Below are 45515 nucleotides of genomic sequence, written 5' to 3'. Positions count from 1 at the left end.
GGCACATGCACTTCGTGCCGACCTACTCAAGCTGGCTCAATCAGGTCGAGCGATTCTTCGCGATCATCACCGACAAGGCCATCCGCCGTGGCTCGTTCAGAAGCGTCAAGGAACTGACGAACAAGATCAACACGTTCGTCAGCCAATACAACGAGACCTGCAAGCCCTTCACCTGGACGGCGACAGCCGATTCAATTCTCGAAAAGCTCACCCGCCTGTGCGGTCGAATTAACGGGACAGGACACTAGCTAGTGTTGGGACGCGTTCACCAAGAGCTGGATCGAAGGCAGCGCGGGGGAAGGCGCGCTGGTAAAAGTGGTCAACGCTTTCTGAGGTTCAGAAAGTGATCCGCGTCGGGATTGGCGTTGGTCGGGGCGGCGGCGTAGTAAGAGCTGATGGTGTGCTTCATGAGATGCGCCTTGAGTCGCTCAATGTTCTTGATCGGCCCCTTGCTGGATGTCACCAAGGACAACCCGCCGAGCTCGCGCGGAGCAAACGGTCACAATGCAGCCGTGCATTCCATCCTCGATCCCAAGTGGCAGCTATTTGTAAAGACCGCGGACGCGGGCAGCATCTCGGCCGCCGCCCTCGCGCTCGACCTTCCCTTGTCCGTGGTCAGCCGCAGCATCGCGCAACTCGAGAAGGAATTCGGCACGCGCCTGTTCCGGCGTACAGGGCGCGGTGTGGTGCTGACGGATTTCGGCCAAGAGGTCTACCCGCGTATCGTCGCGCTGAGTCGCGAGGCGGAACAACTGGCCGACGAGATGCGCACGCGCAAGGGCATCCCGATTGGAGACGTGCGCTTTGGGATGCTGCCTTCAACGGTCCCGGTGTTGGCCGGGCACCTTTTCTCGGAGGTGCGCAAGCAGTGGCCGCAGGTGCGGCTGCACCTGACTGAGGGATCCAGCGTGCAACTGGAGGACTGGCTCGTGCAGGGACGCCTCGACATAGCGATCCTTTTGCGCGAAGAAGCCGCCAGGCCGAATGAGGTGGTCCTCGAGCGAATACAACTCTACCTCGTCGTGCCCAAGTCGCACCCGATCGCGAAGCGCGAAACCATTCCCTTCGAGGATGTCGCGGCACTTCCGCTGGTGCTGCCCAGCGAGCCGCATCCCTTGCGCGCGCGGCTGGCGCTGCTGGCGCATGAACGGCAGCTTTCCCTGGTACCTGCCCTGGAGGCGGACTCCATCCGGCTGCAGCACGAAATTGTTGCCTGCGGCGGCGGCTTTGCGATCACGGCGGGCTCGCTCGCGCCGCACGATATGCGGCGGCTCGCCATCGTGCGGATCGTGCGTCCCGCCCTGACGCGAATCGTCGTCCTCGCCACGACGACGCACCGTCCGTATACGCTGGCCACCCGCTCCGTCGGGAGCCTGATCCAGACGCTTGCCGCCGGAGCATTCAAGAGCGCATAGGCCGGGCATCAGGTTTGCAGGAAGAGCAAAGCTGCTTCCGCCGGCGGCGGTGGCCTCGCCGGCTGGCGTTCCCTACGATGCAGTCGCACAACAAGGAGCGACTCTTTTGGGCAACAACGACCACGCGGCCATCCAGGTGCCGCCCACCCTATTCCTCACCGATGCCGACGTAGCCGTCCTAGCCGATTGGAAAGCCGCGATCGACTCGTTGCGCAAGGCCTATGCGCACCCCATCGACCCAGCGATGGTGCCATCCAGATCCATGGCACGCGGCGACGGCCTGTGGCTGCGCTGCATGACGGCAGTTTCGCCCAGCGGCCTGCATCTCGGCTGCAAGCTCATTTCGGCCTCGATGAAGGGCAAGCGCGCCAGCTACCTGATCTCGCTATTCGACCAGGAGACGATGGCGCTGAGCGCGCTGATCGACGGTAATCGCATCACTGGCATCCGCACCGCCGCCACGGCGGTCGTTGCAGTAGATGCATCGGCGCCGCACAAGCCTCTACGGGTGGCCGTTCTCGGCTCTGGCTTCGAAGCGCGAGGACTGCTCGAGGCGCTCGCTTCTGTGCGCACCATCGCTGCGGCCCGGGTGTTCAGTCCGACGCCCGCGAGCCGCGAGAAATTCGCTGCAACATTCCGCGCCGAGCAGGGCCTGGCGATCACCCCATCCGATTCGGCGCAGGAGGCCCTTCGAGACGCGGACGTAGTGCTTTGCGCGGCACGCAGTCGGGACGAAAGCCCCGTGCTCCTCGGTGCATGGCTGGAGCCGGGAATGACGGTGGTGTCCATTGGATCCACCTTGCCCGAGCAACGGGAAGTGGATGCGGAAGTCATCCGCCGCGCCACGCTGATTGTGGCCGACATGCCGGAAGAAGTGGTGCACGACACCGGCGACATGCTAGCGGCGGCCCATGCCGGCGTGGTGTTCTCGGACAAGCTCGTGGCCCTCCCCGCGCTGGTCTCCGGCAGCGTGCGCCGTGATCCGACTGCGATCGTCCTCTACAAGTCGGTCGGCTCCGCGCTGCAGGACCTCATCACTGCGGAAATGCTGCTGGCGCGCGCGCGCGCCAGGGGACTTGGTTCCGTCATGCCCCACTCCATCCTCCCGGTCTTCAAGTAAATCAATCAGAGGAAATCCTCCATGCCTTCCTATCAACGCAAGGACGCCCGCGCCTGGGCCCGTGAACATCTCGTCGGCTGTTCCGCCGTGACGATCCCGAGCTACTCCGCCGATCTGACGAAGCTCAACGAAAAGGGCATCCGGCATGACATCGCCCTGGCTCGGGAGTTCGGCTACAGCTTCACGCTGCTGTGCTCGGAAGTGGCGATCACGCCCGAAGAGAATGCGCAGTTCACCGCGTGGGCGCGCGACACGGCCGGCAGCAAGCTAGGCCTGTTTTTCCATGCGGCCTTCGGCACGCTGGCGGAGAACATCGAAGCGGTGAAGCTCGCAGAGAAGGCCGGCGCGGACATCGCGCTGCTGTCCTATCCGCCGCAGTTCTGGCCGAACACCGAACAGGAGATCTACGACTACACGAAGCAGTTCTGCGATGCCACGAACCTGGCGGTCATGCTGTTCCCGATCCCGCTCTGGGGCTTCGAGCGGGTGCATCCAGCAGGCATGTCCGTGGAGCTGGTACGCCGCATCCTCAAGGACTGTCCAAACATCGCCGCCATCAAGTCGGAGCAGGGATTTCCCCTGCCCGCAGGCCTGTGCGAGATGTACCACCACTTTCGCGACGAGGTGGTGATCAGCTGCCCTATCGAGGGCGATGCGATCCCGCTTATGAGCGTGATGAAGCTGCAGTTCTCCGGCACCAGCAACACCCAGTGGATGAGCACCTACTATCCCCGCGCTTTCGAACTCGCGCGCAAGGGCGAATGGGAATCCGCGATGGAGCTTTACTGGAAAGTGAACCCGGCGCGCAACGCCAATGGCGCTGCGGCACAGAGCTATGCGGGCGGCACCGGTGTGTTGAACCGCACGATGTGGAAGTACCAGGACTGGCTGGCCGGCTTCAACGGCGGGCCGCTGCGCGCCCCGGCGATGCGTGTCCCGGACCGGCTCATGAAGTCGTTGCGCCAGGGGCTGGCGGCTTCCGACCTGCCGGTGACTTCTGATCCGGACAGCGCCTTCATGATCGGCCGCAATCCATGTTGAGGGACCGAAACGTGCAGGAACTGTTGAAGGATCCCGGGCTGTTCCGCAAGGCCGCGTTCGTTGGCGGCGATTGGGTGGAGGCGACTCCGCACGGCACCTACGGCCTGCGCAACCCGGCAAACGATCAACTACTGGCCGAACTGCCACGATTCCGTGAGGAAGAGACCGCGCGCGCCATCGAGATCGCGCACCAGGCCTTCCTAGCCTGGCGCCATACCACCGCGAAGGCGCGCTCGGAAGTGCTGCGCCGCTGGTACGAGTTGATGGTGCAACACAGGAACGACCTGGCGACCCTGATCACATTGGAAGAGGGCAAGCCACTCGCCGAAGCGAAGGTCGAGGTCGACTACGCCGCCTCCTTTCTGCAGTGGTTTTCGGAAGAGGCAAAGCGCGTGCGCGGGGACGTGATTGCCGCACCGCGCGAGACGGCCCGCATCGTGGTCTTGAAGGAGCCGATTGGCGTCTGCGCGGCGATCACGCCCTGGAACTTTCCCGCGGCCATGATCACCCGCAAGGCCGGGCCGGCGCTGGCCGCGGGCTGCAGCATGGTGGTGAAGCCGGCGAGCCAGACGCCCTTGACCGCGTTGGCTCTGGCCGAGCTCGCAAACCGCGCGGGTGTCCCTGCCGGTGTTTTCAACGTGGTCACTGGAAACGACACGCGGGCCATCGGCGGGCAGCTTACCTCGCACCCACTGGTGCGCAAGATCACCTTCACCGGCTCCACTGAAGTCGGCCGCGTGCTGCTCGCCCAGGCAGCCACGACCATCAAGAAATGCTCGATGGAGCTCGGTGGCAACGCGCCTTTCATCGTCTTCGACGACGCAGACCTGGATGCCGCGGCCGACGGCCTGGTGGCCGCGAAGTTCCGCAACACCGGGCAGGCCTGCATCAGCGCCAACCGCGTGCTGGTGCAAGCGGGCGTCTACGACGTCTTTGCTGCCAAGGTCGCTGAACGCATGCGCAAGCTGCGAGTCGGCAATGGCCTGGAGCAGAACGTGGAGCTGGGCCCCTTGATCGACGATGGCGCTGTCGCCAAGGTGGAGGAGCACATCGCCGATGCCCTGGCGCAGGGGGCGAGAATCTCGCAAGGCGGCAAGCGGCATGCGCTGGGTGGACGGTTCTTCGAGCCGACGCTCCTTCTCGACGCCACGCCCGCAATGGCCGTGGCGCGCGAGGAGACTTTCGGCCCGGTTGCACCGCTGTTTCGTTTCGAAAGGGACGAGGAAGCCTTCGCGATGGCGAACGCCACCGAGTTCGGCCTGGCCGCCTATCTGTACAGCCGCGATGCGGCCCGCATCTGGCGGGCCGCGGCCGCCATCGAATCGGGCATGGTTGGCATCAATTGCGGGCTGATCTCGAACGAGGTTGCCCCCTTCGGAGGCGTGAAGCAGAGCGGCTTGGGGCGCGAAGGGTCGCAGTACGGCATCGAGGAGTTTCTCGAAATCAAATACCTGTGCTGGGACGGGCTGGCACCCGCGGTCAGCTGAAGACGAACACAAAAGGAGACAAGCATCATGCAAGTTCATTCCCGCACTCGGCGCGTCGTGGTCTTTGCTGCGGCCCTCGCCGCCGCGGCAGGCTTCGCGCATGCGCAGCCGAACATCATCAAAATGGTGGTGCCCTTCCCGGCCGGCGGCGTGACCGACCAAGCCGCGCGCGTGATCGCCGAAAGCATGGGGCGCCAGCTTGGGCAGACCATCATCATCGAAAATCGTCCGGGTGCCGGCGGCAGAATCGGTGTCGACGCGGTCGTCAAGGCGTCCGCCGACGGCAACACGCTGCTGTTCACCAATTCCAGCTATAGCATTCTCCCCGTCGTCGATCCCAAGGTACCGTTCGACCCGCTGAAGGCGCTTGCTCCCGTGAGCATGAGCGCCACCTTCGGCCTGCAGATCGTCACGCGCAAGGACATCCCCGCCAACACGCTGCAAGAGTTCATTGCCTACGCGAAAAAGAACCCCGGCAAACTGAGTTACGGCAGCGCCGGCGTAGGAAGTGGCGCGCATTTCGCCGGCGAATATTTCAAGTCGCTCACGGGAACTTCCCTGGTTCACATTCCTTACAAGTCGACGAGCGCGGCGCTGGCTGACGTCGCTGGCGGGCAGCTCGACTTGGCATTCGACGCGTCGGCGAAGCCGCTGGTGGACGCCGGCCGGGTCAAGCTGCTGGCGGTGACCGGCAGCAAGCGCGATCCTCGCTTCCCTGACACGCCGACCGCGCCGGAAGCGGGCTTGAAGGAGTTCTCTGCGATGTATTCGTGGATCGGCGTGCTCGCACCGGCGACTACGCCTCAACCTGTACTGGAAAAGCTGCAGAAAGCCGCCGCCATGGCGGCGGCGGATCCCGCCGTGCAAAAGCGCTTCGCCGAGCTTGGGCTGCAGGCGGAGGGCGGGCCCGCGAGCCGGCTGGGAAGCGCCATCAGCGAGGATTTGCTCGTCTATCGCAAGATCGCGACCCAGGCGAAGCTGCAGTTCGACTAGCTGTGATGTTTCAGTGTGGTTTGTTCATCCGTTCAAGATTTGGGAAGCTATCGTTACCAAGACACGGCCACTCAAGCAAGGGGAACGGATGAACAGCCATAAGGTGCGAGATTGACGCCCAAAGGTCGAGCCCTGCTGGCAATTCGCATTCGCGAGCAGGGTTGGACAGTGAAGGCCGTCAGCGAAGCTGGCGGCGTGAGTGACCCCACGTGCGATGGGCAAAAATCGTGGAGAGGAGTTCCATCGAACTGGTGAAACAAATCAACTTCGGTCATTCGCGACTCAGTTCATTCTTCACCAAGAATCGCCACCGCCCGGGTCCATCCGGCGGATGCGCCGCGGATCTTGTGCGGGAAGCAGCTGATGATGAAGCCGTCGCCAGGCACCGACTCGAGGTTGTGCAGCTTCTCCAGGTGGCAGTAGCCGATGTCGCGGCCGGCCTTGTGGCCTTCCCATAGCAGGTTGCGATCACCGGTCTCGGCAAACTTCTTCGCCGTGTACGAGAAGGGGGCGTCCCAGCTCCAGGCATCGGTGCCGGTCAGCCGCACGCCCCGTTCGAGCAAATACATCGTGGCCTCGTAGCCCATGCCGCATCCGCTGTTGACGTAGTCGCCGTGGCCGTAGCGCGCCCCCGCGCGCGTGTTGACCACCACGATCTCGAGCGGCTTGAGCGTGTGCCCGATCCGGGCAAGCTCGACCTCCACGTCTTTCGCGGTGGCGACATAGCCGTCGGGAAAGTGGCGGAAATCGAGTTTCACGCCGGGCTGGAAACACCACTTGAGCGGAACCTGGTCGATCGTCATCGAGGGTTTGCTGCCCCCCTCCTCTTTCGCGTCCATCGTCGAATGGAAGTGCCATGGCGCATCGAGATGGGTGCCGCTGTGGGTGGTCAGGCGCACCCACTCGGCGGCGGCGGCTTCGCCGTCGGGGAAGTCCTCGGGCGTGGTGCCGGGCAGCATCGCGTTGAATTCGTGCATGGTGTCGGCATGCTTCTGGTAATCGATGCGCGGCGCCAGAGGCGGCGGATCGGACAGCACGTCGTTCTCGAGATAGATCGACAGATCGATGAATTCACGGGGCATCGGGCATCTCCTCTTCTTCTTCAGGATTGCTGCCAGCGCAGCAGTCTTTTCTCCGCGAGTGACAGCAACCCGTTGCTGGCGAAGCCGATCAGGCCCAGCAGCGCGATGCCGGCGAACAGCTCGCTGGCGCGGAAGGCGCGCGCGGCCAGCAAGATGGCCTGGCCCAGGCCGCTTTGCGAGGCGATCATCTCGCCGACCACCGCGACGATCAGCGAGATCGTCATCGACAGCCGCATGCCCGCGAGGATGTCGGGCATGGCGTTGGGCAGGCCGATCTTCCACACGAAGGCCGCGCGCGGCAGCTGCAGGCAGCGCGCCACTTCGGCCAGGCGCGGCTCGACGGCGGCGAAGCCGTGCACGGTGGCCAGCAGCACCGGCCACATGGCGCCGAAGGCCACCACGAACAGCACCATGTTCGGGTTCAGGCCGAAGACCGAGATGGCCAGCGGCAGCAGGGCCGAAGCCGGCAGCGGGCGGATGAATTCCAGCGTCGGCTGGACCCAGGCGCGCACCGCCGCGAAGACGCCGATGGCCGCGCCCAACAGCACGCCGAACAGCGACGCCAGCAGCCAACCTTCGAGCATGCGGCGCACCGTCGCCAGCGTGAAGGCCAGCAGCTCGCCGCGGCCCTCGCCGGCCGCACCGCCGAGGTTCAGGCCTTCGGCGAGGCTGGCCAGCGTGGCTTGCGGGGTCGGCAGGAAGACCCGGCTGACCCAGCCCGCGTTGCTTGCGGCCCACCACAACGCGACCAGCGCGGCGAGCACGCCGGCCGAGCCGAACCAGGTGGCCGTGCGCCCCGTGAGCCCTGTGCGACGGGCGCTCATTGCACGGCCCCCATGCGCCGCGCCACCCGCCGCTGCAGGCCCTGCATCGCCGCATTGATGGCATAGCCCACGACGCCGATCCAGCCGAGCCAGGCCAGCATCAGCGCCGGGTCGAGGCTCTGCTGCGCGATCATCATCGCGTAGCCCATGCCGTTGGGGTTGGCCGCGATCTCGACCGTGACGGCCACCACCAGCGCCACCGCCACGCCCAGGCGCAGCGCGACGAACAGGCGCGGCACGATCGCCGGCAGTACGATCTTCCAGGCCCGCTCGCGCACCGACAGGCCCAGCACGCGGCTGACCTCGAGCAGCCGCGGCTCGACCTGCCGCACCGCCGCCTGGACCAGGATCAGCATCGGCCAGAAGGTCGCGAAGGCCACGATGGCGAGCTCCATGCGCACGCCGAAGCCGAACATCAGCATCGCCAGCGGAATCAGCGCCACCGAAGGCACCGGCCGCAGCACCTCGATCGAGAGCGTGCCGAGCTCGGCCGCGCGGCGCGACAGGCCGAGCGCGATCCCCAGCGCGATGCCCCCCAGCGCACCGGCCAGCAGCCCGAGCGCAGCGGTGCCCAGGGTGAAGGCGGTGGCGTGCCACAGCGAGCCGTCGACGGCCGCGCCTGCGAAGGCCTTGAGTGCCGCGCTCGGCGGCGCGAGCGCATCGCTGCCGAGCGCGACGGCGCGCCGCGCGTACCACTCGAAGAGCGCCAGCAGGGCCAGTGGAAAGACCAGCGGGCGCAGCCACCTGGTTCGCCGCCCGGCCGCTCCGAAGGCGAACACCGCAGCGCTGCTGCGCGGAGGTTCTTTAGTCATGGCCGTGCTCGATGAAGGCGAACAGCTCGCGGCGCAGCCGCAGGAACTCCGGGTGTTCCTTGGTCGTGAGCTGATCGCGCGGACGCGGAATCGGCACCTCGATCATGCGCGCCAGGCTCGGGCGCCCCGGGCCGGGGTCGGCCTGCAGCGCGATCACGCGGTCGCCCAGGTAGATCGCCTCCTCGAGGTCGTGGGTCACGAACAGCACCGTCAAGCCGTCGTCGCGCACCAGGCGCGCGAGCTCGTCCTGCAGGCTCTGGCGGGTCAGCGCATCGAGCGCGCCGAAAGGCTCGTCCATCATCATCAGCTCGGGCTTCTGCGCCAGGCAGCGCGCGATCTGCGCGCGCTGCTGCATGCCGCCCGAGAGCTGCACCGGGAACTTCTGTGCATGGCAGGCCAGGCCGACCTTGGCCAGCACCTCGGCGATGCGCGCGGGCCGCTGGCTCGCGGGCACGCCGGCGGCCTCCAGTGCCAGGCTCGCGTTGCCTTCGACCGTGCGCCAGGGCAGCAGCGCGCGGCCGTAGTCCTGGAACACGAAGGCCACCTCGCGCGAGGGCCCGGTCATCGCAACACCGTTGCGCCGCACCTCGCCCCCGCTGGCGTTCACCAGCCCGCTGGCCGCACGCAGCAGCGTGGTCTTGCCGCAGCCGCTCGGGCCCACGATGCAGACGAACTCGCCGCGCGACACCTCGAACGAGGTCGGCGACAGCACCTCGCGGCCGCCGTAGCGGATCGCGACCGAATCGATGTCGAGAAAGGGTGCGCCTTGCATCGTGGCACTTCTGGCGCGCGGCGCAAGCGAATCGACAGCCCGCATCGATCAGCCCAGCACCACGCCGCTGCGCTTGACCACCGGCTGCCACTTCGCCTGCTCGGCCTTGATGAAGGCATTGAACTCGGACGGCGTATTGCCCACCGGCTCGCCGCCGTAGCCCCTGTAGCGCTCGATCGCATCGGGCATCCTGGCGACCTGGGCGCAGGCGTCCGCCACCTTGTCGATGCAGGCCGTCGGCGTGGTCGCGGGCGCCATCAGCCCGAAGGAGGTGAACGGCTCGAACTCGGCGATGCCGAGCTCGCGATAGGTCGGCACCTCGGGCAGCAGCGGCTGGCGCGCGTTGCCGGTGAGCGCCAGCACCTTGAGCCGGCCCGCGGCGATATTGCTCATCGACGCGGGAAGCGCATCGAAGATCACTTGCGTGTCGCCCGCCAGCACGCTCGAAAACGGGCTCGTCGTGTTGTACGGAATGAAGTCGATCGACGCGCCGGTGGCCATGACGAACCATTCGCCGACCATGTGCGAGAAGCTGCCCACGCCTTGCGTGGCCGCGCGGATGGTGCCCGGCTCGCGCTTGCTGAGCGCGACCAACTCGGCCGCGTTCTTCACCGGCAGCTTCGGGTTGGCGATCATCGCGCCCTGCAACAGCGCCAGCATGCTGACGGCCGTGAAGTCGGACAGCTTGTAGTTGAGATGGGTGTAGAGCTGCGGGATATAGGACAGCGCACTGGTCGACCCCATGTAGAGCGTGTAGCCATCGGGCGCGGCCTTGGCGGCGTAGTCGGTGCCGATCGTGCCGGCCGCGCCGGGCCTGTTCTCGACGATAACCGAATGCCCCAGCACGGCGCCGATGCGCGCCGCGAAGAAGCGCGAATCCACGTCGAGACCGGTGCCGGCGGGAAACGGAACGATGACGCGGATCGGCTTGTTCGGATAGTCCTGCGCCATGGCGTGGCGCGCGGTTCCGCCGAGCAGCAGGCCGGCGCCGAGGGCGATGGTTTGACGGCGATCGAGTTGCATGGAATGTCTCCTTTTCTTTTACAGATGGGCGCGTGCGAGGTCAGCCGGCCTCCAGGCTGAGTCCGGCGGCCTTGGTCACGCGTGCATAGCGATCGATCTCGCCGCGCGTGAAGGCGGCGAACTGCGCCGGCGACATCGCCGGCAGCGGTCCGGTTCCGAGCGCGGCCAGCCGATCGATCACCTCGGGCTGATTCATCGCGCGCACGGTTTCGGCATTCAGCCGGTTGACGAGGTCCGCCGGCGTGCCGGCCGGCGCATAGAGGCCGAACCAGCTCGTGACTTCGAAGCCGGGCACGCCCGACTCGGCGACGGTCGGCAGGTCGGGCAGCGCGGGGGAGCGTTTCAGGCCGGTCTGCGCGATCTGGTGCAGCTTGCCGTCCTTGACGAAGGACTGCACCGCCAGCGGGCTGTTGAACATCATCTGCAGCTGGCCGCCGACCAGGTCGTTGACGATCGGCGCCGCGCCCTTGTAGGGCACGTGCAGCAGCTTCACGCCGGCCATCTGCGCGAACATCTCGCCGGCCAGGTGCAAGCCGTTGCCGATGCCACCGGAGCCATAGCTCACCGTCTCCGGATGGGCGCGCGCGTAGTCGATGAGTTCCTTCACGTTGTGCACCGGCAGCGACGGATTCACCACGATCACGAACACGCCCGGCGCCACCACCGGCGCCACGGGCACGAAGTCGCGCAGCGAGTCGAAGGGCAGCTTCTTGTAGAGCCCGGCATTGATCGCGAAGGCCGAGCTGTGCAGCAGCAGCGTATAGCCGTCGGCCGGCGACTTGGCGACCGCGTCGGCACCGATGATGCCGTTGGCACCGGCCTTGGTGTCGACGACCACCGGCTGGCCGAGGCGCTTGCCGAGTTCGTTGCCCAGCAGCCGCGCCACCGTGTCGGCGGTGCCGCCCGCCGAGAAGGGGATCACGATCCGGATCGGCTTCTCGGGCCAGGCGGCGGCGCGCGCGGCCATCGGCAACAACGCGCAAGCCGGCCAGGCGCCGAGGCCACGCAGGATATTGCGGCGGTTCGGATCGGTCATGGCGGATATCTCCTCAGGTGTTTTCAAGTGCGGCGGCCTCGTTCAGCGCGCGCCGCACCAACGCGTCGGCCGAGCCGTCGTCGCTGAATCCGAGGGCCAGGGCTTCGCTGGCATCGATCGGCGGCTGGCGTGCGAAGACGGCTTCGACCTGCTCGATCGGTGCGTACGCAACCAGCTCCAGACGATCCGCGCCATAGCGCGCGGCGAGCCTGTCGACGACCTCTTCGATGCGCAGCCGCAGCACCGGCAAGGCCCAGACGCGCGCGCGGCCATGCAGTGCGGCGGCGGGGATGCGTGCCGCATGCAGAAGGTTGTCGACGCAGCGTTGGGCCGACATCCACCAGCAGCTCGCATGCGGCGACACCGGGCAGACGAAGCGCTCGCCGGCGCGCAGGGCATGGAAGATGTTGCTCATGAAGGCCGACACATGGCCATTGGCCTGGGGCGGCCGCGCCACGATGCCGGGCAGGCGCACGCAGCGGCCATCGAGCACGCCACGGCGCGACATGTCCGCGAGCAGGATCTCGGTCATCAGCTTGTGGGCGCCATAGCTGGTCACCGGCCGCAGCGGCGTCGCCGCATCGACCAAGGCGGGCAGCGGTGCGCCGTACACAGCGACTGTGCTCGTGAAGACGACGACCGGCGGCGCGTCCGCGCTGGCCAGGCGTTCGAGCAAGCCGACGGCGGCATGCAGATTGACCGCCGCGCCGAGCGCCTGGTCCCGCTCGGCCGCACCGCCCGGAATGCTGGCGAGATGAAACACCAGATCGGGCTTCTCCGCCGCCAGGCGGTCGATGAACCCGGCATCGGCGATGCTGCCTTCGAAGTGCCGGACCCGCGGGTCGGCTGCATTGCCGGCGAACCGGATGTCTGCCAGCAGCAGTTGCTCCAGCGGCCGGCCGAGCGCGTCGGCATCGGCCAGCAGGCGCTCGGCGAGCAAGGCGCCGACGAAGCCTGCGGCACCAGTGACCAGCACCTTCATCGCGCCGACCCGGCCACAACGAAGCGGTTGTCGATGGCGCCGAACACCGATCGGCCCTGCGCGTCGAGGGTTTCGAAGCGCATCGATTCGCCGAACTTCAGGAAAGGCGTTCGCGCCTCGCCGTGGTCGATGGTCTCGACCGCGCGCCGCTCGGCCAGGCAGGCCGAGCCGACCTCGCGGCAGGACTTGTTCGACACCGTGCCCGAGCCGAGCACGAAGCCCGCACCCAGGCGGCGGTTGTAGGCCATGTGGGCGATCAACTCGCCGAAACCCCAGTCCATCTCGCGGCCGTTCGGATGGCCGAACCACTCGCCGTTGCGCGCAACGCGCAGGTCGAGGTGCACGCGGCCGTCGCGCCAGGCGTCGCCGAGCTCGTCGGGCGTGACGGCCACCGGCGCGAACACGGTGGCCGGCTTGGCCTGCACCAGGCCGAAGCCCATCTGCAATTCGCGAAACAGATGGCCGCGCATGCTGACGTCGTTGAGGATCGTCACCAGCTTGATGTGGCCGTCGGCCTCGGCCGCGGTCACGCCCATCGGCACGTCGTCGGTGATGACCGCGTACTCGCCCTCGAAGTCGCACTGGTCGGCCTCGGCCGGGAACTCGTAGTCGTCGCACGGCCCTCGGAAGTCGTCGCCCTGGCGCGGCACGAGGATCGGGATTCCCGGCTGCTTCTTGACGGTCAGCTTGAACGCCTCTTCCATGATGTCGCCGTGGTTGAGGAAGGCCGACGCGTCGACGAACTGGTGGCTGCGCGGCAGCGGCGCCATGGCCTGCGCCGGATCGAAGGCGAAGGCGTTGTCCGCGACGGCTTCGTTCAGCCGGTCTGAGAGCCGGCGCAGGCCCGGTTCGCAGGCGGCCCAGTCCTCGATCGCTGCACGCAGGGTGGCGGCGACCGGGGATGCATCCACGGCTTGCCGGAGGTCGCGCGAGACGACGACGAGGCGGCCGTCGCGGGTGCCGTTCTTGAGGGTGGCGAGTTTCATGAAAGAGGTCTCCTGATATTGAATGTGGGGGAGGGTCAGGCCAGCGGCCGGCCGCCGTCGACCGGGATCACCGCGCCGGTGGTGAAGCCCAGGTGCGTGGCGCAGGCGACGACCGCCCGGCCGACCTCCTGCGGGTGGGCCAGCCGATGCAGCGGCGTGCGTGCCGCCTGCTCGTCGCGCCATGCGGCATCCATCGACTTCACGAAGTCGGTGTCGGCCAGGCCGGGCGAGACCGACAGCACGCGGATGCGCGGCGCCAGGGCCCGGGCCAGCGAGCGCGTTATGTTGTCGAGCGCCGCCTTCGACGCACAGTAGGCGACGTTGCTGCCCATCGCGGTGACCGCGGCGATCGACGACAGATTTACCACCAGCGCATCGTGGCTGCGCTCCAGCAACCCGCGCAGCGCGCGCACCACGGCGAAGGGACCGCGCACGTTGGTCGCAAAGATCTGGTCGATCAGCGCATCGTCGAGCAGCTCCAGATCGCCGTGCGGCACGAAGCGCGTGGTGCCGGCGCAGTTGACGACGATGTCGCAGCGGCCGTAGCGCGCCTCGATGTCGGCGGCCAGCAGCGCCAGCGCGCCGCTGTCGGTGACCGGCGCCTTCAGCGCGCAATGCCGAGCCTGTTCGGCCGTCGGCAGCGCCGCCGCCAGCGACTCGGCGGCGCCTGCCGAACGGAGGTAGCCGACCACCACGCTGGCACCCGCGGCCGCCAGCGATTCGCAGATCGCGGCACCGAGCCCGCCGGCCCCGCCGGTGACCAGCGCGACGCGGCCCTGCAGCGTGACGCCCAAGCCGGTGGCCGGCATCAGGCCGCCGCTCCGAACCGCCGCACGCGGATGTCGGCCTGCTCCTTGTGGCCAGACAGCTGCTCGAGCGCGCAAAGGCGCGAGCAGACCTCGCCGATCTGCACCGAGGCCTCGTCGGTCAGCACGCGCTGGTAGGTGTGGGTCTTGATGAACTTGCCGACCCATAGGCCACCGGTGTATCGGCCCGCGCCCATCGTCGGCAGCGTGTGGTTGGTGCCGATGACCTTGTCGCCATAGGACACGTTGGTGCGCGCGCCCAGGAACAGCGCGCCGTAGTTGGTCATGCGCTGCAGGTACCAGTCGGGGTCGCGGGTCATCACCTGAACATGCTCCGAGCACAGCCGGTCGGCTTCGGCCAGCGCCTCCTCGTCGCTGTCGCACAGGATGATCTCGCCATGGTCGCGCCAGGCCACGCGGGCGATCGCCGCGGTGTCGAGCCGGGCCAGCACGTTCTCGATCGCCGCCGGCAATTCGGCGGCGATGGTCTTGCTGGTGGTGATGCAGTAGGCCGGCGAGGTCGGCCCGTGCTCGGCCTGGCCCATCAGGTCGACCGCCACCAGTTCGGCGTCCACGCTGTCGTCGCAGATCACCAGGGTCTCGGTCGGGCCAGCGAACAGGTCGATGCCGACGCGGCCGAACAACTGGCGCTTGGCCTCGGCCACGTAGGCGTTGCCCGGGCCGACGATCATGTCGACCGGCTTGAAGCTGTCGGTGCCGATCGCCATCGCGGCCACGGCCTGCACGCCGCCGACGCAATGGATCTCGTCGGCGCCGGCCAGCGCCATGGCCGCAACGATCTCGTTGCTCGGCTTGCCGTCGAACGGCGGCGCGCAGGCCACCACGCGCTTGACGCCGGCGACCTTGGCGGTGAGCACGCTCATGTGCGCGGAGGCGATCAGCGGATATTTGCCGCCCGGAATGTAGCAGCCGACCGAGTTGACCGGGATGTTGCGATGGCCCAGCACCACGCCGGGCAGAGTCTCGATCTCGACGTCGTGCATCGAGCTCTTCTGGATCTGCGCGAAGCGGCGAATCTGCGCCTGAGCGAACTTGATGTCGGCCAGCGCCTGCGGCGACAAGGCCGCGATGCAGGCGTCGATCTGGGCCTGGTCGAGCCGGAACGACGCCGGGCTCCACCGGTCGAACTTCTGCGAGTACTCGCGCACGGCGGCATCGCCGCGCGTCTCGATGTCGCTCAGGATTGCCTCGACGGTCTGCCGGACCTGCGTGTTGCGGTCGGCCTTGCCGGCCGCGGCCTGGCCGCTCTTGAGTTGCTGGATCATGGGTTCTGCGCTTTCGGTGGGTTACTTGACGATCAGCGCCGCCACGTCGGGCACCGCCTTGACCATGCCCTGTGCCTTCATGGCGTCGCCCCAGAAGCCGAGCTGGGCGTCGCTGACGGAAGTCGCGAGCTTGGGGACGGCCAGCGTGGCTAGCACTTCGGGCGGCATGCGCAGGTACTTGCCCATCACGGCACGCGAGGTTTCGGGTTCCTTCTGTTGAAAGGCGATGCCTTCGTCGAGCGCCTCGCGAAAGGCCTTCGCGGCCGCGGCATTCTTCTGGGCCCAGTCTTTGGTGCTGCTGTAGACGATCGGCAGCACGCCGGCCGGCGGGAAGTCCTCGGAGATGTAGGCGAGCACAGTGCCGGTGCCAGCCTGCACCATGCGGCTCATGAACGGCTCCGCGGGCACGGCGGCATCGATGTTGCCGCCGCGCATGACGTCGTTGGTCTGCGGCAGCGCGACTTCGACGAAGCTGACCTTCTTCCAGTCCACGCCCTTGTCGCCGAGCCACTTGCGCATCAGCACATGCAGCGTGGCGCCGAATCCCGCCACGCCGACGCGCTTGCCGACCAGGTCCTGCGGCGTCTTGATCTCGACGCCCTTGCGCACCACGATCCCGGGCACCTTGCCGTCACGCGTCAGCACGCTGCCGCCCGCGATCACGCGCAGGTCGAGACCGCTGTCGACCGCCTGCATCAGCACCGAGGGCGTGACGGTGCCGATCTGGATCGAATCCGACTGCAGTGCCGGTGGAATATTGGGGTTGATCGGGATCGTCTGCAACGTGACGTCGAGGCCTCGCTTGGCGAAGAAGCCCTGCTCCTTGGCCACGTACAGCGGCATCAGGTCGGGAATCGCGACGTAGCCGACCGTGATCTTCGTCTGGGCCCAGGCGGCGGCAGCGGCGAGCAGCAATGTCAGTGCGGCCAGGGCACGGAAGGCGTCGCGTCGAATCGTGTATGGCATGAAGTCTCCTGTGGAAATTCTTGTGTGTCAGTTGCCATCGCCGATGGTGGTGCCGCCATCCGCAATGAGGTTGTGTCCGGTCACGAAGCCGCCGGCGCGCGAGACCAGGAACAGCGCCGCACCGGCGATCTCCTCGGGCTCGGCGATGCGGCGCAGCGGCGTGAGCGCCAGCCTGCGTTGCATCACCGCCGCGTCATCGGTCAAGGGCCTGGCGAAGGCGGTGCGCGTGACGCCGGGAGACAGCGCGTTGACGCGGATGCCCGAAGGCCCCCACTCCACCGCCAGGTTGCGCGCCAGTTGCGCCAGCGCGGCCTTCGACAGGCCGTAGAGCCCGAGCCCCTTGTTGCCGCGCACGCCCGCGATGCTCGACATCAGCACCACGCTGCCGCTGCGGCGCGGCACCATGTGGGCGATCACCGCGCTGGTGAGCCACAGCACGCTGCGCAGGTTGACGGTCATCGTCATTTCGTAGTCGGCATCGCTCGCGCCGGCGATGGGCCCCATGTGCGGCGCCACGCCGGCGTTGCACACCAGGATGTCGATGGCGCCGCACAGGCGCAGCGCGGCATCGACCAGCGCATCGATCTGCCCGCGCTGCGTGACGTCGCAGGCCACGGCCTGGGCGTCGATGCCGCGGGCCCGCAGCGCCGCCGCCTGCGCCTCGCATTCGGCGCCTTCGTCGCTGGACAGAATCACCTTCGCGCCGGCTTCGCCGAGCGCCGTCGCCACGGCCAGGCCAATGCCGCGGCTGGCGCCGGTGACCAGCGCCGACTGGCTGCTCAGGTCGAACAGGGAATGCATGCGCGGCCTACCAATGGATCAGCGGCATGCCGGCCACCGGCGAGCGGAAGTACGGGATCCGGTCGCCGCGCAGGCTGCCCAGGTAGACCGTGCGCAGGTCCGGTCCGCCGAAGGTCAGGCTGGCCATCCACGGCGCCAGGGTGCCGTGCGCGGCGGCCATGATCTCGGGCGTCAGCGTGCACGCCTCGTAGTGGCGGTTCAGCGTGGCCGTCGCCTCGGCATTCGAGTCATCGAGCAGCGTCAGCAGCTCGCCGTCCGGCGTGATCGCGACCAGCTTGTCAGTCATGATCAGCGTGACCCACAGGTTGCCGAACGCGTCGAAAGCAAAGCCGTCCGGGAAGCCTTCGAGCTTGCTGGGCCCGTAGACCTCGCGCTGCGCGAGCGAGCCATCGGGCTGCACACGCAGCCGCGAGATGCGGCGCGCATTGCTCTCGACCACGTAGAGCCACTCTTCCGCCGCATCGAGCCGGACTTCGTTGGTGCCGCCGAAGCCCTCGGCCACGATGCGGATCCCGCGCTCGTCGATCAGCGCGATGTAGCCGTCGAGCACGCCCGAGTTGATCGAGTCGGTCCACGGGCGCATGCGGGTGGTCACCGTGAGCCAGATGCGCCCCTTCGAGTCGCGCGCGACGAAGTTGGCCTTGCCCAGCGGCCGGCCGTCGATTTCGGTGTAGAGCGTGCGCATGCGACCGTCGCGCGTCATCACCTCGACCGCATCGGTGCCCCAGTTGGCGATGATGAAGTCGCCGTTGGCGAGGAACGCCATGCCGTTGGGCAGCGATCCCTGGGCCTGCACATAGCGGTCGTCGAACGAGACCGATTCGGCCGCAGCCGCCTGCGCGATGCGCGGCGTCACCAGTTGCTGCGTGCCGTCGGGCGCGACGCCCACCCCGCCGCCACGCGCGTCGGCCGCCCACAGCGTGCCGTCGCGCTCGGCCAGGATGCATTCGGGCCGCTGCAGGTCGTGGCCGATGGTCCGGATGGCAGCGCGGTCGACCTGCCAGCCGATGAGGGGGTTCTTGTCAGTCATGGGTTTCGGTGATCGGAAGCTGGAGTCCCAGCAGGTCGGCGGCATTGCCGCCCAGGATGCGCGCGCGGTCCGCGGCGCTCAAGTCGGCCACGCTCTCGAGCAGCCGGTGCGGGTCGTAGCTGCCCATGTCGAACGGATAGTCGGTGCCGACGACCAGCTGCGACGCGCCGACCACCTCGATCAGATGGCGCAGGATCTCGGGCTCGTAGACCAGCGTGTCGAACCAGATGCGGCGCAGGTAGTCGCGCGGCGCGCGCTTCATGCGCGCCGCCTCGGGCCGCACCTTGTAGGCATGCTCGCTGCGCCCGAAGTTGGCCGGCAGGTAGCCACCGCCGTGCGCTGCAACGATGCGCAGGCCCGGATGCCGGTCGAGCACGCCGCCGAAGATCAGCTCCGACAGCGCCACCGTGGTCTCCAGCGGCTGCCCGATGGTGTTGGCCAGATAGTGCCGGTTGACGCGCTCGCCCAGCGAGCTGCCGAGCGGATGGATGAAGACCAGCGCCCCCAGTGCGTCGGCGCACGCCCATACGGGCTCCAGGCTCGCATCGGCCAGCTCCCGGCCATTGACCGAGGACGACACCTCGATGCCGCGCAGGCCCAGCGTCTCGACCAGGTGCGTCAGCTGCCCGACGGCAAGCCCGGGGTGCTGCAGCGCCACCGTGCCCAGGCCGGCCAGTCGTTGCGGATGCAATGCGCACTGCTCGGCGATGTGTTCGTTCTGCTGCCGCACGATGGCCGAGGCCAGGTCCGGGTCGGCCCAGTAGTAATACTGCGTCGGCGACGGGCTCAGCACCTGGACGTCGACGCCCATCGCGTCCATGTCCGCCAGGCGCTCGGCCAGCATCGTCATCTTGCGGATCGCCGGCGGCAGCATGCACGCGAGGTTGTGGCGCACCGAGTCCTCGCCCTGCATGCGCAGCATCAGCGCGGGCTCGGCCTTCTTTTGCGGGCGATCGGCCACCAGCGTCTCGACCGACGGCGTCAGCACGTGCGCGTGCAGGTCGACGGTGAAGGCCCGGCGGCCGCTACCGACCGGTCTGAGCGGCGCCTGCGCGCAACCCGGTGGACATGCGGCGGTGCAGCTGTGGATCAGCATCGCGCCTCCCCTTCGCCCGCCTCGCGCGCTTCATCCTGGCAGATGTTGCGCTGCGTTCCGAGGCCGGTGATGGCGCCTTCGACCACGTCGCCCGCACGCAGGAAACGGCCGTAGTGCGTTCCGTTGCCGGCCGGCGAGCCGGTGCAGATCAGGTCGCCCGGCCACAGTTGCACGCGACTGGAGATGTGCTCGATCTGGCGCGCGATGTCGAAGATCATGTCGGACGTGCTTTCGTCCTGCATCAGCTGGCCGTTCAGGCGCAGCTGGATCCGCAGGTCCTGCGGGTCCGCCACGAACGCGGCTGGCACCAGGTAGGGCCCCATCGGCAGGAAGCTCGGCGCGCTCTTGGCCGAGATCCAGTCGGTGCCTAATGCCTTCGGCTCCTTGACGTAGACCATGTCGCGAGCCGTGACGTCGTTGACCACCGTGTAGCCAGCGACGTAGTCCATCGCGTGTTCTCGCTTCACGTTGCGCGCCGCGCGGCCGATGACGACGCCGAGCTCCAGCTCCCAGTCGGGCTTGTGCGCGAACGCCGGAATCACGATCGGATCGAACGGACCGGTGACCGCCGAGACCATCTTGCCGAACACGTACGGGCTGCCATGGGCGGCGCGCTCTTCCATGAGCTCGCGCGCATGCGCGCGCAGCTGCTCGGGATCGAGCCCCTCGGTGCCCGGGTTCGCGCCCGGCCCCTGGTCGACGATCAGGTCGACCACGTGCTTGAAATAGTTCGCGCCGGTGCACATCACCTGGCGCGGCAGGTCGACCGGCGGATGGAAGCGGAAGCGATCGATCGGCTGCCAGGCGCCGTCCGGCGTCTGCGCCGTCTGCGAGACGGCCCGCAGCAGCGCCTCGAAGCTCTCCGGCCAGTCGGCAAGCAAGCCCAGCACGTTGCCAGCATTCCGCAGCGCCGGAGCGACGTCGCTCACCGCGGCCGCCCGGCCGGCGACCACGACGGCGGCGAACGGCTGGCCGTTCGGCAAGGACAAGGTCGCAAGCGCGAAAGGCGCCCGGAGGTCGTTGGCTGGCATGTCTCTTGGCTTCTTTGTTAATGCGAGCCGAGATCGTAGGAAGGCTGGACATATCCGTAAAATCGATTTTTCGGATTTCTTGTATCCGGCGATCCGATACATTTCGGCCCATGCGCTTCAACAAACTCGATCTCAACCTGCTGGTCGCGCTCGACGCCTTGCTGGCCGAAAGAAGCATCACCCGCGCAGCCCGGCGCCTGAGCCTGAGCCAGCCGGCCACCAGTGGCGTGCTGGCGCGGCTGCGCGACTATTTCGGCGATCCGCTGCTGACCCAGATCGGGCGCCAGATGGTCATGACGCCGTTGGCCGTGGAGCTCTCGGTGTCGGTGCGCGACGTGCTGCTGCGCATCCAGTCGACTATTGCGGTGCAGCCGGTGTTCGATGCCTCGACGTCGACCCGGCATTTTCGCGTGATGGCATCGGACTATCCGATCAGCGTGGTGCTGGCCGAGGCCGCGCGCCACATGTTCCATGCGGCGCCGGGCGTGACTCTGGAGATCGTGATGCCTGGCGACGGCGTTTCAGAGGCGGTCGAGCGCGGCGAGATCGACCTGCTGATCATGCCGTCGCAGTACCTCGCGCAGGGACATCCGAGCGAAAGCCTCTACGAGGAAACCTACAGCTGCGTCGTCTGGAGCGGCAACACGCGGGTGGGCGAAACGATCACCAAGGACGAGTACATGTCGCTCGGCCACGTGACCACCCGATTCGGCAACAACCGCCACCCGAGCCTGGAAGAGTGGTTCCTGAAGAGCAGCGCGCTTTCACGGCGCATCGAGGTGACGACGAACAACTTCAACACATTGCCGCTGATGGTCATCGGCACGCACCGCGTGGCCACGATGCACACTCGCTTGGCTCGCCAGTTGGCGCTGACTCTGCCCCTTCGCATCGTGCCGCTGCCTGTGGAGTTTCCGACGATGATCTGGACTATGCAGTGGCCGCGTCATTTGACCGGGGACCCGGCGCACCTCTGGTTCCGTCGTGTCGTGAAGGAAGCCGCTCAAACCGGCGACTGAAAGAGTCCCAGGTTGCCGCACCCGGGCAGTCTTCGCGACAGCGACAGCGACAGGAGGAGCGTTTGTCGAGAGCCCTGGCCATCGCTCAAGATCGCTTACTCCCTGAGAAAGCAAGATTTCGCAAATTTCATGGACGCGAATCGTCCGCTGTCCGCGAGCGCCCAACCCCTCGCATCGCCTTGATCCTCTCATCGCGCTCGGTAGTGAGGTACATCGACGTCGTCGCTACCGTTGCATGCCCCAGGTTGTTTTGCACCACCTGGATGGGCACCGGCGTCTGCCCTTCCCTGCCTTGCAACGCATGCGAGCCATGCGAATGCCGCAGCCAGTGCGTGCTGGCCTTTTTCAGCTGCTGCGCGTCGGCGCCCTCAAGGCTGTCAGCGGCCTGTGCCAGGAACGCCCTGATGGCCTGGTAAAGCCCCGAGGCCGACCAGGATGCGGGCCGCTCGAGTTCGGTGCCGAAGCGCGCCATCACATGGATGCCCCGATTGCCCGGCGCGCTCACCTGCCGCTCGAAGCCGAATCGAGCCAGCTCTTCGCCAAGCTCCTCGACCAGTTCGCCCGGCACCGGCACCTGCCGGCGGCGCCCGCCCTTGCCGATGACCGACAACATCCAGTCGGCCGCAACCGTCCCATCGGTGTATTCGATCTGCTCCAGATCCTCGCATTTCACGGTGGTGATCTCGGCCAGTCGCAGCCCGGTCGCGTAGAGCCAGCGCATGCCACGCCGAAGCCGCCGCCCGGCTTCCGTGTCGACGTGGTTCCTCAACAGCGCGTCGACGTGATCCCACTGGGCAAAGGTCATGGTCCGGCTCGAGCCCAGCGGCAGCCTCGGGTGGCTCGGCAAGGCCACGGCCGCAAACGGACTCCCCGTCACGTAGCCCTGGCTCGTGAGGAAGGCAAACAGGCTCCTCAGGATGGTCAGCGAATGCCGCAGCGCGACCGGGGCCAGCGGCCCCTCGAGGGGCCGCCACAGGGGCGACCAGCGCTGGTGATGGCGTGGCCCGCACCAGGTCGCAGGGGGATTGGCCAGGAAGCTGCTGTAGTCCGGCGCATCCTCCACCGCCAACGACGACAACGCCTTCTTCCGTTCGAGGATCGCCCACAGCAGCAGTCGCTCCGCCTCCTTGCGATACGCCCGCTGCGTCGACGAGAGTTCGCCATTGATACGTCCCGGCCGCTTCGAAGCCAGCCAGGCGCCAATCGCCTCGTGGTCGTTGCGGGCCAAGATGAGACATTTCTCGATCGGCGCACGAAAGCGCCCCGCACGGCCGTCCAGTTCGGCCGGCAACAGGAATTTCTCGAACGGGCGGATGGCGGTGGCCGCTGGCACCACCTCGGCCAAGGTGGCCGGCGTCAGTTGCGCGCGCGGCTGGTCCACGTGCCGCCCGACCCGCAGCCCCAGCGCGGTCTCGTTCGCATGCAGCCACTCGAGGATTCGCGAGCCCTTGAGCGCTCCCACGCCCGGCACCTGTACCCACCAGCGTGCGCCGATGCCATTGATGCGTTCCACCAGCGCAAGGAGCGTCGGCACGCCGGCGCGCTCGAGCCGGCTGGCCAGCGAAGGATTCAGCCACGCCCCCACGCGGTCGCCCGGTCGCGGATCTTGCGCCACGAGGCCTTGCAACCAACGCAGCGCTTCGAGCTGCCGCTCGATGACGCGGGCCCGGCGCGTGGGCTGGGCCGAAGCGCCCTGCGGTCCCCTGCCCTGCCCGCCCCTGCCTCCCCTCGCACTGGGCGGATAGGCCTCTTCGTAGGCTTCCAGCTGCTCGGCTTCCGAAAAATCCTCCATGCCCTGCGCTTGGGCGAACTCGGCCAGCGTGGGTTGCTTTGGCGCCGACGTGATCCGATCCGGGTCCAGCAGGATCAGCCGGGCGGTGCCTGGCTTGTTCTCACGCTTGGCCGACGCCGCGAACTCGTCGCGGATCCAGGCGATCGTTTTTCGCACCGTCCGCAGATCCGTGTGCTCGCCTTCGAGCCGCAGGTACCGGTCCCAACTCGCGCGCTCATCGAGGCCTTGGGCCAGCGCCCTCATGAAGGCGAAGTGCCCGCTGTGCAGCTTGCGCGGCGGTGTCTTGGTCTGCTTCACGTTGGCCACGTGGGGCCGCGGCCCTTGTCGGCAGGGGATCGCCAGAACTTCCACCAGGGCCGCGGAGCCGCCACCGGCTCCGGCGGCAGCTGCGCCAGCTGGCTGGCCTTCAGGCGTCGGCGCCGCTCGACTTCGAGGGCATGGGCGATCCCGTTGGCCTCGCGGTCGCCGCGAAGGGCCTGGGCGCGCCAAGTCACCGCCAGGCGCTCGAGCGCTTCATCGTCGAGGTGCTCCAGTTGCGACGGGGTCGGAATGGTGGGCATGGTGGGCATGGTGGAGACGGTCAAGCGATTAGAAGCTGGACGTTGGGGCGAATGCAGCAAAGCGGACGGGTAGCTGAAATCGCGCGGACCTCCCCTCCCGAAGGAAGCGGCGCCCGAGCGGGACCTGAACCATCGTGATGATAGACATTATTATCATCAATTGCATTTTTGCATGCCGCAGAGAGGGAACTTCGAGAATCTCTTTTCAAGTCATTGAATTTGTTGGAGTTTTTCCTAGTCCCGTTGCATCGTGAAAACACGGTTGGGCGTCTGGGCAGAGGTTCGTTACTTGGCGGGAACAGCTCGCGCATGAGGCGCAGGTGAACCCCAACGGACCTCGCACTGCTGGCTCATGGAAGCACCACGCTCCCGCGCGGGGAGCTGACCCACGACCTTGGAAACTTAGTCGGCGCGCGTTTATCAAGCTCGGGAGTGGACTCGGGTCGCCATTGTGGCCCAGCTTTCGGGTCGGCTCTGACCCGTCGTCGTCATGGCGCAGGCGCTCGGGTGTGAACAACTCTCACCGCCATCTGCAGATCTGGCCGTGGAAGTCTGGCATCTTGCCATGTTGCATCCTTGTTCAAGTGTGTGCGCTCACTTCTATCAAGGTTGAGATCTCTCTTTCGGGCACTCATCGGTCCCTGCGGGCGTGCTTCAAACCTTGCTGCCGACGAAGGTGTCAATCATCGTGGACCAGCTTTCGGCGCAGAGCCTCGCCATGGGCTGGTCGAAGGAAGGTCCGTCTCCCCTTCCAATCGACGAAGAGGAACGCGATGGGCTTGCCATCGTCGTCTTTCCACTCCCTTGTGGATCCTAGCGCTTGCCGCGGCACCTCGCCCTGAGCGGTGAATCTGGGAAGCCCTCCGCCGGCGAAGGGGTGGCACCCGCGTCGTAAGAGCTCGCGCGATGTGGCCAGTACGCCCTCGGGACGCCTTGCTGATGTTGCCCATGTCGCGAGCGATCGCGGCGTCCAGTTGCCCTTGGCGGACGGAAAGAGGTCCTGCTCCAGCGCACGTATGTACATGACGCCCTGCTCCCACTCCGAGAGGTCCTCGCGTTCCCGATTCTCGCGCTCCATGTCGACAAACAGCTCAGCGCCCTTCATGTCCGATGGCAAGAGCGCCAACGCCGAAAGACCCAGCTCCACTAACGCCTGATGCCGAAGGTGGCCGTAGACCACCTCGAACTTTGCTAATCCTGCGGCTGCACATTCGATCGGGTGCACCTTGATCGGCTGGACAGTGCCGCCCGCACTCTCTACTCTTTTCGAACGGGCGAAGTCTTCTGCCTTGAAGTGCGACAAATCCCGGCTGGCCCGACTGGTCGCCTTGATCAGCTTCGAGTCGCCGCGTCGCTTGCGCGCCGTCGAAACCGCTCAGGCGCTCGCGAAGGCGAACCACCTCCCGGTGAACTCGGACTGCTCTGTCATGAAGGACGGCATGGAGCCAGGCCCTGTCTTGGGCGCAATGGAAGCCGCAACCTGTTCGTTGGGCATCGCGTGCGCAACCGCGGCGGGCGCTTCCGAAACCTTGGCGCCACCCTCCCCCTGTACCCACAGTTTTCTTCAACAGTACGTGGTGCCTGGCTGGAGATGGGGAGATTTTCGGTGACGCTGAACGCGCGCTTCACCAAGTCCTATTTGCATTGCCGATTTCTTTTTTCACGTTCCATCGATCGCTTTGCGCCGCCGTGGGAGTTGTAGAGATTGCGAGCCATGCCAGTCCCGAGATTTGCGCGGCAACCAACCCTGCGCGGGCGACAGACCTCGGTCTCGGTCTGAACCGGCAGGGTGGTGGCTACCTGGTCGCCACCTCCTCTTGCGCTTCCCCCGGATGCTCCGGCACTGGCCGTTCCAGCCAAGGTGGCTACCTGGTCGCCACCCTGGCCCGCAGACCCGCCGGCAAAAAAAAAGGTGGCCGATGCCACCCTTCTTACCTTGCTCGATCACCCTACTGCGTCGCGAGCGCCTTGGCGATTGCGGCGGTTATCGCCTCCGCCATCGCATCGTCGACCAGTCCGGAATCGACTGTGAAGATCGCTCTGCCCTGCGAATCACGGCGCCATGTGCCAAACGACCCGGTCGTCGAATGCATCTTCCGAGGACCGCTTGCTTCGGCCTCCGTCCCGAGCAACGCCGCAACCACGGCATTCACCCTGAGCTTGGCCTCGCGCTGCCGCAGCTTCTCGGCTCGCTTGAGCACAGCCTTGGGGTTTTCGTCGAGAGCGGCCTGAACGGCCTCGGCGTGAGCCGGCTTGATGTCGAGCGGAGACTCGAATGCCTCCACGATCGCCGGCGGCAGCCGTGCAACCCGAAGCGTCTTCTGGATCCACCTGCGGCTCACCCCGGTAGCCTCCGATAGCTGCCGCTCGGACCTGTAGAAGCCCTCCTTCTCGTCCAAGGCGGACAAATACATCATGCCGGTTTCGAATGCAGAAAGATCCGTCCTTTCGCGGTTCTCGCGCTCCATGGCAAGAAAGTGAGCCTCAGCACCCAGCGGTTTGTCCCAGATCAATGTGAGGACCTTGAGCCCGAGTTCGAGACAGGCCTGATGACGGCGGTGACCAAACACCAACTCGTACCCTCCCCCCTCCTTGACGGCAACGAGGATTGGCTGAACGTTCCCGCCGGAGGCTTGAATGCTCGCCTTCAGCCGCTCGAAATCAGCCGTTGTGAAGGCCTTCGCGTGCCGGTTGGCCAAGCGGGAGCGGGAAATCTCCTTCGGTTCCAGATAGCTCGTCGGCATCGAGCCATCCCATTTGTTCAACTTCTCGCGCAGCTGCGCCAATTCCGCCTGAAGGTCAACGATTTGGGTGCTCGTCTGCATGAGCCGCCCCGGCGATGTGCGAGCCGGCGCCGGCGCCGGTGTCTCTTCAGAGCCGGGCTGCAGCGCCCTCTCAGCCATCTTTTCCTCAATCAACTGGGTCGTGTCGAAGATTCGCTTATTGAAAGATGCCATTCCTCACTCCTTCACACAGCCGGGGTGGCTACCTGGTCGCCACCTGCAGCGACCGTGGTTTTGATTCCATTGAGATCAGCGCTTCGATTGCGCCAGGTCTGGACGACGGACGCCTCGATGAGTTCGACGAACCTGTCGTACGCATCGAGCGCCCGCTTGTAGGTCCGTGCGTTCAATTCGTTGCGTCCGACGTCATAAATAGTCCCGAAGTCTGCGGCCTTGCTCTTCGTTGCCGAGGTCTTGGGGATTTCGATTGGCAGGAGGTACTCACCGTACACCGACTGCACCCAGCGTCGAACCGCGGCCGTGACGGCATCGACGTTGTCGGGCTCCACTTGCGTCAGCAAGACGTGAATGAAGTCGAAGAGCTTCGGCGTGGTCGCTCGCTTCTCGAGGTCCAAGCCCAGGTCGGAAAAGAGCGCCCAAAACTGCGAAAGGCTTGCATAGTCCAGTGCTGACGGGGGAATCGGAACGATCAGGCCGTCGGCCGCGAAGAGGGCGTTGAGAGTGACATAGCTCAAGCTTGGCGGCGTGTCGATCACGATCACGTCGTACAGGTCCCGCAGGGGCTCCAGCCCTTCGTTCAACACGTTCCAGAACTGCGCCGACCGGTCGCTGTTCACCAGACTCGGCAATAGAAATTCGGCGTCAAAGAGCAGGGGGGCCGCAGCAATCAGATCCAGCCCGTCCCAGTACGTGTCCCGCACCGCGTAGCGCAGATCCTCGTACTGAGGCTGCCTCCTGGCCGGCTCTTCCCCCCGATTGCTGATCAACTCGAGAATCGTCATGTCCGATTCGATGTCAGCGCCCGGAAGCAAGCCAAACAGGGTGCTCATCGAACCCTGCGGATCGCAATCGACGGCGAGGACCTTGTGGCCGCGAAGCGCGAGACCCTGGGCGAGCACCGTGGCAGTGGTCGTCTTGTTGGAACCACCTTTGAAATTGCTGCTGGCGAGCGTAACTGCCTTCTGGCCTTGCGGCCTCATCCGATCGCCACGGTACGCACGCGCCCAGGTCCTTGCCTCGGTCAGGCTGAATTCCCGAAGGCCCCCAGTCGCAGTCACGCGACCGACCGGGAGATCGCCACGAGTGACTCTGTAGGCCAAGTGGGCTTTGTCGACCCCGCACAATGCGGCCAGCCTCGTCGAAGAGATAGGCGGCGCCGTCTTTTCATTGCCGGGCGCGAGAAGCGTGCCCCGCAACACTTCCATCATGTCACCTGCTTTCTTGGACAGCCTGGAGATTTGTGCCATGCTGATCCGCTCGAGTGCAGGGGGGAGGGTGGCGACCAGGTAGCCGGCCTCTTCGGGATGTGCGACAGTTGCCATGCAGGCTCCTCGTGATTCAGTGATTCGGTGGAATGCTCCGAGTCTAAGCTTTTTGCCGCTAACCGCAAAAAGCTTCTAAATCACGAATTTCTAATGTGAGCTTGAACGGAGGATGGCGTCTGTTTCAACGTGAGGCTAGACGGAGTATCGAAGCTTCGGAGGGCCAATGGACCCCCCTTTTCCCGCTCGAACAACCCATGTTTTGCACCATTGCGGTGCAAAACTCCGCGAAACCTCACCTCATCCTCCGTTCGATCTCACGTTTGCCGGCCTGATCCTCCGTCCCGCCTCACGTCACTCTCCGTGCGACCTCACGTCATGCTCCGTCCGATCTCCGCGAATCGCCTCTAAGTTGTTGGCACCAAACGAATTTTCGGAGCGCCAATGTCTTCAATGGCCTCAAGTGTTTTCCTCAAAAAGAATCAAGGCCGAGGGCATCGAATGTGAAAATGGAAAAATCACAAAGCCGAAAGCAAGTGGAGAAGCGCCGTTGTCTACTCCGCACGTTTGCGCGAGAATCCTCGCATGCCAAATTCACCCACCGTTGCAGAATCCGACGCGGCCCCGTCTGCTGCGAGGAACGGGTGGGAAGTCCTCCCGAGTCCGGCGCCTTCCAAGCAGAAGTCTCCCGCAGAGCGACGCCCGTTTCGCAAGGCCAACGAGATGGTCGGGATGCGTGCCAAGAAGGGCCGCATTACGCTCGTCACCTGGAAGATCCACCAGGCACTGGTCTATCACGCCCAGCAGCAGCACCTGCAGCGGCTCAGGGATGCGACTAAGGGGCGGCCACTCCAGACAGGTTCCTTTTCGCTGCCCTTGAGTGAACTCGTTGCGTCGGCCCACTATGGCAGCAACGGATTGGAGCTTTTCAAGGATTACATCCGCGAGATGCAGACGACGCTGATCGAGTGGAACTCCGACAAGCACAGCCAGAATTACTGGACATCTTCACAGATCCTCGGAACGGTCGAGATCAAGGAGCAGGGCGCCCCGCGGCCGACGATGCTGCACTGGAGTTTCCCGGACGTCGTTCGCGACTTCGTGCTCGATCCCAAACAGTACACGCGCATGATGGTCGATCTCAACGAGAACGTGAGATCGCTCGCCGGCGCCGTGCTGGCAGAAATTGGCCTGCGCTATCTGACATCACCGGCAGGGCTGTCACACCGAGAAGATGTGGCATGGTGGATTACGGCGTTGACAGGCCGCGGCGACCGCGAAATGGAGTATCGGTACTTCAAGCGGGACGTCCTGACCCCGGCGCTCAAGGAAGTCGAAGAGATCCAGGACGAGTTCAGCCTCGAGTTGATCGAGCATCGACACGGGCGGCGCGTCGAAGAACTGCAGTTGCGGGTCCGCCGTAAGACGCAGGGAAGTCTCGGCGTGAACGAGCCGCGCAACATCTTCGATCTCAATCTCCTGGCGCGCATCCGCGCATTCGGGTTCAAAGAGCAGGAGGCCGGACAAATCTACATGCAGAACGACGAGGGCCTTCTGCGTCGCACGACCGACTTGGTCGAGGAGCGCATGCGGAGCGCGTCGCTGCCGAAGATCGAATCGCCGGCGGCATTCTTTCGCGACGCGCTGAAGAAGGGCTACGCCGCGTCGCACGCCGCGCTCGGCCACACGGGCCCTGCGGACACGCCAGAGGGGGAGGGCGACGAGGTCCTGCCTCAGGAAAAGAAGCCATCTCCACCGATCAAGAAGTCGAGGAACGATCTGGTCGCCGACTGGGTGCGCGCGCTTGCCAAGGAGGCCGAGGCCGTCTACCGCGCCTTGGACGACGGAAGGAAGAGCGCGCTTCGGGCAGAGTTCGAAGCCGAAGAGGTCCCGAAGATGCTGCCGGCGATCGCCCGAGCGTGGGCGGAGATGGGACCCGACTCCCGGTCTGCGAAGTACACCTTCTTCAAATGGATGGCGACACGTCCCCCGTACGAGGCGCCAAGCGCTGAGCAACTGCTCGATTTCAGTCTCGATGGAGCACTGCCCCCGGGCGTGTTCAATCTTCCGTAGCGTGGCATCGACCGGAATCAATTGCTCCGCCGCCGATGCTGTGGGTCGACGGATACCTCTTGGCGGTGAATGCCACCACCTGAGCGAGGGCGTGTTGGAAGGGCTCGAGCTGGAATCGGCGAAGTCGATGTGGCCGACCTAACGGCGGGTTGCGCGCAAGCGGCGGCGACCGAAGACGCAAACCGGGCCCGGCTGCCGGTAGTGCGAGCGAACCAAGCGTACCGGGCCGTCGTCAGCCGCCCCGCCGTCGCATACAGTGAAGGCGGAAGGCGCGCCGGCGCCCAGGCACTGACCGCAGTCGGGGCAGGCAGGCAGGGGCTTGAGCTCCCCGACGTCAATGATCGGCATGTCCAGGCGGCCCCGATAGGTCCAGGGGCTCCATGAGGACCTGCTGCGTCGAAATGCCCACCTGGCCGTGATTTAGCCCACCGACAAGCAACTGCTTGGGCTCGCAGTAGCGTCCAACGCGTGAAGTCGCTCGAGCGCAATGCGGGGCAATCGCATGGACGGATTTATGGTGTGGCCACTCACTTGCGATATGTCTTAGGCCCAGCTTAACTCGTTCGAACTGGGTGTCGGTTTCAGTCCTGCATGTCGTCGGGCCACAACTGCCTCGCGTGCAGCACACGAAGGATTCGTACCGCATCCCCGAGGATGCGATATGCGACGAGGTACGGGGTATTGCTGATGACCAGTTCTCTCGTGTCGTTGACGCGACCGGGGCGCCCGAACTCCGGGTGATCGGTCAACACTTCGATCTGCTGCGCGATCCGTTCATCGACCATCACAGCGGCGCGGGGGTTGTCCTGATCAATGTCGTAGTAGTCGAAAATCCTGTCCCGGTCTTCGATCGCCAAAGGGGACCATTCAATCCTCACGCGCCGCCCTCGGCGCTCCTGCGCAGCGCCGTCGCGCGACGCTTGGCAAAGCGCTCTGCCACCTCATCGTGCGGGATGGCAGGACGCGGGTCATCCAGCGCTTGCTGCACCTTGGCGCGAAACCAGGCGTCATGTGCCTGCGTGTCGGCGACCAAACCCGCAGGGAGGGCACCTTCATTCGCGACGCGTGTCAGCACGATGCGAACAACATCCGAGACCGTCAGGCCCAAACCGTCGAGAACCTCGACAGCGCGGTCCCGGACGTTGGCGGCGATGCGCGTTTGCACCAAGGCGTTGACAGTGGCCATAGGTTTCTCCATGAAGGCGGGCGACGCATCGATTGTAATTCAAATGAATGACGTGTCTCCTGCGTGCCAATAGGCGCGGCGGATCGCCTGGCCATGGGAGATACGAGGGCGCGCACTTCGCTGAGCACACGCCGTGACCGCGCGTCGATCGGATACAACGACGCCACCCGCAGGCCCCGGGGCGGCGCAGCCGCGCAACACCTGTGGCGTCGCCACGAGACTTCAACTCGTCGAACGCGTCGACGCATAGTCGTCTGCGGAAAACCGAGGCTGACGCCAAGGCGTCGTGTGGGAGTCCGGGGGGAGGGCGGATGAGGACAGTCGGAATCGCTCGGTTCGCATTGGGCCGGCGCAAGCAACTGTGGGCCGGGTATCTGCCACATATCTCACGAACGCAGGAGGTTCCTTGCGTCAGGCGAGGCGCGAATGACGGAGACTGCGGGCATGCGTAGCAGCGATGTCGTTACCGACAAGAGCAGTCGCGAGTTCGCCGAAACCTCGGACGGCGCCGCGATGCCGAGCGATGCGGGAACCCTCGCTGCCTTCGAGCGCAGGATCAGACTCGAGGAATCGGCGGTACGACGACGCTTCAGGCAAAACGTTGCGGTGTTGATGACCTTCGCGCTGGCCGCACTGACATTGGTCTTGATCGTGCAGGTAGGCCACTCGCCCTGACGGCCCATCAGAGGCATGGCCCTGGGCCGATGGCTACCATTCGCTGCCAGCGTCACTGCGACCCTTTCGACATGGCCAAAGATCGTGACAAGAATCTCGAACTTCCCCTTTCCGGGAAAGCGAAGGCCGCGCCGGCGCCCGCCCGCCGCAAAGCCACGACCGCACGTGCGCCGACATCCCGAAAGGAGCTCTTGCTGTTCGACTACCAGACCTGGCTGACCCTGACGGCGGGTGTCGCTCAAGCAGCGGCGGCCGCGGAAGAAAGCAGGGCCGGCCGCAGGTAGTTCCCCCGAGTCCAGGCGTCCGGCGCAGTCGTCAGCGACTCTTCATGTACGCCGCGTACAGCGAGGGCTGAAGGTCGCGCAGCACCTTTCGTCGGGCAACGATGTCAGCATGGCGACCCTGCCGCTCCAGGCCGAGCAGTTCCACCAGGAGACGCATCGCCTGCTCCGGCGCGCTGTGCTGCGAGGCCTGCGCGACCGCCAGTTGCTCACGAAGACCGGGGCGCTCGATGAGCACCCAGGCCGCAAACCAGCTCAGGTCGCTGATCTCGCCGTCGCCCGTGGAGGTCGCGTCGAACTTCGCCTCGAAGCTGCGTATCAACTGCGGCAAGAGCGGGTCGGGCGAGCGTTGCGCGATGTCTTCCAGCAGCGCTGGCGACAGCCACCCCAGTTCCGCGAGCAGCGGCCAAGTCGCCCGCAGGCCGACCAGATGCAAACGGGCCTCGGCCATCCAGGCGAGCGGCGCCGGTTTCCGTCGCCACGATTCGATGGTGGCGACCGCCTGCGCGGCGGCCTCCCAGTTGCCTGCGTGCAGCCACATCGGCGCCGCATGGTCCTGCGGATCCCGGGCGTCGAAGGCCAGCGACCCGGCGCGGCGTGCGATGTCCTGCCAGCTCACGGCGAGCCAGACGGCGGCAGCCGGGTCGCCGAAAGTGCGCTGCGCAGCGTCATGGATCGTCTCCTGCAACATCTGTCGCGCCTCGCGCAAGGATGCGTGATTGCGAAATGCCTCGTGTCGGCCGACTTCGGCAGCCTCGATGTACCCGCAGAGAACGCGCAGCGCTGTCAAGGACTCGTCGGCCGGATGTTCCTGGGCCAGGCGTTCGCAAGCTTGCAGAGCGGCTGACGCGTCGCGCCGCTCGAGCGCATGCGCGGCGTCGTTCCTCAGCATCACCTCGCGGCTGTGTTCGAAGATGTCAAGTTGCATCGCTTCATCCGTGCATCATGGGGTCAAGGTAGCACGCCCATGACTTGGGGTCGTGAGCTCGGCCAGTCAATGACCGTAGTCCGCGGGATTCGCAGCCAGGCAGCCATCGTGACCTCCCGGTCCGTGCCCGCATATGGGGCATTGGAGGATGGCGAGCGGCTCAGGGCGAAAGACTGTCCATGCGTCGAGTGTATCGGCCGGTCGTGTTGCGGCGTTGGCTACCGTGCAGGCGAAACGGAACCTGAACGCCTGACGATTGATCCTCGAGCGTCGGCGTTTCCCGTGCTCTGAAACGCGCATGGATCCGCTGGATCGGCGCGTTCTTGCCTGGTCCATTGCGCTTTCAGGAGTCGGTCCTATTGCGCCGGGCCGGCGTTGACGGGTGTTCGCCTCTCGTCATCGACCGGGGCCCAGGCGCCGAACAATCGGCGGCATGTAGTGCTTCCTTGTCGGCATGCGTCATATGCGGCACGAGGATTGCTTATATGCAGACAAGCCTTGTTCTTGGGTGAATTCGCCCGGTTCGGGTGCATTGGTTGTCTCCTCCACCCTTCTTGGTGGATTTAGTCCTCGCGGTGTGAACCGCGAGGACTTTCTTTCGAGGACGGTACCGTCTGACCGGTTCTGTACGGTCCGTGCGCGGGCGCTGAACCTCTTTTGGGAAGCGGGCAACTGCGCGCTTCACCGAAGGCGGCTCACTGCCTTGATGACGCTGTAGGTGCAGCTCTTGCGAGCACCCTTGCAGCTCGCCGCTTGGGTAGGTGACGTGCGTGCCGGCGCCGGCATGATTTTGAATGGCGCGGAGGCGAGCCGGTAGGCCATTGCTGGAAAAGGTTGATTTGGTTGACTGGGTTGACTCGGTTCCTGTGCGGTCTACAATGCTTTTCTCCACCAGGAACACCCATGCGCCCAGCTGCCAACGCAGCCCGAGTAAGGCGCAAGCCACCCACCTCCGCGCCGCTGACGACCGTCTGGAAGTCGGCGAAGGTGCTCACCGCTTTCGCGGATGAGGTGATCGCCGATCCGGGCGCGTTTCTGAAGTCAGGGCAGCCAGGCAAGCCACCTAAGAGACCTCCCGCCCTCCAAGACCTTTCGGAGTTCATGGAGAGGCTACGCCAGAAGCTTAGCGCTGCTGAAAGGATGTTGGCCTTGTCGTCAGAGGCTCGTTTGCCGAGGCCGGGTGACTCGTCCAAGCGGGCAGCGAGGCCGCGGGTTGGTGCGAAGTCGCCAACATCCATGGCTGCGTTGCGAGCTCAAGCGCGGGCCAATATGAGAAAGCTCGCGGACGATGGCACGTTGATCGGTTCCGCGCAGTTCATTGAGGAGCGAGCGTTCACGAAGCAGGCCCTGAGCAAGGCCGAGGCAGCCCATCGCGTGTTCTTCCTGGACGTTGACGGTGAGCGGTATTTCCCGGCCTTCTTTTGTGGACCCTCACTACGATGTCAAGAAGATCGAGAAGGTGAGCAAGGCCCTTGGGACATTGCCGGGGTCGTCAAAATTGCAGTTCTTCTTGACAGGCAGAGAATCACTGGGAGGGAAGACGCCGTTGGAAGCGCTGAATGCGGGTCAGGACGCCCAAGTGTTGGCCGCGGCAGAAGGCTTCGTTCAGGGATGAGTGTCCTCAAGAGGCCGCCCCCATCGCTCAAAAACCAGCCCTTGCCGACGATCGATGTGGACGTCGCAAGGCTGTTTCGCATTTCGTTCTACACGACCGGCGAACCATTTCACGGAAACACCGCATCAAAGCGCTTCGATGACCCGTTCAGGACGAAGTCCAAGCGCTTCGGAACGTGCTACATGGGGTTCAGTCTCGAATGCGCGATCGCGGAAACCGTCCTCCATGACCTGATGCCAGTGAAGGGCGTGTTCAAGGTCGCGGTTGCGGAGCTAGCGTCTCGCTACGTTGTGCGCTTCAGCGGGACGGGACAACTACGGCTTGCCGACCTCACCGGTGCGAATCTCAAGACGACTGTGGATTCCAGCGAAATCTCGACGGTCTTTCCCTACGACATTCCCCAGGCCTGGGCAAAGGCATTGCACGCCCATCCCGCGGACGTCGACGGCATCCCAGAACGCGGTCGTTGTGTTCGATCGCGCGAAGCACAAGCTCGCGGCTTCATCTTTCGTTCCTCTGATGGACGTGCAGGGCGCGTTGGCTGCAATCACTGCCCGGCGTCAACTACTTTGAGCGGCGCATTGACTCGTCGGAATTGCTACCCGAACTGACCTGTTGCCTCACGTAACTTGCTACCCGTCGGATGGTCCGACGGGAGCAGCACTACGTGACGAGGCGAATCAGCATGGCAACACGCAAGGAGTTGGTTGAAGCATTGCGAGCGCGCTACAGCAGCGCGCCACCGGTGGAGAAGGCGAAGATCCTGGATGAGTTCGTGGCCTTGACCGGCTACCACCGCAAACACGCCATCCGGGTGTTGCGAGAAGAGGCCAGCACGAAGGAAGCGCGGGCACGCAATCGTCTGTATGACGAGGCGGTGCGGCAAGCGCTGACGGTGCTGTGGGAGGCCGCCGATCGGGTCTGCGGCAAACGCCTGAAGGCGTTGATCCCGATGTTGGTCGATGCGATGGAACGCCATGGCCACCTCGACTTGGACCCGGTCGTCAGGACCAAGGTCTTGCAGGTCAGCGCAGCGACCATCGATCGCGTGCTGGCCGATGCGCGTTCGCATATCGACGGGAAGCGCAGGCGCCGCACTGGCGTAGGCGCGGCCATCAGGCGCAGCATTCCGGTACGCACGTTTGCAGACTGGCGCGACCCGGCGCCAGGCTTCTTCGAGATCGACATGGTCGAACACTGCGGCGGTCCGAAGACGGACGGTGACTACGTTCACACCTTGACGCTGACCGACATCGCCAGCGGTTGGACGGAATGCGTGGCGATGAGGGTGCGCGACCAGATGCTGGTGATCGAAGCCTTCGAAAAGGTGGCGGCCGATCTGCCGTTCGCGATGCTCGGCATCGACTCGGACAACGACAGCACCTTCATGAGCCAGGCGGTATTCGACTATTGCAAGGGGCGCGGGCTTGAGCAGACGCGCTCACGGCCCTACAAGAAGAACGACCAGGCCTGGGTGGAGCAGAAGAACGGCGCGGTCGTTCGACGGCTGGTCGGCTATGGCCGCCTGAGCGGTCGCGAAGCTACGAAGGCCCTGGCGCGGCTGTACGAGTCGTCGCGGCTGTACATCAACTTCTTCCAACCCTCATTCAAGCTGAAATCCAAGACGCGCGACGGCGCTCGCGTGCACAAGGTGTACTTCGCGCCGGCGACGCCATGTGAACGGCTTGTTGCCCACAGCGGCGTCGAGCCGGCGATCAAGGAGAAGCTGACGGCGCAATTCAAACGACTCGACCCGGTGCGGCTGCTGCAGGAAATCCGCAGCGCACAACAGACGTTGAGCGAGATCGCGGCCCACGGCGTGCCGACTGAAGTGAAGTCGAGAAGTGCAGCCGATGTTGCAACGTTCCTTCAAAGCTTGTCGTCAGCCTGGACGGAAGGCGAAGTACGTCCGACGCATCGCAAGCAGCCCAAGGCCAAACACTGGTGGAGGACTCGGACCGACCCATTCGCCGACGCGTGGCCAGTCATTGAAGGGTGGCTCATCGCGGAGCCCTCGATAGCGGCCAAGGCCTTGATGGCTCGTCTGGTCGCGATGGTTCCAGAGATTTACGACGGTAAGGCGCAGCTGCGGACACTGCAGCGCCGGGTGAAGGCCTGGCGCAGCGCGCGCGTCACCGAAATGGTCCTGGGCGGTCTGCGCAAGGCTGATGCAGTGCCGGCCGAAGTCTGAACGCAGTCGACCACCTTACGCGATGCCGAGGGGGGCCGGGCGCTTCGCGCCCGGCAGGCCATGGACATGTGGACGATGCGCCTGCGGCGCACCGGCTGCGACCGTGGACAACGCGCCGCTACGCGGCTGCGTTGCCCACCGCCGCAGCCTTCGCCCACATGCCCACAGCCTTCTACTAAAGAATTGAAAAAGAAGACCAAACGACAACCAGCCGCCGGGTAACATTCCTTCGTGAGGCAACACGCCGCTCAAGATAATTGTCGCTGGCCAAATCACGACACTTCATATTTCGCCCGCATATAGCTAGCGACCGTTCTCGGCAGACCCCATGGTTGCGGCCGGTTAAGAACCGTCCCATCTGCCGCAGTTTCTCTGAGCCGGGGCGTGCTTTGAAAATCTTGGCGGCACTGGGATTGCGAGGTAACGGAAGGGGGCAGTTCAATGTCGCCATCTGGGCCCAAGAACAGGTCGGCGTCAACACGGGCGTCCCCGGCGTTGCCGGGCGGACTGCTCCAGGTTCGCGCCGTCGCGCTCATCCCCTGCGGGGACTGGCGCGCCAGCCCTGCGCATCCCTGACGCGGGATGCGGGGAGGGAAGCCTGAAGTCATCCGGGGTGTCTGCGGAGGGTGGGGAGAGCTTGCCTGTGTGGCTTGACGCTACCTCACCGTTCTCGCGTTCAAGGCCCTGCGCGCGCTTCGCGTGCTCGGCGCGTGCCGCGCGCCTGTCGGCGGCCTTGAGCGCTGCGCTGCGGCGAGGTGGCTGGGGGCCACGCAGGCAATCTCGCCTGTGTCGTTCCACAGGAGTTCGCCATGACCGCATCTTCCGATCTGACCGTCCGGCAGCAACGCATCGTCGACGCACTGCGTCCGTTCTTCGGCGCCGAGGCCGACGCGCTCTATGAGGCCAACGGCCGATCGCTGCAGAAGCTGACCTACTTCGCCAGGCAGTCGTCCTTGCCGAGTTTTCATCGACTGGTGACGGGGCTGGCGTTGGCGCAGGAACTCTTGATCGAGGAACTGACGAGCCGGTCGGTGTTCGATACGCCACGGGCCGTGTCCGACTTCCTGAAGCTGCACTTCGCGGGACAGCCGCATGAGAGCTTCGCGGTGCTCTACCTCGACGCACAGCATGCGCTCATTGCGTTCGAGGAACTGTTCCGCGGGACGTTGACGCAGACCAGCGTCTACCCGCGCGAGGTGATGAAGCGGGCATTGCACCATGACGCCGCGGCTGTGGTCCTGGCTCACAATCACCCGAGCGGAAGCGTTCAACCTTCGCACGCGGACGAGCTGTTGACGAAGACCCTGGGCACTGCGCTTGCGATGATGGACGTGAGGGTGGTCGACCACATCATCGTCGCCGGCGCGAAGACGCTTTCATTCGCGGAATGTGGCCTTCTGTGACGCGCGGGGCCCAGGCCCCTTTTTCATTGCTTGTGACCAGCGCGCTTCGTTCGAGACATTCGGCGTGCCCGCCGCGCTGGCGGCGGGAGTATTGGCTGGGGAAAGGCGGGGCGGGGCACAGGGAGCTGAGGGGTGCTTGCTGTTTCCTTGAGGATGCCACGCCGTGCTCGCCGTCAAGGTCTGCGCGCCTGCGGCGCTGGCGGCCTGCGGCCGTCTTCGAACCTTGACCGCTGCGCGCGGCGTGCCGTGGACGGTCACGGGCAATCCGCCCTCTACCGTTCAAGGAGAACGACATGGCTTCCAACTTTCCCTTTATCACCGACGAGCAATTCGAGCTGCTTCTGACGAATGGCCGCTTGGCACTGGCGTGCCAGGAAAGGGACGAGGACTTCGACCCGCTGCCCGTGGTCAAGCTCTTCACGCCGGATGCCGGTGCGACGTGGCTGCTGACCGAGATCGATCCCGACGCGCCGGAGATTGCCTTCGGTCTCGCTGATCTTGGAATGGGCTTTCCCGAAATAGGTCGAGTCAGCCTTGTTGAGCTTTCGGAGGTGCGCGGCATGCTGAAGCTGCCGATCGAGCAAGACTTGCACTTCCGGGCCACGCAGCGCCTGAGTGCCTATGCGAAGGAGGCCCGCATGGCCGGGCGCATCCAGGCCTGAGAGCCCGCCGCCGGCCTCGCCGGCGGCATCTCTTTTTGACTTGACCTTTCGTGGCGCGCTGCGCGCGCAGACCGCAGTCGGCCGAGCTTCGCACGGAAGCACATCGCAGGGAATCGATCGATTCGAGCCTCTGCGTTGCAGAGGAGGGCGGTGCGGCCTGCGGCCAAGGCGCAGGCGGGAGCGTGCCCACCTGGTGCTCAGTGCGTGTCGCGGCGCATCTGATTTCAGCGCCACCTCTTGATCGACGCATAGCTCGCGCGGTCCGCTGTGCAGGGCTTCGGGCTGCGCCACCGTCCTCGCCCGGTCATCGCTTCGCTCAGCTGCGGCCTCCGGGCGGTCCCTGGACAGCGGCCCTCTGCGCTCGCTCTTCATGCGTCGAGGCGGCTCCGAAAGCAGATTTTCAACCACCGCGGCACACACCGCAGAAAGGCCCAGCCATGCGTGCACTTCAATCCTCCCGTCAGCGCAAGCCCGACAGCCAAGCAGCCACGGGCGTTCCCCCCGTACCCCCCGAGGACTCACCAAAAGCAAATGTCTTGAAGGACAGGGACGCAACGCCGCGCGGCGGCGCCCGCCTGGATGTCCGGCAGTCCGTCACCGACCGGATCATCGCGATGCTCGAGCAGGGAGGCAACGTGTTCCGCGAGCGCTGGACCCGGGCCGCCTCGCGCGGCATGCCGCGCAATGGGAAGACGGGTGCACCGTACCACGGCGCCAATGTGCTGCTGCTGTGGGATGCAGCCATCGAGCAGGGCTATGCGTCCAACGTGTGGCTGACCTACAAGCAGGCCGCCAGCCTCGGCGCGCAGGTCCGCAAGGGTGAGCGGGCGGTCCTGTGCGCGCACTTCGAGCGCAAGGTGGGCAGGGCATCGCCGGATGAGGCCGACGATCCGCAAAGCACTTCAGGCCGCGAACATGAGGAGGGCGGCGAAGCGGGCGCAGGCGAGGGAAGCTTCCTGCTGTGCATGCCGTTCTGGGTTTTCAACGTCGCGCAGATCGATGGCTTGCCACCGGAGGTATTCGCCGATGCCATCCCTCCCAAGGACTGGGCCGATCGCTCGCCGATCGAAGGCGCGATGCGCTTCATCGGCGGCTGCAAGGCCGACATCCGGCACGGCTACGAGCGGGCAGCCTATGCGCCGCGGGCCGACCGGATCCTGATGCCCGATGTCGACCGATTCACCAGCCCCGAGGCGTATTGCGCAACGGCACTTCACGAGCTCGTGCACTGGACCGGCCATCCGGATCGCCTCTCTCGTGAATTCGGCAAACGCTTCGGCGATGCGGCCTATGCATTCGAGGAGCTGGTGGCTGAGCTAGGCTGCGCCTTCGTGCTGGGGCATATCGGGCTGGTGGAGGCGACCATCGAAGGGCACGCGGCCTACCTGGACTCGTGGCTGCAGGTCCTGCGCAACGATCGCACGGCGATCTTCACGGCCGCGCGGCATGCTGGCGAAGCCTTCGAGTACATCTTGGCCAGAGAGATGCCGGCGCTTGATGGGTCACAGATCCCGCCAACGGAGGAATGAATCTCGGGCGGTGGTCGCAGGTTCGGCCACTTTCCAATTGTTCTCGGCGCTGTTCGATCGGCCTGCGAGGACCACTTTGACTCCAGCCTTTTCACCCAACTTTCCGCGACCATGACCATGACCGCCATGACCTACGCCCAATTGGCACGCGAGATCGCGACACTCCAGGCCTTCGCACAGAAGCAACTGGCGCTCGAAGCCAAGGGCGCCATCGCGAAGTTCAACGCTGGGTCGGGCAACCAGTGGGGCGGCCGCGGACCGAGGCCCGCTTGGTTGCGAAACGCGAGCGCAGCCGGCCGGACGCTGGCGAGCTTCGCAATCGGCGCTGAGCCCGCATCCGTCGCCTCCGCAACATCGAACAAGCCGGACTGGCGCGCCGCGCGGCATCGGGCATGCTTCTCGCACGCGCGCAGCGTCTCAGCGATGGCCTTACTGGCGCAAAGGTCCGGCATTGCGACAAGAGCATCTGGCGGCGAAGCCAGCCGCACTGCCGCCTGACCGACGCGGTGGGGCGCCCGTGTTTTCGAATTTGACGAATTTAACGAATTTTCCTACACTCTTGGTTCAAAGGAGATCCGCCATGCCCACCCTCGCCCGTTCGACCCCTGCGGCGCTGACCCAGCAGCAGTTGGCCAGCGGCCTTCACTTCGCCCTGGAGAACGTCGCGCAGTCGCTGGCAGCCCAGGTGACCGAGGCCATCGTCGCCCGGACAAGGCGCCAGGCTAATTCCGATGCCATTGGCCAGGTCGTTCGGGACGTGCTTCCCGGTTTCCTCGAAAAGGAGTTCACCCAAGGCCTGCTCAAGAACCAGGCCACCGCACGCAAGCGCCGAGCCATGCTGATGCACCTCCTGGCCGCAGCGGACGTGCAGGCTTTCATCGACAGTCCCGCCGAAGCGCCCAACGAGATAGCCGCCGAGGATGACGACGAACAACTGACCAGCGAGGCCGCCGCCAGACTCCTTCACGTTTCCCGCACCCACCTCAACACCCTGCTGGATGCCGGGGCGCTCGGCGACGTCAGCCGCACCTCCGGCGGCCACCGGCGCGTATCGAAGGTCGCAGTGCTGGCCTACAAGGCCGACAGCAAGGCGCGGCAGGCCAAGGGCCTCGACGCCATGGCTCAGGCCAGCCAGCGCATGGGCCTGTACAACGACGAACTGGCGGGTGTGCCGCGCCGCGCAAAGCGCTGAACGTGCCCAACCGGAAGACATCGAGCGCGGCGCCCGTCTTGCCCCGCATCGTTCTGGTCGATGCGAACGTGTTCTTCGCACCTCGGATGCGCGACCTGTTCATGCACCTGCACGAGGCGGAAGTGTTGAATGTCCATTGGACGCGGGAGATTGAGGCGGAATGGACGCGCAACGTGATCGCCAAGCAGAATGCAGACCGCCAGGACATCCTGGATTGTCTGGAGGGCATGCGAGCGGCCGTCGAAGGCTGGGAAGTCGCCGGCTACGCGAAGCACATCGGCCGATTCGAGCCTGTGGACGCCAAGGATCGCCACGTCGCCGCAGCTGCCTACAAGCTCTCGCTCGTTGATTGGCCGGGTCAGCCGGTCGCCCTCGTCACAAGGAACGTCAAGGATTTTCCTCAGCACGCCTTCAAGGACACGCAGGTTGTCTGCTACGCCATGTCGGCCTACCTCGATGGCCTGCACGCACAAGCGCCGGACATCGTGGCGAAGGTGGTGGAAGGCTGCCGCAGGAAACTCAAGGCCCCGAAGCTCACCCGTGAGGAATACGTCGCTGTCCTCATGAAGAACGGTTGCCACGGTCTGGCGCAGGCGCTCGCGACCCGTTGGTCGGTCGAGTGCCCCGCAGCGGCAAGGGATGGCACGTTGTACTACGTCACCGGGAAGAGCGTTCCGAAGCCGAAGAACAAGAAGCCTGCCAGCCGAAAGCGGTGAAGGCCTAGCTGGTGGCTGGCTGGGTCGCCACCACTGTGCGTGCCGACGAAGGTGTGGCCGGCGGCGTCCTCCACAGCGTTGCGGCCCTGTGAGTGCGCGGGCGCTCGATTCCGCCGGTGCCGGCGCCGACGCCAGCGCTTCGCAGCGAGCCGTGTTCCGGCGCAGACCGGCCAGGAGTCCTGCCCATGACAATCCACAACCTCGCGCTTCCCGCCAGCATCACCTGGCGGGGCCGCGCATGGGTGGTACTGTGCAGCTCGATGGAGTGCGTGGCCAGTGCTTCGATGCCTTGGGCGTCCCCCCGCTGCGCCGGGGTCGGACTTCTGCAGGTTCGCGCCAGCGACCAACGCTCGCCGCTCCTCGGATGCAGAGTTGGGTGCGTGGCGCGCCAGAGCCGGCGCGCACGACGATGTACCGATCGTCCGGATGTCCGGGGTATTGGGCGGATTGGATCGCCCGATGCGCCGTCACGGCGTCCCGTCACCTTGGGATCGTTTGGGCGTGGCCGGTCGGTCGCCCGCTCGGCGCAGCATGTCCAGTTGTTGCGCTTCCTCGGCGTCGGCACCGAGCTCTTGCTGCGGATTTCTTGCGCCTTCGTGCAGGTCGCGTTCCTGGACGGGGAGCCGGCGGGCGGGGAAGGCTGGAGCGATGATGCCTGCCTTGGCGAGGATGTTGGCTGTTTGGCTTGTTGTGAGCATTCTTGTCTCCTGCAATCGCCGTTCCAGCCTAACCCTGCGCGTCATTCACCTCATTGGTGCTGTTCCTGATTCGTGCGTCGGTGGGCGCTGACTGATCGGTTTGCGCGCGAAAATCCTGCCATGGCTGATCTCGATTTCACTACACCTGCCCCTGCGGCTGACCCTGCTGGCGTAGTCCTTGACCTTGCCATTTCGCCTGCCGGCAAGGCCTATCTTGAAGTCGCGCATGGCGATACCGACGCTCCGACATCGGTCGCAGCCACGCGCATCCGAAATGCCTTCGAGCGCAACGCTGCGCATGGCCTGCTTCAGTTGGGCGCGATGGAATTGGGTGGCGCGCTGGCACCTGCGCTGGCCTTCGGCCGCGAGTTCGCACATCTGTTCATGGCACGGCTGACTGCCGTCGCCACTTTGGCCGAAGACTGGGCAAGGGTCGAGATGCCGGCTCCAAGCGCAGAGCTGGAAGAACTGGCCGCCGCGGCGCCCCCCATGAGGGGCGCGGAATATCTCGACGGCGCGGTGCTCGAAGCTTGGTGGGTAGACCTGCATGCGGCCGTGCGCGAGGACATCGCCGCCACCGGTGGCGATGTGARTGCGTGGCTGCAAGGCAAACACCCAACCTGGAACCTCGTCGGGCGGGTGTGTTTCCACTTGGCAGAGAACAAGGGCAACCAGCAGGCACCGTTCGCCTTTCTCGCCACCTGCGCGAGTCACGTGTCGAAGGACGCTCGCATCCAGCACGTGCCTCTGGGACGAGCGCTGCAGAGCTCCTCCGAAGCTCGGGATCGCGCCGGATTGCTGAAGCTGCTCTTGCCGGTGCACAAGGCGGCCGAGCAGAGCCCATGGCTGAAGGCACTGGTCGATGCAGGGAAGGTCTTTCATCCACAGGCCTGGACGGCAGCCGACGCTTACCAGTTTTTGCGCAACGTGCCCGTGTTCGAAGCCAGCGGCCTGATCGTGAGGATCCCGGACTGGTGGAAGCCGCGTCACCCACCGCGCCCGCAGGTTCGGGTGAACCTGGGTCGGCAGGCTTCGGGCCTCGGCCTGGACACGATGCTCGACTTCAACGTCGAACTCACGCTCGACGGCGAACCGGTCTCCGACGAGGAGTGGAGGCAATTGGCCGCGGCCGGCGACGGCCTGGTCCGGCTCAAGGGACGCTGGGTCGAGGTCGACCGCGAAAGGCTCGACGCTGTGCTGGCCCACTGGAAGAAGGTGCAACGCTCGGCCGAAGTCGACGGCTGTTGGCGCCGACCGAAAATTGATCACCTGAACCCGGGTCTGCCGATTCAAATTTGACCAGGGTGCTCAACTGCCCTGCTGAATATTTCAGCAGGGCGAACAGGTGATCACCATGGACATGATTGGCAAGGTCAAGCGGATGCACTTCCGCGACCATCTTTCGTTCAGCGACATTGCGAGGCGCACGGGCCTGTCGCGCAACACCGTGAAGAAGTGGGTCAAGGCGCCGGCGGACGTCGAGCCTCGTTATCGTCGGGAGGCGGCATCGGGCAAGCTGAGTGCCTTCCATGAAGCGTTGATCCAGTCTCTGCGCGTCGATGCCCGGCGCCCCAAGCACGAGCGGCGAACCGCCCGGGCGCTGCACGCCGAGATCAAGGCACAGGGCTATCAAGGCGGATACAGCCGCCTCACCGACTTCATCCGGGCCTGGCGCCAGGGCGAGGGCCAAGGTGCGGCGACCAAGGCGTTCGTGCCGCTGGCATTCGAACTTGGTGAGGCGTTCCAATTCGATTGGAGCGAGGAAGGGCTGGTGGTGGGCGGGATCTACTGGCGCATGCAGGTCTCGCACCTGAAGCTGTGCGCGAGCCGCGCGTTCTGGTTGGTGGCCTACCCGAGCCAGGGCCACGAAATGCTGTTCGACGCCCACACCCGCTCGTTCGCTGCGCTGGGCGGCATCGCGCGCCGGGGCATCTACGATTTTGTTCCCGGGAACAAAATCATAGTTTTGTGCCCAGGTGCGTTATGTGCCCAACCGGCCTGAGCGCCGCGCCAAGCCTTGCAGTTTCGTTGAGGATAGGCACATAAGGCGAGGCCCTGAGAGCGACGATCAATCTCCCTTCCCACCATAGATTGGAGGTTGTCATGTTGGAGCGCTATTTCGTTCGGCCGGCCACCGTTGATCGCATTCGGGCCAACGCCGCCGGGGCCTATATCGAGCAC

General features: G+C 65.5%; 42 protein-coding genes and 3 pseudogenes. 21 read left to right on the top strand and 24 right to left on the bottom strand.

Annotated elements, in window-relative coordinates; translation table 11 throughout:
- The 7 genes and pseudogenes from AC1DYD_RS32975 to AC1DYD_RS32945 form a co-directional block, all read left to right on the top strand.
- Nucleotides 1-248: pseudogene (locus AC1DYD_RS32975) on the top strand (IS630 family transposase); the annotation flags it as partial.
- A 183-nt stretch (nucleotides 249-431) separates the two neighbouring features.
- Nucleotides 432-1415 (top strand): LysR substrate-binding domain-containing protein, encoded by a 984-nt coding sequence (locus AC1DYD_RS32970; RefSeq protein WP_478176951.1) that lies wholly within the window; start codon nucleotides 432-434, stop codon nucleotides 1413-1415.
- 106 nt (nucleotides 1416-1521) lie between these two features.
- Nucleotides 1522-2535, top strand: coding sequence for an ornithine cyclodeaminase family protein (locus AC1DYD_RS32965; RefSeq protein WP_478176950.1), 1014 nt, complete (start codon nucleotides 1522-1524; stop codon nucleotides 2533-2535).
- 21 nt (nucleotides 2536-2556) lie between these two features.
- Entirely contained in the window at nucleotides 2557-3576 is a 1020-nt protein-coding gene (locus tag AC1DYD_RS32960) for a dihydrodipicolinate synthase family protein (protein WP_478176949.1), read from the top strand.
- A gap of 11 nt (nucleotides 3577-3587) precedes the next feature.
- On the top strand, nucleotides 3588-5063 hold the full coding sequence (locus tag AC1DYD_RS32955) for an NAD-dependent succinate-semialdehyde dehydrogenase (RefSeq protein WP_478176952.1): 1476 nt from the start codon (nucleotides 3588-3590) through the stop codon (nucleotides 5061-5063).
- A gap of 27 nt (nucleotides 5064-5090) precedes the next feature.
- Nucleotides 5091-6056, top strand: coding sequence for a Bug family tripartite tricarboxylate transporter substrate binding protein (locus tag AC1DYD_RS32950; RefSeq protein WP_478176948.1), 966 nt, complete (start codon nucleotides 5091-5093; stop codon nucleotides 6054-6056).
- Nucleotides 6057-6167: 111 nt separating this feature from the next.
- On the top strand, nucleotides 6168-6311 hold the full coding sequence (locus AC1DYD_RS32945) for a leucine zipper domain-containing protein (protein WP_478176947.1): 144 nt from the start codon (nucleotides 6168-6170) through the stop codon (nucleotides 6309-6311).
- Nucleotides 6312-6343: 32 nt separating this feature from the next.
- Here the strand turns inward: AC1DYD_RS32945 and AC1DYD_RS32940 are convergent, their stop codons facing one another.
- The 15 genes from AC1DYD_RS32940 to AC1DYD_RS32870 are packed head-to-tail and all read right to left on the bottom strand — an operon-like array spanning nucleotide 6344 to nucleotide 20589.
- A complete protein-coding gene (locus AC1DYD_RS32940; RefSeq protein ID WP_478176946.1) occupies nucleotides 6344-7138 on the bottom strand; it encodes a cyclase family protein in 795 nt (264 codons plus the stop codon).
- Between the two features lie 20 nt (nucleotides 7139-7158).
- Nucleotides 7159-7962 (bottom strand): ABC transporter permease, encoded by an 804-nt coding sequence (locus AC1DYD_RS32935; RefSeq protein ID WP_478176945.1) that lies wholly within the window; start codon nucleotides 7960-7962, stop codon nucleotides 7159-7161.
- Nucleotides 7959-8774, bottom strand: a complete 816-nt coding sequence (locus AC1DYD_RS32930; protein WP_478176944.1) for an ABC transporter permease — start codon at nucleotides 8772-8774, stop codon at nucleotides 7959-7961. The genes AC1DYD_RS32935 and AC1DYD_RS32930 overlap by 4 nt, the downstream gene beginning before the upstream one ends.
- Entirely contained in the window at nucleotides 8767-9546 is a 780-nt protein-coding gene (locus tag AC1DYD_RS32925; RefSeq protein WP_478176943.1) for an ABC transporter ATP-binding protein, read from the bottom strand. Before AC1DYD_RS32925 ends, AC1DYD_RS32930 begins: the two co-directional genes overlap by 8 nt.
- Before the next feature lie 48 nt (nucleotides 9547-9594).
- Entirely contained in the window at nucleotides 9595-10569 is a 975-nt protein-coding gene (locus AC1DYD_RS32920; RefSeq protein WP_478176942.1) for a Bug family tripartite tricarboxylate transporter substrate binding protein, read from the bottom strand.
- 40 nt (nucleotides 10570-10609) lie between these two features.
- The gene (locus AC1DYD_RS32915; protein WP_478176941.1) at nucleotides 10610-11605 is read right to left on the bottom strand and encodes a Bug family tripartite tricarboxylate transporter substrate binding protein; all 996 of its coding nucleotides are present in this window, start codon (nucleotides 11603-11605) and stop codon (nucleotides 10610-10612) included.
- 13 nt (nucleotides 11606-11618) lie between these two features.
- Complete coding sequence (locus tag AC1DYD_RS32910; protein ID WP_478176940.1) at nucleotides 11619-12587, bottom strand: NAD-dependent epimerase/dehydratase family protein; 969 nt, start codon at nucleotides 12585-12587, stop codon at nucleotides 11619-11621.
- Nucleotides 12584-13573 (bottom strand): fumarylacetoacetate hydrolase family protein, encoded by a 990-nt coding sequence (locus AC1DYD_RS32905; RefSeq protein ID WP_478176939.1) that lies wholly within the window; start codon nucleotides 13571-13573, stop codon nucleotides 12584-12586. Before AC1DYD_RS32905 ends, AC1DYD_RS32910 begins: the two co-directional genes overlap by 4 nt.
- Nucleotides 13574-13608: 35 nt before the next feature.
- On the bottom strand, nucleotides 13609-14382 hold the full coding sequence (locus AC1DYD_RS32900; protein WP_478176938.1) for an SDR family NAD(P)-dependent oxidoreductase: 774 nt from the start codon (nucleotides 14380-14382) through the stop codon (nucleotides 13609-13611).
- Nucleotides 14382-15665 carry a histidinol dehydrogenase gene (hisD, locus tag AC1DYD_RS32895; RefSeq protein WP_478176937.1) on the bottom strand — a complete coding sequence of 428 codons (1284 nt, stop codon included), beginning with the start codon at nucleotides 15663-15665 and terminating at the stop codon, nucleotides 14382-14384. The genes AC1DYD_RS32900 and hisD overlap by 1 nt, the downstream gene beginning before the upstream one ends.
- Nucleotides 15666-15686: 21 nt before the next feature.
- A complete protein-coding gene (locus tag AC1DYD_RS32890) occupies nucleotides 15687-16631 on the bottom strand; it encodes an ABC transporter substrate-binding protein (RefSeq protein WP_478176936.1) in 945 nt (314 codons plus the stop codon).
- Between the two features lie 27 nt (nucleotides 16632-16658).
- Nucleotides 16659-17432 carry an SDR family NAD(P)-dependent oxidoreductase gene (locus tag AC1DYD_RS32885; protein WP_478176935.1) on the bottom strand — a complete coding sequence of 258 codons (774 nt, stop codon included), beginning with the start codon at nucleotides 17430-17432 and terminating at the stop codon, nucleotides 16659-16661.
- Nucleotides 17433-17439: 7 nt separating this feature from the next.
- The gene (locus AC1DYD_RS32880) at nucleotides 17440-18462 is read right to left on the bottom strand and encodes an SMP-30/gluconolactonase/LRE family protein (protein ID WP_478176934.1); all 1023 of its coding nucleotides are present in this window, start codon (nucleotides 18460-18462) and stop codon (nucleotides 17440-17442) included.
- The gene (locus tag AC1DYD_RS32875) at nucleotides 18455-19558 is read right to left on the bottom strand and encodes an amidohydrolase family protein (RefSeq protein ID WP_478176933.1); all 1104 of its coding nucleotides are present in this window, start codon (nucleotides 19556-19558) and stop codon (nucleotides 18455-18457) included. The genes AC1DYD_RS32880 and AC1DYD_RS32875 overlap by 8 nt, the downstream gene beginning before the upstream one ends.
- The gene (locus AC1DYD_RS32870; protein WP_478176932.1) at nucleotides 19552-20589 is read right to left on the bottom strand and encodes a fumarylacetoacetate hydrolase family protein; all 1038 of its coding nucleotides are present in this window, start codon (nucleotides 20587-20589) and stop codon (nucleotides 19552-19554) included. Before AC1DYD_RS32870 ends, AC1DYD_RS32875 begins: the two co-directional genes overlap by 7 nt.
- A 110-nt stretch (nucleotides 20590-20699) precedes the next feature.
- Between AC1DYD_RS32870 and AC1DYD_RS32865 the strand changes: the two genes are divergently transcribed.
- The gene (locus tag AC1DYD_RS32865) at nucleotides 20700-21608 is read left to right on the top strand and encodes a LysR family transcriptional regulator (protein WP_478176931.1); all 909 of its coding nucleotides are present in this window, start codon (nucleotides 20700-20702) and stop codon (nucleotides 21606-21608) included.
- A gap of 127 nt (nucleotides 21609-21735) precedes the next feature.
- Here AC1DYD_RS32865 and AC1DYD_RS32860 read toward each other — a convergent pair whose 3' ends face one another.
- The 5 genes from AC1DYD_RS32860 to AC1DYD_RS32840 all read right to left on the bottom strand — a co-directional run bounded on the left by AC1DYD_RS32860 (nucleotide 21736) and on the right by AC1DYD_RS32840 (nucleotide 28245).
- A complete protein-coding gene (locus tag AC1DYD_RS32860; protein WP_478176930.1) occupies nucleotides 21736-23697 on the bottom strand; it encodes a phage integrase family protein in 1962 nt (653 codons plus the stop codon).
- Entirely contained in the window at nucleotides 23694-23960 is a 267-nt protein-coding gene (locus AC1DYD_RS32855) for a hypothetical protein (protein ID WP_478176929.1), read from the bottom strand. Before AC1DYD_RS32855 ends, AC1DYD_RS32860 begins: the two co-directional genes overlap by 4 nt.
- A gap of 679 nt (nucleotides 23961-24639) precedes the next feature.
- Entirely contained in the window at nucleotides 24640-25263 is a 624-nt protein-coding gene (locus AC1DYD_RS32850) for a ParB N-terminal domain-containing protein (protein WP_478176928.1), read from the bottom strand.
- Nucleotides 25264-25909: 646 nt separating this feature from the next.
- On the bottom strand, nucleotides 25910-26917 hold the full coding sequence (locus AC1DYD_RS32845) for a ParB/RepB/Spo0J family partition protein (RefSeq protein WP_478176927.1): 1008 nt from the start codon (nucleotides 26915-26917) through the stop codon (nucleotides 25910-25912).
- A gap of 11 nt (nucleotides 26918-26928) precedes the next feature.
- Nucleotides 26929-28245, bottom strand: a complete 1317-nt coding sequence (locus AC1DYD_RS32840; protein WP_478176926.1) for an AAA family ATPase — start codon at nucleotides 28243-28245, stop codon at nucleotides 26929-26931.
- 672 nt (nucleotides 28246-28917) lie between these two features.
- On the opposite strand from AC1DYD_RS32840, the gene AC1DYD_RS32835 reads away from it, so the two are divergent.
- A complete protein-coding gene (locus AC1DYD_RS32835) occupies nucleotides 28918-30258 on the top strand; it encodes a replication initiation protein (protein ID WP_478176925.1) in 1341 nt (446 codons plus the stop codon).
- A 581-nt stretch (nucleotides 30259-30839) separates the two neighbouring features.
- On the opposite strand, the gene AC1DYD_RS32830 is transcribed toward AC1DYD_RS32835, so the two are convergent.
- Both AC1DYD_RS32830 and relB read right to left on the bottom strand, forming a co-directional pair.
- Nucleotides 30840-31136 (bottom strand): type II toxin-antitoxin system RelE/ParE family toxin, encoded by a 297-nt coding sequence (locus AC1DYD_RS32830; protein WP_478176924.1) that lies wholly within the window; start codon nucleotides 31134-31136, stop codon nucleotides 30840-30842.
- A complete protein-coding gene (gene relB, locus AC1DYD_RS32825) occupies nucleotides 31133-31444 on the bottom strand; it encodes a type II toxin-antitoxin system RelB family antitoxin (RefSeq protein ID WP_478176923.1) in 312 nt (103 codons plus the stop codon). The genes AC1DYD_RS32830 and relB overlap by 4 nt, the downstream gene beginning before the upstream one ends.
- 444 nt (nucleotides 31445-31888) lie before the next feature.
- Between relB and AC1DYD_RS32820 the strand changes: the two genes are divergently transcribed.
- Nucleotides 31889-32119 carry a hypothetical protein gene (locus AC1DYD_RS32820; protein WP_478176922.1) on the top strand — a complete coding sequence of 77 codons (231 nt, stop codon included), beginning with the start codon at nucleotides 31889-31891 and terminating at the stop codon, nucleotides 32117-32119.
- 29 nt (nucleotides 32120-32148) lie between these two features.
- Entirely contained in the window at nucleotides 32149-32403 is a 255-nt protein-coding gene (locus tag AC1DYD_RS32815; RefSeq protein WP_478176921.1) for a hypothetical protein, read from the top strand.
- Nucleotides 32404-32434: 31 nt separating this feature from the next.
- Here the strand turns inward: AC1DYD_RS32815 and AC1DYD_RS32810 are convergent, their stop codons facing one another.
- A complete protein-coding gene (locus tag AC1DYD_RS32810) occupies nucleotides 32435-33190 on the bottom strand; it encodes a hypothetical protein (protein ID WP_478176920.1) in 756 nt (251 codons plus the stop codon).
- A 1374-nt stretch (nucleotides 33191-34564) separates the two neighbouring features.
- Between AC1DYD_RS32810 and AC1DYD_RS32805 the strand changes: the two genes are divergently transcribed.
- The 8 genes and pseudogenes from AC1DYD_RS32805 (at nucleotide 34565) to AC1DYD_RS32770 (ending at nucleotide 42636) form a co-directional block, all read left to right on the top strand.
- Nucleotides 34565-35554 (top strand): RES family NAD+ phosphorylase, encoded by a 990-nt coding sequence (locus tag AC1DYD_RS32805; protein WP_478176919.1) that lies wholly within the window; start codon nucleotides 34565-34567, stop codon nucleotides 35552-35554.
- 32 nt (nucleotides 35555-35586) lie between these two features.
- Nucleotides 35587-37134 carry a DDE-type integrase/transposase/recombinase gene (locus AC1DYD_RS32800; protein ID WP_478176918.1) on the top strand — a complete coding sequence of 516 codons (1548 nt, stop codon included), beginning with the start codon at nucleotides 35587-35589 and terminating at the stop codon, nucleotides 37132-37134.
- Between the two features lie 971 nt (nucleotides 37135-38105).
- Nucleotides 38106-38537 (top strand): annotated as a pseudogene (radC, locus tag AC1DYD_RS32795) (RadC family protein); the annotation flags it as partial.
- 293 nt (nucleotides 38538-38830) lie between these two features.
- A complete protein-coding gene (locus AC1DYD_RS32790) occupies nucleotides 38831-39199 on the top strand; it encodes a DUF2958 domain-containing protein (protein WP_478176917.1) in 369 nt (122 codons plus the stop codon).
- 437 nt (nucleotides 39200-39636) lie between these two features.
- The gene (locus tag AC1DYD_RS32785; RefSeq protein ID WP_478176916.1) at nucleotides 39637-40728 is read left to right on the top strand and encodes an ArdC family protein; all 1092 of its coding nucleotides are present in this window, start codon (nucleotides 39637-39639) and stop codon (nucleotides 40726-40728) included.
- Between the two features lie 117 nt (nucleotides 40729-40845).
- Nucleotides 40846-41226: an H-NS family nucleoid-associated regulatory protein gene (locus tag AC1DYD_RS32780; protein ID WP_478176915.1), complete on the top strand. Its 381-nt coding sequence runs from the start codon at nucleotides 40846-40848 to the stop codon at nucleotides 41224-41226.
- Between the two features lie 82 nt (nucleotides 41227-41308).
- Nucleotides 41309-41920 carry a helix-turn-helix domain-containing protein gene (locus AC1DYD_RS32775; RefSeq protein ID WP_478176914.1) on the top strand — a complete coding sequence of 204 codons (612 nt, stop codon included), beginning with the start codon at nucleotides 41309-41311 and terminating at the stop codon, nucleotides 41918-41920.
- A 38-nt stretch (nucleotides 41921-41958) separates the two neighbouring features.
- The gene (locus AC1DYD_RS32770) at nucleotides 41959-42636 is read left to right on the top strand and encodes a VapC50 family PIN domain-containing toxin (RefSeq protein WP_478176913.1); all 678 of its coding nucleotides are present in this window, start codon (nucleotides 41959-41961) and stop codon (nucleotides 42634-42636) included.
- 467 nt (nucleotides 42637-43103) lie between these two features.
- Here the strand turns inward: AC1DYD_RS32770 and AC1DYD_RS32765 are convergent, their stop codons facing one another.
- Nucleotides 43104-43334: a hypothetical protein gene (locus AC1DYD_RS32765; RefSeq protein WP_478176912.1), complete on the bottom strand. Its 231-nt coding sequence runs from the start codon at nucleotides 43332-43334 to the stop codon at nucleotides 43104-43106.
- Between the two features lie 120 nt (nucleotides 43335-43454).
- On the opposite strand from AC1DYD_RS32765, the gene AC1DYD_RS32760 reads away from it, so the two are divergent.
- The gene (locus tag AC1DYD_RS32760) at nucleotides 43455-44633 is read left to right on the top strand and encodes an SNF2 helicase-associated domain-containing protein (protein WP_478176911.1); all 1179 of its coding nucleotides are present in this window, start codon (nucleotides 43455-43457) and stop codon (nucleotides 44631-44633) included.
- 55 nt (nucleotides 44634-44688) lie between these two features.
- Nucleotides 44689-45273, top strand: a pseudogene (gene istA, locus AC1DYD_RS32755) (IS21 family transposase); the annotation flags it as partial.
- Between the last annotated feature and the right edge of the window lie 242 nt (nucleotides 45274-45515).

The organism is Variovorax sp. P4_B11 (genome assembly GCF_056402355.1).
Note: the sequence above shows the minus strand (reverse complement) of the source record. Positions and strands in the feature narration are given on the sequence as shown.

Bases quoted from the DNA above. Each gene is read 5' to 3' on its own strand.
- relB (WP_478176923.1), bottom strand. From the start codon at position 31,444: ATGGCCACTGTCAACGCCTTGGTGCAAACGCGCATCGCCGCCAACGTC.
- AC1DYD_RS32800 (WP_478176918.1), top strand. From the start codon at position 35,587: ATGGTCCGACGGGAGCAGCACTACGTGACGAGGCGAATCAGCATGGCA.
- AC1DYD_RS32935 (WP_478176945.1), bottom strand. From the start codon at position 7,962: ATGAGCGCCCGTCGCACAGGGCTCACGGGGCGCACGGCCACCTGGTTC.
- AC1DYD_RS32805 (WP_478176919.1), top strand. From the start codon at position 34,565: ATGGCTGCGTTGCGAGCTCAAGCGCGGGCCAATATGAGAAAGCTCGCG.
- AC1DYD_RS32925 (WP_478176943.1), bottom strand. From the start codon at position 9,546: ATGCAAGGCGCACCCTTTCTCGACATCGATTCGGTCGCGATCCGCTAC.
- AC1DYD_RS32930 (WP_478176944.1), bottom strand. From the start codon at position 8,774: ATGACTAAAGAACCTCCGCGCAGCAGCGCTGCGGTGTTCGCCTTCGGA.
- AC1DYD_RS32910 (WP_478176940.1), bottom strand. From the start codon at position 12,587: ATGAAGGTGCTGGTCACTGGTGCCGCAGGCTTCGTCGGCGCCTTGCTC.
- AC1DYD_RS32835 (WP_478176925.1), top strand. From the start codon at position 28,918: ATGCGTGCCAAGAAGGGCCGCATTACGCTCGTCACCTGGAAGATCCAC.
- AC1DYD_RS32775 (WP_478176914.1), top strand. From the start codon at position 41,309: ATGCCCACCCTCGCCCGTTCGACCCCTGCGGCGCTGACCCAGCAGCAG.
- AC1DYD_RS32790 (WP_478176917.1), top strand. From the start codon at position 38,831: ATGGCTTCCAACTTTCCCTTTATCACCGACGAGCAATTCGAGCTGCTT.
- AC1DYD_RS32870 (WP_478176932.1), bottom strand. From the start codon at position 20,589: ATGCCAGCCAACGACCTCCGGGCGCCTTTCGCGCTTGCGACCTTGTCC.
- AC1DYD_RS32820 (WP_478176922.1), top strand. From the start codon at position 31,889: ATGCGTAGCAGCGATGTCGTTACCGACAAGAGCAGTCGCGAGTTCGCC.
- AC1DYD_RS32905 (WP_478176939.1), bottom strand. From the start codon at position 13,573: ATGAAACTCGCCACCCTCAAGAACGGCACCCGCGACGGCCGCCTCGTC.
- AC1DYD_RS32865 (WP_478176931.1), top strand. From the start codon at position 20,700: ATGCGCTTCAACAAACTCGATCTCAACCTGCTGGTCGCGCTCGACGCC.
- AC1DYD_RS32920 (WP_478176942.1), bottom strand. From the start codon at position 10,569: ATGCAACTCGATCGCCGTCAAACCATCGCCCTCGGCGCCGGCCTGCTG.
- AC1DYD_RS32940 (WP_478176946.1), bottom strand. From the start codon at position 7,138: ATGCCCCGTGAATTCATCGATCTGTCGATCTATCTCGAGAACGACGTG.
- AC1DYD_RS32855 (WP_478176929.1), bottom strand. From the start codon at position 23,960: ATGCCCACCATTCCGACCCCGTCGCAACTGGAGCACCTCGACGATGAA.
- AC1DYD_RS32885 (WP_478176935.1), bottom strand. From the start codon at position 17,432: ATGCATTCCCTGTTCGACCTGAGCAGCCAGTCGGCGCTGGTCACCGGC.
- AC1DYD_RS32840 (WP_478176926.1), bottom strand. From the start codon at position 28,245: ATGGCAACTGTCGCACATCCCGAAGAGGCCGGCTACCTGGTCGCCACC.
- AC1DYD_RS32845 (WP_478176927.1), bottom strand. From the start codon at position 26,917: ATGGCATCTTTCAATAAGCGAATCTTCGACACGACCCAGTTGATTGAG.
- AC1DYD_RS32890 (WP_478176936.1), bottom strand. From the start codon at position 16,631: ATGCCATACACGATTCGACGCGACGCCTTCCGTGCCCTGGCCGCACTG.
- hisD (WP_478176937.1), bottom strand. From the start codon at position 15,665: ATGATCCAGCAACTCAAGAGCGGCCAGGCCGCGGCCGGCAAGGCCGAC.
- AC1DYD_RS32785 (WP_478176916.1), top strand. From the start codon at position 39,637: ATGCGTGCACTTCAATCCTCCCGTCAGCGCAAGCCCGACAGCCAAGCA.
- AC1DYD_RS32875 (WP_478176933.1), bottom strand. From the start codon at position 19,558: ATGCTGATCCACAGCTGCACCGCCGCATGTCCACCGGGTTGCGCGCAG.
- AC1DYD_RS32960 (WP_478176949.1), top strand. From the start codon at position 2,557: ATGCCTTCCTATCAACGCAAGGACGCCCGCGCCTGGGCCCGTGAACAT.
- AC1DYD_RS32950 (WP_478176948.1), top strand. From the start codon at position 5,091: ATGCAAGTTCATTCCCGCACTCGGCGCGTCGTGGTCTTTGCTGCGGCC.
- AC1DYD_RS32880 (WP_478176934.1), bottom strand. From the start codon at position 18,462: ATGACTGACAAGAACCCCCTCATCGGCTGGCAGGTCGACCGCGCTGCC.
- AC1DYD_RS32900 (WP_478176938.1), bottom strand. From the start codon at position 14,382: ATGCCGGCCACCGGCTTGGGCGTCACGCTGCAGGGCCGCGTCGCGCTG.
- AC1DYD_RS32970 (WP_478176951.1), top strand. From the start codon at position 432: ATGTTCTTGATCGGCCCCTTGCTGGATGTCACCAAGGACAACCCGCCG.
- AC1DYD_RS32915 (WP_478176941.1), bottom strand. From the start codon at position 11,605: ATGACCGATCCGAACCGCCGCAATATCCTGCGTGGCCTCGGCGCCTGG.
- AC1DYD_RS32765 (WP_478176912.1), bottom strand. From the start codon at position 43,334: ATGCTCACAACAAGCCAAACAGCCAACATCCTCGCCAAGGCAGGCATC.
- AC1DYD_RS32815 (WP_478176921.1), top strand. From the start codon at position 32,149: ATGGCTACCATTCGCTGCCAGCGTCACTGCGACCCTTTCGACATGGCC.
- AC1DYD_RS32780 (WP_478176915.1), top strand. From the start codon at position 40,846: ATGACCGCCATGACCTACGCCCAATTGGCACGCGAGATCGCGACACTC.